Annotated in this window: 47 protein-coding genes and 5 pseudogenes (1 of these 52 running past the window's edge); 21 read left to right on the forward strand and 31 right to left on the reverse strand. The window is 62.7% G+C overall.

Annotation, left to right across the window (positions count from 1 at the left end; translation table 11 throughout):
• Positions 1–174 precede the first annotated feature (174 nt).
• From BN2475_RS26925 to BN2475_RS36390, 7 genes and pseudogenes are all read right to left on the reverse strand, one after another.
• On the reverse strand, positions 175–1,095 hold the full coding sequence (locus tag BN2475_RS26925) for a LysR family transcriptional regulator (protein ID WP_094782506.1): 921 nt from the start codon (positions 1,093–1,095) through the stop codon (positions 175–177).
• Positions 1,096–2,050: 955 nt separating this feature from the next.
• Positions 2,051–3,517, reverse strand: a complete 1,467-nt coding sequence (locus BN2475_RS26935) for a carbohydrate porin (RefSeq protein ID WP_245841617.1) — start codon at positions 3,515–3,517, stop codon at positions 2,051–2,053.
• Positions 3,518–3,758: 241 nt separating this feature from the next.
• Positions 3,759–4,684: pseudogene (locus BN2475_RS26940) on the reverse strand (cache domain-containing protein); the annotation flags it as partial.
• A 732-nt stretch (positions 4,685–5,416) separates the two neighbouring features.
• Positions 5,417–6,571, reverse strand: coding sequence for a porin (locus tag BN2475_RS26945; protein WP_094782509.1), 1,155 nt, complete (start codon positions 6,569–6,571; stop codon positions 5,417–5,419).
• Between the two features lie 213 nt (positions 6,572–6,784).
• The gene (locus tag BN2475_RS34360; protein WP_159444613.1) at positions 6,785–6,952 is read right to left on the reverse strand and encodes a hypothetical protein; all 168 of its coding nucleotides are present in this window, start codon (positions 6,950–6,952) and stop codon (positions 6,785–6,787) included.
• Positions 6,949–7,692 carry a DUF4198 domain-containing protein gene (locus tag BN2475_RS26950; protein ID WP_094782510.1) on the reverse strand — a complete coding sequence of 248 codons (744 nt, stop codon included), beginning with the start codon at positions 7,690–7,692 and terminating at the stop codon, positions 6,949–6,951. Before BN2475_RS26950 ends, BN2475_RS34360 begins: the two co-directional genes overlap by 4 nt.
• 74 nt (positions 7,693–7,766) lie before the next feature.
• Positions 7,767–9,824 (reverse strand): PepSY domain-containing protein, encoded by a 2,058-nt coding sequence (locus BN2475_RS36390; RefSeq protein WP_342744657.1) that lies wholly within the window; start codon positions 9,822–9,824, stop codon positions 7,767–7,769.
• A 103-nt stretch (positions 9,825–9,927) separates the two neighbouring features.
• On the opposite strand from BN2475_RS36390, the gene pdxR reads away from it, so the two are divergent.
• A complete protein-coding gene (gene pdxR / locus BN2475_RS26960) occupies positions 9,928–11,397 on the forward strand; it encodes a MocR-like pyridoxine biosynthesis transcription factor PdxR (RefSeq protein ID WP_094782511.1) in 1,470 nt (489 codons plus the stop codon).
• Positions 11,398–11,567: 170 nt separating this feature from the next.
• Here the strand turns inward: pdxR and BN2475_RS34365 are convergent.
• The 13 genes and pseudogenes from BN2475_RS34365 to BN2475_RS27025 form a co-directional block, all read right to left on the reverse strand.
• Positions 11,568–13,110: pseudogene (locus tag BN2475_RS34365) on the reverse strand (methyl-accepting chemotaxis protein).
• Positions 13,111–13,248: 138 nt separating this feature from the next.
• A complete protein-coding gene (locus BN2475_RS26970; protein WP_094782512.1) occupies positions 13,249–14,001 on the reverse strand; it encodes a cupin domain-containing protein in 753 nt (250 codons plus the stop codon).
• Between the two features lie 247 nt (positions 14,002–14,248).
• Positions 14,249–15,724 (reverse strand): aspartate ammonia-lyase, encoded by a 1,476-nt coding sequence (gene aspA, locus BN2475_RS26975; protein WP_094782513.1) that lies wholly within the window; start codon positions 15,722–15,724, stop codon positions 14,249–14,251.
• A 273-nt stretch (positions 15,725–15,997) separates the two neighbouring features.
• Positions 15,998–17,164 (reverse strand): NAD(P)/FAD-dependent oxidoreductase, encoded by a 1,167-nt coding sequence (locus BN2475_RS26980; RefSeq protein ID WP_094782514.1) that lies wholly within the window; start codon positions 17,162–17,164, stop codon positions 15,998–16,000.
• Positions 17,161–18,564 carry an FAD/NAD(P)-dependent oxidoreductase gene (locus BN2475_RS26985; RefSeq protein ID WP_094782515.1) on the reverse strand — a complete coding sequence of 468 codons (1,404 nt, stop codon included), beginning with the start codon at positions 18,562–18,564 and terminating at the stop codon, positions 17,161–17,163. The genes BN2475_RS26980 and BN2475_RS26985 overlap by 4 nt, the downstream gene beginning before the upstream one ends.
• Positions 18,543–18,863, reverse strand: a complete 321-nt coding sequence (locus tag BN2475_RS26990) for a (2Fe-2S)-binding protein (protein ID WP_094782516.1) — start codon at positions 18,861–18,863, stop codon at positions 18,543–18,545. The genes BN2475_RS26985 and BN2475_RS26990 overlap by 22 nt, the downstream gene beginning before the upstream one ends.
• Positions 18,860–20,689: an ABC transporter ATP-binding protein gene (locus tag BN2475_RS26995; RefSeq protein WP_094782517.1), complete on the reverse strand. Its 1,830-nt coding sequence runs from the start codon at positions 20,687–20,689 to the stop codon at positions 18,860–18,862. The genes BN2475_RS26990 and BN2475_RS26995 overlap by 4 nt, the downstream gene beginning before the upstream one ends.
• Entirely contained in the window at positions 20,686–21,642 is a 957-nt protein-coding gene (locus BN2475_RS27000) for an ABC transporter permease (protein WP_094782518.1), read from the reverse strand. The genes BN2475_RS26995 and BN2475_RS27000 overlap by 4 nt, the downstream gene beginning before the upstream one ends.
• Positions 21,639–22,595, reverse strand: coding sequence for an ABC transporter permease (locus BN2475_RS27005; RefSeq protein ID WP_094782519.1), 957 nt, complete (start codon positions 22,593–22,595; stop codon positions 21,639–21,641). Before BN2475_RS27005 ends, BN2475_RS27000 begins: the two co-directional genes overlap by 4 nt.
• A gap of 68 nt (positions 22,596–22,663) precedes the next feature.
• Positions 22,664–24,280, reverse strand: a complete 1,617-nt coding sequence (locus BN2475_RS27010; protein ID WP_094782520.1) for an ABC transporter substrate-binding protein — start codon at positions 24,278–24,280, stop codon at positions 22,664–22,666.
• Positions 24,281–24,307: 27 nt separating this feature from the next.
• The gene (locus BN2475_RS27015; RefSeq protein ID WP_094782521.1) at positions 24,308–25,582 is read right to left on the reverse strand and encodes an NAD(P)/FAD-dependent oxidoreductase; all 1,275 of its coding nucleotides are present in this window, start codon (positions 25,580–25,582) and stop codon (positions 24,308–24,310) included.
• Between the two features lie 31 nt (positions 25,583–25,613).
• Positions 25,614–26,282: a haloacid dehalogenase type II gene (locus BN2475_RS27020; protein ID WP_094782522.1), complete on the reverse strand. Its 669-nt coding sequence runs from the start codon at positions 26,280–26,282 to the stop codon at positions 25,614–25,616.
• Between the two features lie 213 nt (positions 26,283–26,495).
• Positions 26,496–27,843, reverse strand: a pseudogene (locus BN2475_RS27025) (aldehyde dehydrogenase family protein).
• A gap of 240 nt (positions 27,844–28,083) precedes the next feature.
• On the opposite strand from BN2475_RS27025, the gene BN2475_RS27030 reads away from it, so the two are divergent.
• The 7 genes and pseudogenes from BN2475_RS27030 to BN2475_RS27060 all read left to right on the forward strand — a co-directional run.
• Positions 28,084–28,968, forward strand: a complete 885-nt coding sequence (locus BN2475_RS27030; protein WP_094782523.1) for a GNAT family N-acetyltransferase — start codon at positions 28,084–28,086, stop codon at positions 28,966–28,968.
• A gap of 488 nt (positions 28,969–29,456) precedes the next feature.
• Positions 29,457–30,383 carry a 2-hydroxyacid dehydrogenase gene (locus tag BN2475_RS27035; RefSeq protein ID WP_094782524.1) on the forward strand — a complete coding sequence of 309 codons (927 nt, stop codon included), beginning with the start codon at positions 29,457–29,459 and terminating at the stop codon, positions 30,381–30,383.
• A 173-nt stretch (positions 30,384–30,556) separates the two neighbouring features.
• Complete coding sequence (locus BN2475_RS27040; RefSeq protein WP_094782525.1) at positions 30,557–31,963, forward strand: aspartate aminotransferase family protein; 1,407 nt, start codon at positions 30,557–30,559, stop codon at positions 31,961–31,963.
• 43 nt (positions 31,964–32,006) lie between these two features.
• Entirely contained in the window at positions 32,007–32,504 is a 498-nt protein-coding gene (locus tag BN2475_RS27045) for an Lrp/AsnC family transcriptional regulator (RefSeq protein WP_094782526.1), read from the forward strand.
• Positions 32,505–32,817: 313 nt separating this feature from the next.
• On the forward strand, positions 32,818–33,873 hold the full coding sequence (locus BN2475_RS27050; RefSeq protein WP_425435571.1) for a tartrate dehydrogenase: 1,056 nt from the start codon (positions 32,818–32,820) through the stop codon (positions 33,871–33,873).
• A 33-nt stretch (positions 33,874–33,906) separates the two neighbouring features.
• Positions 33,907–35,379 (forward strand): NAD-dependent succinate-semialdehyde dehydrogenase, encoded by a 1,473-nt coding sequence (locus tag BN2475_RS27055; RefSeq protein WP_094782527.1) that lies wholly within the window; start codon positions 33,907–33,909, stop codon positions 35,377–35,379.
• Positions 35,376–35,705, forward strand: a pseudogene (locus BN2475_RS27060) (M14 family metallopeptidase); the annotation flags it as partial. The gene BN2475_RS27055 and the pseudogene BN2475_RS27060, both read left to right, overlap by 4 nt.
• A 187-nt stretch (positions 35,706–35,892) precedes the next feature.
• Here BN2475_RS27060 and BN2475_RS27070 read toward each other — a convergent pair.
• The 6 genes from BN2475_RS27070 to BN2475_RS27095 all read right to left on the reverse strand — a co-directional run bounded on the left by BN2475_RS27070 (position 35,893) and on the right by BN2475_RS27095 (position 43,410).
• Entirely contained in the window at positions 35,893–37,035 is a 1,143-nt protein-coding gene (locus tag BN2475_RS27070) for an enoyl-CoA hydratase/isomerase family protein (protein ID WP_094782528.1), read from the reverse strand.
• A complete protein-coding gene (locus BN2475_RS27075) occupies positions 37,032–37,868 on the reverse strand; it encodes an enoyl-CoA hydratase (protein WP_094782529.1) in 837 nt (278 codons plus the stop codon). The genes BN2475_RS27070 and BN2475_RS27075 overlap by 4 nt, the downstream gene beginning before the upstream one ends.
• A complete protein-coding gene (gene mmsB, locus BN2475_RS27080; protein WP_094782530.1) occupies positions 37,868–38,788 on the reverse strand; it encodes a 3-hydroxyisobutyrate dehydrogenase in 921 nt (306 codons plus the stop codon). The genes BN2475_RS27075 and mmsB overlap by 1 nt, the downstream gene beginning before the upstream one ends.
• Before the next feature lie 49 nt (positions 38,789–38,837).
• Positions 38,838–40,400: a CoA-acylating methylmalonate-semialdehyde dehydrogenase gene (locus tag BN2475_RS27085; protein ID WP_094782531.1), complete on the reverse strand. Its 1,563-nt coding sequence runs from the start codon at positions 40,398–40,400 to the stop codon at positions 38,838–38,840.
• Between the two features lie 74 nt (positions 40,401–40,474).
• Positions 40,475–42,166: an AMP-binding protein gene (locus BN2475_RS27090; RefSeq protein ID WP_094782532.1), complete on the reverse strand. Its 1,692-nt coding sequence runs from the start codon at positions 42,164–42,166 to the stop codon at positions 40,475–40,477.
• A 110-nt stretch (positions 42,167–42,276) separates the two neighbouring features.
• Positions 42,277–43,410, reverse strand: a complete 1,134-nt coding sequence (locus BN2475_RS27095; protein ID WP_094782533.1) for an acyl-CoA dehydrogenase family protein — start codon at positions 43,408–43,410, stop codon at positions 42,277–42,279.
• A 261-nt stretch (positions 43,411–43,671) separates the two neighbouring features.
• Here BN2475_RS27095 and BN2475_RS27100 point away from each other — a divergent pair, with 261 nt between their 5' ends.
• The 6 genes from BN2475_RS27100 (at position 43,672) to BN2475_RS27125 (ending at position 49,764) form a co-directional block, all read left to right on the forward strand.
• Complete coding sequence (locus BN2475_RS27100) at positions 43,672–44,709, forward strand: AraC family transcriptional regulator (protein ID WP_094782534.1); 1,038 nt, start codon at positions 43,672–43,674, stop codon at positions 44,707–44,709.
• A gap of 83 nt (positions 44,710–44,792) precedes the next feature.
• The gene (locus tag BN2475_RS27105) at positions 44,793–46,403 is read left to right on the forward strand and encodes an NfeD family protein (protein ID WP_094782535.1); all 1,611 of its coding nucleotides are present in this window, start codon (positions 44,793–44,795) and stop codon (positions 46,401–46,403) included.
• Positions 46,400–47,173: a slipin family protein gene (locus BN2475_RS27110; RefSeq protein WP_094782536.1), complete on the forward strand. Its 774-nt coding sequence runs from the start codon at positions 46,400–46,402 to the stop codon at positions 47,171–47,173. The genes BN2475_RS27105 and BN2475_RS27110 overlap by 4 nt, the downstream gene beginning before the upstream one ends.
• 173 nt (positions 47,174–47,346) lie before the next feature.
• The gene (locus tag BN2475_RS27115) at positions 47,347–47,607 is read left to right on the forward strand and encodes a DUF4148 domain-containing protein (RefSeq protein WP_094782537.1); all 261 of its coding nucleotides are present in this window, start codon (positions 47,347–47,349) and stop codon (positions 47,605–47,607) included.
• Between the two features lie 190 nt (positions 47,608–47,797).
• Positions 47,798–48,292 (forward strand): YaiI/YqxD family protein, encoded by a 495-nt coding sequence (locus BN2475_RS27120; RefSeq protein WP_094782538.1) that lies wholly within the window; start codon positions 47,798–47,800, stop codon positions 48,290–48,292.
• 170 nt (positions 48,293–48,462) lie between these two features.
• On the forward strand, positions 48,463–49,764 hold the full coding sequence (locus BN2475_RS27125) for an NCS2 family permease (protein ID WP_094782539.1): 1,302 nt from the start codon (positions 48,463–48,465) through the stop codon (positions 49,762–49,764).
• A 239-nt stretch (positions 49,765–50,003) separates the two neighbouring features.
• Here BN2475_RS27125 and BN2475_RS27130 read toward each other — a convergent pair whose 3' ends face one another.
• Both BN2475_RS27130 and BN2475_RS33900 read right to left on the reverse strand, forming a co-directional pair.
• Positions 50,004–50,294: a DUF1488 family protein gene (locus BN2475_RS27130; RefSeq protein WP_094782540.1), complete on the reverse strand. Its 291-nt coding sequence runs from the start codon at positions 50,292–50,294 to the stop codon at positions 50,004–50,006.
• Between the two features lie 118 nt (positions 50,295–50,412).
• Positions 50,413–50,691 carry a hypothetical protein gene (locus BN2475_RS33900; protein WP_143325919.1) on the reverse strand — a complete coding sequence of 93 codons (279 nt, stop codon included), beginning with the start codon at positions 50,689–50,691 and terminating at the stop codon, positions 50,413–50,415.
• Between the two features lie 3 nt (positions 50,692–50,694).
• On the opposite strand from BN2475_RS33900, the gene BN2475_RS27140 reads away from it, so the two are divergent.
• Together BN2475_RS27140 and BN2475_RS27145 are read left to right on the forward strand one after the other, a co-directional pair.
• Complete coding sequence (locus tag BN2475_RS27140) at positions 50,695–52,680, forward strand: sigma-54-dependent Fis family transcriptional regulator (protein ID WP_094782542.1); 1,986 nt, start codon at positions 50,695–50,697, stop codon at positions 52,678–52,680.
• Between the two features lie 78 nt (positions 52,681–52,758).
• Positions 52,759–53,070, forward strand: a complete 312-nt coding sequence (locus tag BN2475_RS27145) for a 2Fe-2S iron-sulfur cluster-binding protein (protein ID WP_094782543.1) — start codon at positions 52,759–52,761, stop codon at positions 53,068–53,070.
• A 58-nt stretch (positions 53,071–53,128) separates the two neighbouring features.
• Here the strand turns inward: BN2475_RS27145 and BN2475_RS27150 are convergent, their stop codons facing one another.
• The 3 genes from BN2475_RS27150 to BN2475_RS27160 form a co-directional block, all read right to left on the reverse strand.
• Positions 53,129–53,323 (reverse strand): YqaE/Pmp3 family membrane protein, encoded by a 195-nt coding sequence (locus tag BN2475_RS27150; RefSeq protein WP_094782574.1) that lies wholly within the window; start codon positions 53,321–53,323, stop codon positions 53,129–53,131.
• A gap of 125 nt (positions 53,324–53,448) precedes the next feature.
• On the reverse strand, positions 53,449–53,640 hold the full coding sequence (locus BN2475_RS27155; protein ID WP_094782544.1) for a DUF1653 domain-containing protein: 192 nt from the start codon (positions 53,638–53,640) through the stop codon (positions 53,449–53,451).
• A gap of 228 nt (positions 53,641–53,868) precedes the next feature.
• On the reverse strand, positions 53,869–54,513 hold the full coding sequence (locus BN2475_RS27160; RefSeq protein WP_094782545.1) for a helix-turn-helix transcriptional regulator: 645 nt from the start codon (positions 54,511–54,513) through the stop codon (positions 53,869–53,871).
• Positions 54,514–54,791: 278 nt separating this feature from the next.
• Between BN2475_RS27160 and BN2475_RS27165 the strand changes: the two are divergent.
• The 5 genes and pseudogenes from BN2475_RS27165 to BN2475_RS27185 all read left to right on the forward strand — a co-directional run.
• Positions 54,792–55,010: pseudogene (locus BN2475_RS27165) on the forward strand (hypothetical protein).
• A 558-nt stretch (positions 55,011–55,568) separates the two neighbouring features.
• Positions 55,569–55,850 (forward strand): hypothetical protein, encoded by a 282-nt coding sequence (locus BN2475_RS27170; protein WP_094782546.1) that lies wholly within the window; start codon positions 55,569–55,571, stop codon positions 55,848–55,850.
• Positions 55,851–55,981: 131 nt separating this feature from the next.
• Complete coding sequence (gene infA / locus BN2475_RS27175) at positions 55,982–56,257, forward strand: translation initiation factor IF-1 (protein ID WP_094782547.1); 276 nt, start codon at positions 55,982–55,984, stop codon at positions 56,255–56,257.
• Positions 56,258–56,911: 654 nt separating this feature from the next.
• A complete protein-coding gene (locus BN2475_RS27180; protein ID WP_094782548.1) occupies positions 56,912–57,487 on the forward strand; it encodes an ANTAR domain-containing response regulator in 576 nt (191 codons plus the stop codon).
• Between the two features lie 10 nt (positions 57,488–57,497).
• Positions 57,498–57,671: the start of a CmpA/NrtA family ABC transporter substrate-binding protein gene (locus BN2475_RS27185; RefSeq protein ID WP_094782549.1), read on the forward strand. 996 nt of this gene lie beyond the right edge of the window; only the first 174 of its 1,170 coding nucleotides appear in the window; the start codon lies at positions 57,498–57,500; the stop codon falls past the right edge of the window.

The raw sequence follows: 57,671 nt of genomic DNA on the forward strand, positions 1-57,671 counted from the left end.
TCGAATAAACCTAAACGAGAGCACCAGTTCCGCGAACTTACTCCAGAGCTGACGTTGAAGTTTTCAATGGCAGCTTTTGGGCGAAGGGGCCGAGTGTGTACTGGCCAACAGACGACCTTCGCGGGCAACGAGGTTCGGACATTCAGACGACCGTTGCGCCCTGGAGGCGGCCATTTAAATCGCGAGTACAGCTTGAGTGCCCCCCAATGGATGGCTGGCAAGCAATGCAGTGCATCGCTCCCGCAAGAAAGCATGCAACGCGTTAATCGCCGGCGACAGTTGCGCACGGTGAGCACAAATCAGGTGCAGCGGCGCGAGCTCGCAATACTCTGGCGGAAATAACTCCAGCAGTCGCCCTGCCTTCAAATCGTCGATGAGGTCCAGCCGCGACTTGTAGACAAGGCCTTCCCCGGCTATCGCCCAGCGACGAACGACATCGGCATCGTCGCTGATGCGATTACCCGTGACTGCCACGGTGCGTTCGCCACCAGGCGGGGTAAAGCACCAGCGTTCGTGTATCTGCTCGCTCCAGACATACCGAAGGCAATTGTGTCGCCGCAGGTCGTCTACTTTGGTGGGTGCGCCATGCCGTTCGAGGTATGACGGCGCGGCACACAATGCGCGTCGGTTGTTCTCGACCAGTTTCATGGCCAGAAGAGACGAATCGGACAGCGTTCCGTAGCGCACGACTGCATCCAGCGGTTGGCGGATGAGGTCGGCCGCACGGTCGCTCATTTTCACGTGCAGCGACAAGCCAGAGTGCAGGTGCTGAAATTCATCCAGCCACGGCAACAGCAGGTTTCGACCAAAGTCAGACGGAGCGGACAGCCGCAGCGGGCCGGACAGCGCCCCCCGTCTGTTTGCCAAGGCCTGCTCGCCTTGCTCCAGCGCACCAATCATGACCCGTGCATGCGGCAGGTAGCGCTCGCCGGCCTCCGACAGTTGCATGCTGCGCGTCGAACGCGTGAACAGGCGCGTGTCCAGCGCCTTTTCGAGTCGCTGCACTGACGCACTCGCATGTGCGGGCGCGATATTCAACTGGCGCGCCGCCTCCGAGAAGCTGCCGTAGTCCACCGTGTGTTTCTGGCGGAACATCGGTTCAAGACCATGAGGCCGCTGAGGAGGCACTGCGTAACGCAGGGTTTCTGCAATAAACCGTGCGCTACCCATGAGGCGCCGGCGCGGATGACCGGATCACTTCGATAGCTACCGTCGAAGCTGTTGCGGCTCAAGCGGCGGTTCAGGGTCGAAATGACTCATTCGCATTTGCGAATGTCGACGTTTGAGCTGTACCCGTTGTGAACGTCCGTGAAGCGCGGTTCAGCCGCCGCACAGCGGCTGATCGGCGACCGGCGGGTTTGGCCGAGCAGCTGTCCCTGAGAATGCGGCTTGATGTCCGGATCAAATAGTTTTCAGCCATTGAGCGCCCGACAGCGCGACTGGCCATGAGGGTGCTCGCGCGAGGACAACTGCGAACACCGCGCGAGCGCAACGTGCCCTGTCCGTCGGCCGAACGGCTGACCTCATATAGACACGGGACTCGATCCGAAACGTGGTCTGAGGGTGAAGTCACTCGCATCCGGGTGCTCATCCGCACTTTAGCTGTACAGCAAAACAGGCCGCTTTCGCTAAGATTTAGCAAATTCCGCCAGGTGCGCACCGGCGGCCCTCCCACGGCTGTGCTGCAGGACCTGACCGGTAGCCCCATGCGGGGCAACAAGATACGTTTCGGCGACTGCAAGATCGGCGTCGCGCGCACATGTATCATTCGCGTGTACGGATTCGAACATCGCCTGAAAAACGGGCTGGCGATAGATGATTCCATTTACGGCGCACACGATCTGAATACCTGAATACCGGCTTTCTGCCGCTGGAGCTGCATCTCGCGGTGCTGACCACGATAAGAAACCGGGGTCGCTGAGTACAAGGTCTTGGGTCCGCGAAACACGACTAGCCTGATAATGCAGAGGATTTTTTGGCGAAGCGGAAGCGGCTCGAGTGACCGTATATCCGGGCCTGCAGGTCCCTGACACCTCGGGACGTAAAACCGTCAGAACGTCACGACCGTCCGCAGTCCGGCGACGGCCTCATTGCCGATGCGCGTACCGTTGCTGTTCGGATCAGGAATGCCGCCGCCCGGACGGAAGATGTACTGGAATTCGCCCTGCAGTAGCCACCACGGTGTGACCTGGTATTGGTACGTCGCCTCGATCACCGTCTCCGCCGAGCGCACGGGGTAGCCAGGCGTCTGGAACGTTGCGATGTCGCGATCGAGCGCGCTCGAGCTCGCGCTGACGTTCGCGTAGCTGACCGCGAGCCCAAGCGCGTCGTTGTCCCGGCCCTTGAACGGAGCTTTCAGCACGATTCCCGCATTGATATTGAAGTCGAGCAGGTTACGGTCGCCCGGCGCGCCCATCACACGCGTGAACACGCCGACCGATTGCGGGCTGTCGGCACTCGCGCGCCACACCATCTGGTCTGCGATGGCATAAATGCTGAAGTTGCCGCGATGGGTGGCCGGCACGCCGTTCGACGCGGGGCTCGCGAGCGAGATGCCGTTTGTGTCGAGGTGCTGATCTGCGAAGTGATTGTTGTTGTACCAGAAGCCCAGCTTGTAGGTGCCCGGTAGCCCGCTCGGCTGCGTCGCACCGGAACCGCTTGCCGGCGGCTGATTGATCGCGTACTGGACCTCGCCGATCATCATTACGCCGTTGCGCAGGTTGAACTGGGTGCCGCTAGCGTTGAGCTGCTGGGGGTCGCCGTTGCCCGGCGCCGGGTTGCCGTCGAAGATGCCACCTAGAATCGTCATCGAATCACTCGGCTTGAACCGCAGGCGCACGCCAAGTGACGACAGCGGATAGGCGGGGCCGCCCGCGGGCAGGGCGGTGGCGGCCAATACGGGCCAGCCGAATGTCGCGTTCGCAAAAGTGCTGGCGTACTGGCTGATGATGAATTCCTGATCAAGGCTCTGCTGGCCGATCTTGAGGTCAAGCCTATCGCCGAGCGCCTGCTGGTACCAGAGTTCCCACAAACGCGTCGTCGCTTCGGCCTCGACGCCGCTCACGGATTGCAGTGCATTCAGGCGCGCAGCCGTGATGCCGTGTCCGTGAATCTGCAAGGCATCGACGAAAAAGGTGCCGCCCTTCAGGCCGAACGCCTTGCCGGTATCAACGTTAAGGCCGAATTGTGTGGCGCCGTTATATGAGGCCCCCTTCGAAATACCGCCGGAGAAGTTGCCGTAGAGCTCGCTTGTTTCCTGCGCGTTGAACGTGACACCGTGGTCGCCCAGCAGCGTGCGCAGTCCGCCCATGTCGCCGAGCAGGTTCGAGCGCTCCCAGAAGCCGGTCGGCGCGGCGGCCGACCCGCCCGGCGCGGCGTTTGCGTCGGTGTTCGTGGATGCGGCAGAGTCCTGGTCTGCCGCTGTTGGGACGGCTGACTCCGACTGTGCGTAAGCCGGAGCGGCTGTGCCGGCGGCCAGTGCGACTAACAGCGCTGCGGTGGCGCAGGCCGGCTTCACGCGCGAGGACGGGGCGAGAAGGCACCGCGTGTCAATGCCGTTGTCGTTTTTTGTGGGCGTGCCAAAGGAGATCATTTTGCTTTCTTCTGGGATACGAACTGATGAATGAGTGATGCCGAAACAGGAAGGTGTCCGGCGCCCACTCGCCGTGGGGCCGCAGTCTTGTGAGGTTGTATTCGCGACAGCCCGCTCCGGCGGACCATGATGTACCGCCAACGTTGCATTTTGACGTCGTCCAGAGGGACGCGACTGCCGCCATCGCGTGGCAGACTTGTCGAAGGCGGCGGAATGCAGTCGTCGTTATCGCCCCAACGATTAGCGATGCGATGACGACGGTCAGGGAGAGGAGCGACGCAGTCAATAGCGACCGCATTCCTGCGGTCGCCTCGGACTTGTCGAGAGCGATGACAACGTGCCAATCGGTTCCTGGCACCGATTGCGCGCGTATTAGCTTCCTCTTGTCATTCACCGTGACCTCTGCGGGCGGATTCGCGAGCGCGAACGGAGCGTCAGTCACTTTATCGAAATCCGGTGCAATATCAGCGACAGGCTTGAATGTCAGCTTCCGATCCGGATGTGCGATGACCCGTCCACCGTTGTCGATCAACATGCCGAAACTGCTCGGAGTGGGATGAATCGACTTGATGTTCGCAACCACGCTGTCCAACGAGACATCCCCCACTACTACAGCCTTCAGTACACCATCCCGCATCACGGGTACGCAAACGCCACCAGCAACGCGCCGCTGGTGCTAACGTAGGGTGTGGCAATCGGCTTTCCCGCCTGCACGGCGCTCCTGTACCAAGGTCGACTGGTGGGATCGTAGTCGGGCGGAATATTGGGCCAGTCAGTGAACTTTGCCGACTTGTTCGGGTAGCCTATGCCGATGTCCCAGAATCCGCCCGCCGTAGCGACCTGCTTAAGCATTGGCAGTGGGTCGGGCGTGAGCGCAACGTCCTGAAGCGACGAAATCATCTGGCCCTTCGAGGCGACCCATTCGCCGATAACGACAGCACGATTATCTACGTCAGAGGTCAAATTGCGTTCAATCGCCTCCTCATTGCTCCTCTTGGCGATGACATAGCTAGTCGCGGTACTGGAGACGACTGAGAAAACCACAAGAGCTACGCAAGCACAAACAACCCGTGCGCGAATCGACGATAGCATTGTATGAACTCTGTATTGGATAACTGATCTTTGTCCCCGGGCTCTCTTGGGGTGAACGACATCGCTGACGGCCCGCCAGCTGTTTCTCTTATCGAATTCCCAGCCTCGCGTTGGCGAGCGGGCCGTACCCGAGTCAATCATCGTTTCAGCGGCCCGAGACCGGCCGGATCAAATGAGCGACGGACTATTCCTCGAGCAACCCACATCAACAGGGGCCATGCGGGAGCTCACCGCTCGAAACGTCTCGACAAAATGTCACAACTGCTTCCGTCACACCTACGCAGCCCTGCCCCGATCCGTGGACGCACGACTTTAACAACGGGCGATTGCCCACCACCATCATCGAGGTCCCAATGTCCCGCGCAGACACGTTACCGCCGATTTGAAACGTGTCGATAACTTGACCAGTTGACGACTATCAATTTGACCCACGCCTGTCTCAGCCGGAGACCGCCGGCTTTTTCCCGTCGACGAAATGTTCCCTCACGCACCGAGTTTTCCGGGGCAGCCCTGTCTCGAAAAATCTCTTGACTCCTGCTTGGACGATGACAAGATCCTACGCCTGCCTGCCAGGCAGATGTCACCGGTTAGCGGGAGAATTCAGCATATTGCGTGCGTTGTGGATTCCTTCACAGTTCACTTTGCATTGGATTTATGGCGGGACAGCCAATGCGTCGCGCCAGCGATATGCAGCCGGCGGTTACGGGGAAACTGAGCCTGCTTCAAGCTCTGCTAGAAGCGATGCCGGAAGCCAACAACTACTTGTACTTGGCTCTGAGTTGTGGAGGCGGTTAGGCCGTTGAGGTTTGCGACCGCCTTCCCACCGGTCGAATCGGTGCCCGACGCATGCTGGTAAACCGCAACTGTATAAAGGTCAGTTCGCTTGGATAGCAAGTAGTTAGCCCCGATCGCGCCTTGATTGTAAGTTGCACCGTTGACGCCATATCCTTTCAGGTAGTTATAGGCGACACCGAGGTGGAGGGCCGGCGTGAGTTGATAGCCGACATTGACTTCAATGTCGTGGAATCTTGCATCGCCGCCTGCGCCGTTAGCCGGGAGACCCGGTAGCGTCCCGATATCCTTGAACTGCGTGTTGCTGTACACAACGCCGAACGTAGCGGCACCAACGACATAAGAAGCGCCTGCGACGAAGATCTGCTGTGTTTTCGCGGACGCATAGCCGGAATACACGCGGCTACCGTTCATGTTGGACCCCGTAGTGCTTGAAGCCGCGGTATTGCCAAAATAGGAAAAGTTAGGATCTCGCGCGTCAACGAAGGCGGTGCCAAGCGTGAGTGGTCCCAAATTGTAGTTCGCCCCGACTGACCAGATCTGATTTTGGTTGAATTTCCCAGCGACACCGCCGAAGCTGTAGAGGCCCGCGAACGTCAATCCTCCGTACGACACACTGCGAAACTTGATCGCGTTGTTGACGTGGTTGCTACCATCTGTGTTATCTACATCGCCAGGATGGGCGCTGGCGAATCCGCCCCACATCTGTGCCGCCACGAACATGTAGGTCAAGTCGTTAATCAAATCATATTGACGCCCGAACGTAACGGTACCTATGTTCGATGATGAAAAACCGACATAGGCTTGGCGTCCGAACTCGTCGCCCCCTTGACCGAGCTTTCCGTTCGCAACACTGAAGCCGTTTTCAAGCATGAAAAGTGTTTGCAGTCCACCGCCGAGGTCCTCAGTGCCTCGCAGCCCCCAACGGTCGCCACTCAGATTTCCGGCGACCATCGAATACTGCTTGTGGCCACCAATGTTGTTCGCATAGTTCATGCCGACGTCGATCACACCGTAGAGTGTGACGCTGTTCTGAGCATGTGCCGTACATGCGAAGGAGGCTGCGAGCGCTGCCGCAGTCAAGGACTTTTTCATATGAAGGTCTTGTGGCTGAATAAAAAAATAAATTGAAACGACGTTCGTCACGCCTCGTCACCAGACCATCCCGGTTGAGGCGAGGCAAATAGGAGTCCTTTTTGATCGCGGCGTCGAGATGAATGTAACTGGTTGCGGTGCAGCGCTTCCGGGAACGATGAAAACGCCGTAAACGGCTGCAACCATAGTTGCCGGCGTCCAGGGGAGCCTTCCTTACTTCATGACGAAGCGCGCGCTGCTCATCGACTTGTCTTCCATCGTTACGAGAGCGATCACCTTGTCGCCCTTGACAAGCTTCGCGCTGCAAGCGGCCGCAGCAAGTGCGGCCAGCCAGAAATTCGTTTCATTGGGGACAAGCTCCAGCAGATAACGCTTGATCACTCGGGCAGGTGCTGCAGCACGAACGACAGTGTGGCCTTATGCTCGTCCTGGTTCGCCTTCGCGGGTTCCGACGGCGGCGTATCGAGTGTTGCTACGACCACGTTCAGACCCTGGTTGCGCACCTTGATCGTCACGGTACCGTCTGCGCCGGTCTTTAGCGGTTTGGAATCAGGGTCATTGACGAAATCCGGCTGCACCTCGGCGCCGGGCGCGGGCTTGCCGTCGTAGAGCACCCGAACCGTGAGCGCCTGGCCCATCTGATCCGGCATCTGTTTGCCGACCGGCACGATCTGCAGCTTCTGCCCAGGCAGTACGGGCATCACGCCATTCAGGGGCCGGCACAGATGCACCGCGTACTTGAATGTGTGCTCGCTGAACGTGGCGCCGGGCACTTCGTCCTTGCCCTTGTTTTGCCACTCGCCGTTCGTCGTTTTGCTCCACAGGCCGTAGTCCATCGTCCCTGCAACGATTGCCGGCTGCTTGTCGGTATTCACCACGAGCAGCGGCCCGTTGGGCGTGAGCTGCGCGGAGACCTCCTTGCCCTGCTCGTCGTAGGCTGTGACGCTCTTCACCTTGTGCTGGCGCTTGATGACATCCAGGTCGTCGCTGCCCTCGCCGTAGATCAGCGCCAGTTGGTTCGAACGCTGTGCGAAATAGATGCCATGGGAGTGCGCCAGGTCGGCGCCGCCCATGCCTGCAATCAGGCTTGCCACGACAGCAAGTTTTCTGGTGATCCTCATTTGTGTCTCCTTTCAATGGTTGGAAAAAAGCGGCTTTTGTTTTCGGTTTTGCCGGACAGTGCCGGCCTTTCCATCTACAGATCGAGTACCAGCGTCCGGCTGTTGGCACGCGAACAGCAGGGAGTGAATCGATCGTTCCTATTTTTCTCGTCGTCGGAGAGAAACACGTCGCGATGCTGCGGTTCGCCTTCCAGCACGCGCGTCACACAGGTGCCGCAGACGCCTTGCTCGCAGGACGCCGTAATATGGATTCCGGAATCGGCCAAAGCAGCTATTACCGTCTTGTCTGCAGGGACACAAATAGTCTTACCGGTGCTTGTGATCGTGACTTCGAATTCGACATTGTTGTCGGATTCGCTGCGCTCAACGCTGAAATATTCCCTGTGCATACGGTCTTTGCGCCAGCCTTTTTGCAATGCGGTGTCGATGACCGCATTCATGAATGCCTCGCTGCCGCATAGGTATAAGTGCATTTCGGGACCGTGCGTTTGGAGAAGCGCGGCTAGATCGATCCGTTGCTGTTTCTCGTCTTCCGTGAAGTGGAAGAAAACGCGGTCGGCGAATTTCGAGCGCTTGATGCGGTCGACAAAGGCTGCGCGCGCCGGCGAGCGCGCGAAGTAATGCATTTTGAAATCGGCTCCGAGACCAGCCAGGTGTTCCGTCATGCAAAGAATCGGCGTAATACCGATACCGCCCGCGATGAGCAGGGAGTGCTTCGCGGATTTCACGAGCGGGAAGTGATTTTTCGGAGTGCTGACTTCAATCAAGTCGCCTTCCTTGACCTGCTCATGCATGGCCCTCGACCCACCGCGCGTTGGTTCCGCCCGCATGACGGCAATGAGATAGCGATGTCTTTCCCCAGGAGGATTGCACAGTGAGTATTGTCGAACCTTTCCGCCGGGTACACGAACATCAAGGTGGGAACCGGCCGTAAACGGCGGCAGCGCTTTTCCGGCAGGGTCGACAAGTTCAAAAGATTGAATGTTCTCCGCTTCGGCCGCTTTCCTGGCCACTTTCAACGCGAGAGTCGTTCGGGGCGACACGGGAGCCGGCGGAGGCCGTTTGCCGCGCAGATAACTGCCAATGCCGAGGTAAGCCAATACCGGTACAGAGAGCATGCCGATCAGTTGCAGCAATTGAATAAATCCGCCGCTCAGCCATCCGTAATGAAACGCAAGCGCCGTCAGGTAAATTCGATGACCTAAGCTGTTCTCCGAATATGGAGTAAAGCGCAACACTTTACCTGTGCTTGAATCGAGACTAGCAACGGAAAACGCATTTATATGCGGTGCGTCGCGTGCGACAAGATCGAAGTTGAAAGCATCCCCGGGCTTGCCAGGGTAGCGAATGCGGGCATATTTTGGTTGCGGCACCAATGCCTGTGCGCGTTGCCAGAGGGCCTCGACTGGCAGGCTTTGCGCATCGGCCCGCACGACCAATTTAGGAGAAGGTGCGGGGGGCTTCGAGGCCGTCAGTGTGTAGAGTGCATCCCTCACGAATTGAAACGATTGCAGCGCGCCGGTGAGCGCGGAGGCAAGTACGATGAGACTGACATAGGCGCCAAGCGTTTTGTGCAGACTGAGCCAGTGCGCGCGACCGGTGAGCTTGGGCTTGATCGTGACGGGTCGCCTGCGTTTGCGCAACGTCTCTGGAATCCACAGAGCCAAGCCGCCACCGACCAGGACAATCGCGAATGTCAGCGCAAGCGTTCCAGCGAAGACGCTTCCATTCTTCTTCAGAAACTGAAAGCTGTGCAGGCTGGCCATCGTACCGAACAGGCCGCCGTAACGATCCTCGTTTCCAAGCACTTTGCCAGTGCATGGATTGACGTAGTACCACCGGTTGTCGCTGAAGAGAACACGCGTGCTGGAATCCGCGTCGGCGTATATGCGCACCTGCTTTGGCCGGCCTGCGACTGGATTAGAAGCGCTCGCATTGGCAATCAGCGTATCGAGCGGCAGGCGGTTTTTGCACGATTCGACTTTGAGCAGACCGTGGTAGACGACGGGTTCGAGTGACTCTCGAAACAGCATGCCCGCGCCGGTAACCGCCACCATGACGACGAATAGACCGATGCTCAGGCCTATCACGCGATGTAACTGACGAATACGCTCACGTAGAGATACACGCATAGGAACCCCAATAACTGGAAAGGCTTTGTTCGATGGCGAGCCTTGACAGTAGTCGTACCCGCTGCGAACCTATGAGTCCAATTCAAAAAGTTGGATAGGTCCAATGGCTGACTCGTTGCTTGCTGACCTCCTGATCGCCCGTCTCCGTCGAGACGGGGCCGTACCACTACAGATCCAGATCGCGAACGGGATCCGAGACGCAGTATCCGACGGCACTCTGAAGGTTTCCGCACGTTTGCCGTCCTCCCGAACGCTCGCGGCTGCACTGGAAGTCTCCCGAATAACCGTTGTAATGGCTTATGAAAGGCTGTCGGCCGACGGCTATCTCCATACCGATTCCACGAGTGGTACGCTTGTCTCCGACAAGCTGCCGCAATCGTTGAAGTCGGCGCCTCGGGAATCAACGGCACGAACCCTGTCCGAGCGCGGTGAGCAATTGATACGCGCTCCTGCGGGCATCCAGGAACGCAAGGGGGCGTTCGTGCCGGGTGTTTGCGATACGGATTGTTTTCCTTATCAGATATGGAGGCGTATCCAGAATCGCTATCTCGGGGAGCAGCATGCGGACCTCATGGGCTACTCCAATCCAGGCGGATATCTCCCGTTGCGCCGCGCGCTGTCGGAGTATTTGCGCGTATCGCGCGCGGTTCGGGCCTCCCCGGAACAGATCATCGTGACAATGGGGAGCAATCAGTCGATTGACCTTTGCTCACGCATTCTGGCCGACGTGGGTGAACTGGCCTATGTTGAAAACCCTTGCCACTGGGCAACGCCAATCCTGTTGCGCGCCAACGGGCTGGAAGTGGAGGCTATTGCTGTCGACAGTAACGGTATGAAGCTCGAACGATGTTTGCGCCGACCTCGACTCGTAGTGACGACCCCGTCGCATCAGTTTCCAATGGGGGTGACGTTGTCGGACGAACGGCGTGCCCGTCTGCGTGCGGCCGCTGAGCGGTGGGACGCATTCGTTCTGGAAGACGACTATGACAGTGAATTCCGATATGACCAGCGTCCACTTCCGTCTCTTCAAGGCGTTGATGAAAACGGCCGTGTCATTCTGATGGGAACGTTAAGTAAGGTAATGTACCCCGGCATGAGGCTCAGCTATATAGTTGTTCCGCCCGACCTGGTCGATTCCTTCGCAGCCGCTTCGTTGCGCTTATACAGACCAGGGCACCTTTCCTTGCAGGCAGCAACGGCAGACTTTATTGCGGACGGGCATTTCTCGAAGCACATTCGGCGGATGCGCGATATCTACGGCGCAAGACAATCGGAATTGCTCCGATGTCTGGACCAGTGCTTTGGCGATGCACTTGAAACATCACGGAACGCGGCGGGTCTGCATATGACAATCAGGATCCGGGATCTGGTTGACTTCGATACGACTGTATCGCGATCGCTTGAACAGGGAATTTACCTTCGCAGGCTGCACACGTTCAATCAAGGCGATCCGGGATTTCGTGACGGATTTCTGTTGGGGTTCGGCGCGCTCGATATCGAAGCCATCCGTCCCGCTGTCCAGACCTTCGCCCGCATCGTCGAGAGCGTAATATCCGTGCCGGATTCGCGGTAATGCCCCTCAGGCACTTCGCGGCAAGGGTCGTACAGCCGCTCGCGAGGGACATCAATTGACTTGAAAGAAAAATCAAAGTCGATCGTCGGGTCGAGCGGTGGTACCTTCAGCCGGACGCCGGATGCGCGACGGCGCATCCGGCTCTTGCCTACGATGCAACAACAGAATGTTTAGTCAACCTTGAACCTTCCGATAGTCGATGCCAGCGCATTCCTGCATCTGTAGCGTGGTCGATGCGGCTGCCGACTGTTCCACCAACGCCGCGTTCTGCTGCACCATCCCATCGAGTTGCATGACAGCAAGATTGACCTCCTGGATTCCGCGAGTCTGCTCCGTTGTTGCACGGGCGATACCCGCGACGACCGCTTGAACATCGACAGCATTGGTGACAATCTCGCTCATTGTCTCGCCCGCTTGACGCACCTGGAACGACCCCGCAGCAACGCGTGCGACCGTCGATTTCACAAGTTGCTTCACTTCGCGCGCAGCCAGCGCGCTGCGCTGCGCCAGGCTACGAACCTCATGTGCGACGACTGCGAAGCCGCGACCTTGCTCGCCCGCGCGCGCGGCTTCGACAGCAGCATTGAGCGCGAGAATGTTGGTTTGGAAGGCTATGCCGTCGATTACGCTAATAACCGCCCCGATTCGGCCGGACGCTTCCTCGATCTCGCCCATCGTGCCGACCACACCAGACACGATCTCACCGCCGCGCGAAGCGATTGCATCGCGATGCCCGATCGCTCGTCAGCCTCGCAGGCCGCCACAGCCGACCGGTCCACTGTCCCCGAGATTTGGTCCATCGACGCGGCCGTCTGCTGCAGGCTTGCCGCCGCCGACTCGGTGCGGGACGACAGGTCGTGGCTCGCCGCGGCAATTTCATTTGCGGCGGCACGCACCAATTCGCTAGCACCACGGATCTCTAACATTACGCTTTGAAGTTTGGCAACGAACTGGTTGAAAGAACGCGCGATGTTGGCCATCCTGTGAGCGTACCAGCTTCCTCTTTCCGTCGACCGCCAGTTTCATCGGTGCGTTCCCCGCGCCATCCGACGCAGTCGTGACCCTAGCGAAATCCGCAGCAATGTCAGTGACCGGTTTGAACCGCAGCTTTGGATCTGGATGCGCAATAACGCGGCCACTATGGTCAATCAGCATACCGACACTTGCCCGAGTCGGATGAATCGATTTTACGTTCTCAACCACGTTGTCCAACGCGACATCGCCGACCAGCACAGCCTTCAGCACGCCATCGCGTATCACGGGAACTGCCAAAGCCACCAGCAACGCCCCGCTCGTGCTGACATAAGGGATAGCAACCGGTTTGCCGGCTTGCACGGCGCCTTTGTACCAAGGGCGGCTGGTCGGATCGTAGCTGGATGGAATGTTCGGCCAGTCGGTGAACTTCGCGGTTCGGTCCGGGTAACCGACGCCGACGTCAAAGAATCCACCCGCGACGGCAATCTGTTTAAGTATGGACCCCGGGTCAGTCGTCAGCACGACGTCCTGCAGCGATGAAACCATTCGAGTCTTTGCAGCGACCCACTCGCCGATTGCGGCGGCGCGATCGTTGGCGGACGACGTCAAGTCGCGGTCGATTGCAGCCTCCCTGTTCACCTTCGCGATCAAATAGTCGGTTGCGGTGCTGGAGACGACGGAGAAAACTACCAGCGCTACGCATGCACAAACAACGCGTGCGCGAATGGACGATAGCATCGTATGGTCTATGGCTCTTATGACTCAACTTGCATCCGCGTGAGTGCACACGCGTGGCGCGTCAAAAAAAGCCTGCAGACATGGACTGCCTGCGGGCGAAGCTACACCAGGGGCGTGATTCGAGGACGAATGGCGGCGTTATGCCGGACGATAAATCGCGTATACCTTTGCGACGTGCTCGCGACTTTCCCAACTGCACTGCGCGCCTTGCTCAACGAGGAAAATGTCGCTGCGCTCGAACCTGCCCGTTCTGCCGGATTCGTCCACTAATGTGACGCTGCCTTCCAAGAGATACATCAGCTCGCAATGGCGATAAAACATTGCGCTGCGGTGATAGGGCGTTGAGTCCCAAGTGCCGCAGACAAATTCTCCATCCGCAGACCGGTAGTCCGTGAAGTTACGGCAGAGGGGCGCGGGCGTGAGTAGCAATTCCGCGGAAGGCGCGCCCGAGGGCTCCAACTGCGGCGTGTGCTGGATGGGGACAATCTTCCCGCCAGCAGACTGGCTGCCGTGGTAACGCATGAAGATGATCGAGACGGGCCCTCGCGCCGACCAAAAAAACTCCGCGCCATGAGCAAGCACCGCGCTGTCGCCTGGCCCCAGCGCTAGAGCACGCGCTGCTTGGGTCAACGTGATCTCGCCTTCTGCAACGATAATGAATTCATCTACAGGCTGAGGTGGCACCACACCGCATCCTGCGTCGAGCGCTATTACGCCCGCGCTCACGGGACCCGGCGGCCGATCTAGAAAGCGGCGGCTAGAAAGGAAGCGACTCTCGTCTACCGAAGCAATCGCCTCAATCCCTTGGCTTTTATCCGACGCGAACTTTCGGAGATCGACAAACGATCGGGAGCTGGACTGCTCCACCGCTGCTTGCTGCAATTTGGACATGTTGTGTTCCGGTCGTTCAGTTTGTGGCGAAGAAGTGTCCGCCGCGGACGGCGAGCGATTCGGGATCGAAATTCTGTTGACGGTCACTCGGCGACTGTCCCCGCTAAGTTCAAATACTTTATGTAAAAGAACTTTGAAAGAGCTCGAGCGTGCCGCCATTTTTGGAGAGAGGTAATGTTGCGACGGAAATTAACTGTGCGATTCCAAAGTAGGCTCATATGACTAACGAGGCTCCGTCTCAGGCCGACTACTGATCTGCACCGACGCGCGCGTTGTGCACACCGTCATTCGAAGCCTTGAAGCGATCTGTTGACGCACCGTACGCTCGGGGCTTGATCAGCGCCTCGGGCCGGAGGGCTTCCTCCAGTTGCGCCTCTGTCAGCAATTGACGGCGGAGCACGACCTGCCGAATGGTCCTTCCGTTCGCATGGGCTTCAGCGGCAACGGACATTGAGTTCTTGTAACCGATATACGGGTTAAGTGCAGTAGCAAGTGCAATAGATTGCTCGATGTTTTCACCTAACCGGTCAGGGTTCGCGGTGATGCCTTTGACGCATTTCTCGGCAAGTGTCGAACAACCGTTCGTGAGGTGCTTGAAGCTCCGAAAGAGCGCGCTCGCAATGACGGGCTCGAACGCATTCAGTTGAAGTTGCCCGCCTTCGGCCGCGAACGTGACCGTCAGGTCATTCCCGAAGACTTCAAATGCGATCTGGTTGACCACCTCGGGGATGACCGGATTGACCTTCCCCGGCATGAGCGAGGAACCGGCCTGCATTGGCGGAAGGTTGATTTCTCCAAAGCCTGCGCGCGGACCGCTCGATAGCAGACGCAGATCATTGCATGTCTTCGAAAGCTTCACCGCAATGCGCTTCAGCACTCCTGAGAGCTGGACGAAGGCACCACAGTCCTGCGTCGCCTCGACCAGATTCGGCGCCGTCACGAGGTCGATGCCGGTGATGCGAGTCAAGGATTTGAGCGCCTTTTGCGCGTACTCGGGGTGGGCGGTAATGCCCGTGCCGATCGCCGTCGCACCAAGGTTGATCTCCCGAATTAGCGTAGAAGCCTCTTTGAGGCGCGACATGTCTTCTTCGAGCATAACGGCATAAGCCGAGAACTCCTGGCCGAGAGTCATGGGAACAGCGTCCTGCAGTTGCGTGCGACCAAGCTTTAATAAACCCGCAAACTCAATCGCCTTCTGGTCGAACGCTGCATGCAGCCTGGCCATCGACTCCAGCAGATGCTCAATAGCGAAAAGCGTCGAGATGCGCAGCGCCGTCGGATAAACGTCATTGGTGCTTTGCGCAAGGTTGACGTGTTCGTTTGGATGCAGGTATGCATATTCGCCCCGACGACGACCGAGCAGTTCGAGCGCGCGATTGCAGATTACTTCGTTCGCATTCATGTTGGTCGACGTACCGGCGCCGCCCTGGATGACGTCAACGACGAACTGGTCGTGAAGACGACCTTCCCGGATTTCTACGCAGGCCGCGACTATCGCGTCCCGAAGCATCGGGGAAAGCATGCCAAGCTCCGCGTTTGCCTCCGCGGCCGCCTGCTTGACTGCTGCCAGTGCAATCACGAGGTTCGGGTATGAAGCCAACGTCGTACCCGATATCTGGAAATTCTCCGTCGCGCGCAATGTGTGAATCCCGTAGTACGCGTCCTCGGGGACGTCGCGCTCTCCCAACAGGTCAGTTTCGGCGCGGGTGCCTGATGTACTCATAAGTTGCTCCTGGTTTTGCGTTGATCCCGCCCATGACCTGGGAATTCGCCGAGGGCGAGGGCGACGCCGCGCCCCCCGCGCCACCGTTCGATCGACGGGCCAAAGTCCTTCCGGGACCGAAGTGTTTAGTAGTGCTACAGCCTTGCGTTTGCCATGTGAACAGACCGATTCCGTAGCAGCCGTCCTGGCCGAGCCTGGTCTGCCGCACAGGGACTCTTCGACCGGGAAACTCGTCCCCGAGCAACGAAGAAGGCCCCTGGTGGGCGTGGTCTGTCAGGCGTCGTGTCCGATGGCTATAGCTGAAGCAGTGGCAAGCATCGCAGCGAATCGGTCGATCGAGTATGTGTCGAGCGGGATTGGCGTGCGCCCTAAGTCGATCAGCTCGGCGAGCGTTTCTCCCACGCCCGGACCGATCTGAAACCCGGAGCCACTGAAGCCAAACGCATAAAACAGACCGTCTACCTTGGAACTTGGCCCGATCACAGGCTCTCCGTCGGGAAGATAACCCTCCACTCCACTCCAGACGCGGATCACATTGAGTCGGGCTAGCACGGGCGCGAGACGACGGAACTGCGCCATCTGCTGCACCGTGTTCTCCGGCAACACGGACGCCTTGCGCGTAACGGGATCGGCGGGACCGGGCGGCCCGCCGCCGAGCACGATGTTGCCGCGCGGAATTTGCCGGAAATAGACGCTCTCTTCCTTGATCGACGTGTAGACGCCCATCGATGACTGAAAGACGTAGGGCACCGGCTCTGTGACGGCCATCTGGGGCCCACGCGCTGTAAGCGGCACGGGTTCGCCGAACTGTTGGGAGAGCGCACTCGCCCACGCGCCCGCACAGATCACGAGCCGCGCTGCGCGATACGTTTCTCCTGCGGCGCTCTGCACCCGAAATTCAGCGCCGTCCTTCTCTACGCTCACGATCTCGGTATTCTCGACGATCTGTGCGCCGTGCCGCATGGCAGCGCGTGCGAAAGCCGGCGATGCAATCCGCGGATTGGCATGCCCGTCGAGCGGTGATACGGACGCGGCCAGAACTTCTCGTCCCAGAAGCGGGAAACGCCTGAACACTGCATCACCGTCCAACACCTCAAGGTGTAGGCCAAACCCGCGCGCCTCATTGGCATAACGATGAAAATAGTCAGCATCATGCGCGTGGTAGCAGACGCGCGTGTGACCAGAAGGTAGAAATTCAATGTCCTCGCCCAGCAGTTCCTTGGTCCGGTACCAGATATCCAGCGCGCGATTGGCTATTGCAAGCTGCGGCAAAGAGCGACCCTGCCGGCGTACACCGCCAAAGTTGGTGCCGCTGGCCTGCTCTCCTATCAGGCCGCGTTCAATCAGGATTACCGATCGCATGCGCCTGCGCAGAAAGAAAGCCGTCGAGGTGCCCATGATGCCGCCACCAATAACGATCACGTCGGCGTGTCGGTTCATCGAACATTCTCCATCCTGGACTCTGCTTCAAGCGCTATGGGCAGCGGCTTGACAGGCGCCTGGCCACGTAATCGCCCGACGACTTCCAACGGCACGCGCGCTTCGGCTGCGATGACTTCAGCACCCGCGTGCGCGCAGTAGCGTCCCTGACACCGGCCCATGCCGACGCGGGAAAACGCCTTCGCGCGGTTCGCTTCCGTCGCGCCCATCTCGCGAACCACATGCCGCAATTCGCCCGCAGTGATTGCCTCGCAGCGGCACACGATGGTGTCGTCGGGCAGCGCTGCCGCGAAGCGCGCGGGCCACGGAAACGCGGTGCGCAAGCCGGCCGCGAAGCGCGTGAAACGGGAGAGTTCCGCGCGTAGTTGCGCGGCGCCCCCGCGTTCGATACCTGCGTCGTGCAGCGCGGCCAATGCAGCAAGTCGGCCCGCGCGTTCGGCCGCGTCAGCACCGCGCACGCGTGCCCCATCGCCCGCCAGATAGATGCCTGCGACGCTGCTGCGGCCATCCTCATCGATCTGCGGAAGCCACGTCTGCGTGGCTGTGTCGAAACGGAAAACGCAGCCCGCGAGATCGGCAAGCTGTGTTTCTGAACGCAAGTGATAACCGAGCGCAACGGCATCACACGTCACATTCAGCGTCGTGTCGTTTGCGAGCTTCACACGCACGCCCGTGACACCATGCGCGGATGAGCCTTCGATGGCAACGGGCGTCACGCCACGATGAATCGGAACCCCCGCGCGGCGCAGTACACCCATCAGTGCGATGCCCTTGCCGAGCGCCGATGGAATCGCAAGCAACTGCGGCAGCGCTCGCAGGCGCTGCGCGAAGGTCGATGTATCGAGGACGGCGCTCACTGTCGCACCTGCCTTGACATACTGCGCGGCCACCAGATACAGCAACGGCCCGGTTCCCATCATCGCGACCCGAGCACCGATAGCACATCCCTGCGCCTTGAGGGCCACCTGTGCGCCACCCAGACTGTAAGTACCTGCGAAATGCCAGCCGGGAACCGGCATCAGCCTGTCGGTTGCTCCGCTGCAGATGATCAGCGAATCGAACGCGAGCTTGCGGTAGCGCGTGCGGCTCACAATATGCACCGCCTTTGGCCCGATATTCCATACGAGCGTGTCAGGCAGATAGTCGATTTGCGCGCGCAACGCATCGAAGTCGCGATGCAACGACGCGGCCCGCGCAGCCTCGCTGCCGTAGAGCGTCTCATAGGAGCGCGAGAAGCCTTCGGGCTGGCGCCGATAGATCTGGCCACCGTCGCGGCGCCCTTCATCGATCACCGTGGGACGCAGCCCGGCTTCAACCAGCGCCTGCGCGGCGCGTACGCCCGCCGGTCCGGCGCCAACTACCACGACGTTCGGGCGCTTCACTTCTGCAGACGCGGCCATACGCCCTCCCCCGCTAGCGCTACGCGCGTGATGATCGACATGCCGGGCATCGCAGGCGTCGCACAGGCGCGGACGCGCTCGCCTTGCGCAGTCCAGACCCAGCAGTCCTGGCAAGCGCCCATCAGGCAGAAGCCCGCACGACGGCCGTCGCCAAACTCGGAATCGCGTAACGCGTCTTGCGCCGTCAGGAGCGCGACCAGCAGCGTGTCGCCTTCGGCGGCCTTCACTGCATCTCCATCCACGGTAATCTCAAAGCTCTTGCGCTCGGTCTCCGCCACTCTCACGAAACGAGCAGTCATGCCGTCACCGGGTCGGGTTTCTGCGCGAGTTCGAGTTCCGCAGCAGAGTGGTGGCAAAGGATCACGGAGCCCGAGGGCAGCTTCCTGGCAGAGGGCGGCGTAACGTTGCACTTGCCGTCGATGCGGACCGGACAACGCGCCCGAAAACTGCACAGCTCAGCCGAATCGCTGGCGGGCCCCATCGACGGCAGTGCGGCGCCCGTGAGCGCGCGCCGTGAGTCGAGCCAGCCCGGGCGCAGTGCGGGCACCGAATCGACCAGTAGCCCTGTGTACGGGTGATGCGGTGGCGCAGCCAGTACATCGCGCTCGCCCGCTTCGACGCATTGACCGGCATAGAGCACCATTACGTCGTCGCAGATCGCCCGCACCGTCGAGATATCGTGGCTGATGAACATGTATGACACACCCAGCTCGCGCCGCAGTTCGACGAGCAGGTCGAGAATCGCCGCGCCAACCACAGTATCCAGTGCGGAAGTCACCTCGTCGCAAAGAATCAGCGCAGGGTCGGCGGCAAGCGCACGCGCCAGGTTCACGCGCTGCTTCTGGCCGCCCGACAGACCGCCCGGCTGACGCCTGGCAATTGTCGCCGGCAGCTTCACCAGATCCAGCAGTTCGAGCATGCGCTTCTGTGCCGGCGCGCCGCGCAGGCCGTGATAGAAGTTCATCGGCCGAGCGAGGATATCGGCGATCGTGTGGCTCGGATTGAGCGCTGTGTCGGCGTTCTGGAACACGATCTGCACCCGTCGGTACTGGGCGAGGGTGCGCTCGGAAAGCTTCGCGGGCAGAGGCTTGCCGTCGAGGAGCACCTCGCCCCGGGCACGATCCACCAGTCCCGCCACCACGCGCGCCAGTGTCGTCTTGCCCGAACCCGATTCGCCAATGACGCCGAGCGCGCTGCCGCGCTCGATCTTCAGGCTCACGTTGTCAAGCACGCACACGGCGGGAACCCCGTTCGCGTCGATACGTCCGTAGCCCGCGTTCAGGTTGCGGACCTCGAGCAGCGGTGGTAGCGCATCTTTGGCCGGAACTGCGAGTTCCGGTTCCGGACGGCGGGTCGCCGCGAGCAGTTGCCTCGTGTAGTCGTCGGCGGGCGCATCAAGCACCTGCGCCGTCGCGCCGTTCTCGCGCACCGTGCCGCCATTCAACACGACGATGCGGTCTGCCATCTGCGCGACGACGGCAAGATCGTGCGACACATAGACGGCCGTTGTGCCCAGTTCGCGGATCACTTTCTTGAAAGCGGCGAGCACTTCGATCTGTGTGGTGACGTCGAGCGCCGTCGTCGGTTCGTCGAACACGACGACAGCGGGATCGGTGATCAGCGCCATCGCCGCCATCAGGCGCTGCAACTGACCGCCCGATACCTGATGCGGATAGCGTGCACCGATTGTTTCTGGCGACGGCAAAGCCAGCGAGCGAAACAGTCCCACGGCCTTCTCGCGGGCCGCAGCAGGCGTCATCAATCTGTGCAGCAGCGCGGGCTCCGTCACCTGGTCCATAATCGTGCGCGCCGGGTTGAAACCCGCCGACGCGCTCTGGGCGACGTAAGCGACGGTACGCGCGCGTAACGCGCGGCGTCGGTTCGCATCGAGTGCCAGCACCTCGACGCCTCCAATCTTGACCGAGCCACCCGCAATCGAACAGCCGCCTCGCGCGTACCCCAGCAAGGACAGCGCAATCGTCGTCTTGCCCGAACCCGACTCGCCGATCAGCGCGAGTACCTCGCCCTTCTTCACGGTGAAATCGACGCCCCTGACGATCTCAACGACAGCGTCTGGCGCCGCGCCCGCGACCACGCGCAGGCCCTTCACTTCGATCATGTTCATTGTGCGGCTCCCTGCCCACGGCCGCCACGGCGGCGCAGGCTGTCAATCAGCAGATTCACGCCGACTGTCAGCGTCGCAATCGCGATGGCGGGCATCAGCACCGCAGGCGCGCCTTCTGCCAGCCCGCCGATGTTCTCGCGCACGAGCGAGCCCCAATCGGCATTCGGCGGCTGCACGCCGAGACCGAGGAAACTCAGCCCACTGAGCAGCAGCACGATGAACACGAAGCGCAGGCCGAAATCCGCAAGCATTGGATGAATCATGTTGGGTAGCACCTCGACTCGCGCGATATAAAACAGCCTTTCGCCGCGCGCTTTCGCGACCTGCACGTATTCGAGCGTCATCAGGTTGACCGCGAGCGAGCGCGAGATGCGGAACGCGCCGGGTATGTACGCAAGCGCGGCGACCGTGATCAGCATCGGCACCGACGAGCCGAATGCGGCGATCACGACGAGCGCGAGAATCTTGCTCGGGATCGAGATCAGCGCGTCGAACAGTCGGCCCATGATTTCGTCGACCCAACGCCCGGACACGGCCGCAACCAGCCCGAAGAATGTGCCGATACAGCTGGCGAGCACCGCCGCCGCGAGCGCCAGGCCAACCGTGTACTGCGTGCCATACAGCACGCGGCTCAGCATGTCGCGGCCCAGATAGTCGGTGCCGAATAGATGTGCGGCACTGTACGCGCCGAATATCTCAGTCGACGTCACCGCGCCTCCCTTGTACGGCGCGACGAGCGGACCAACGAACGCGACGACGAGCCAGAACACCACGATCACGAGACCAATCAGGCCAAGCAACGAAAAGCGGCCTATGATGCGGCGCAGCGCGCTGCGCTTCGCGACGGGCATGTCGACCGGCGCCTCCACAAACGCATCGGCGCAAGGCGTGGCTTCTTCGTCCGGCACCGCGTGCAGTACGGTCCTCGCATGAGATATGTCGGGTCGGTTCATCGTTGACGCAGCCTCGGGTTGGAAATGATCTGACACAGGTCAGCAATAAGTACGAGTGCCAGATATGCCGCGCAGAACACCATCACGCAGCCCTGGACGAGCGGCATATCTCGATTCGTGACAGCATCGACCATCAGGCTCGCGAGCCCTGGATAGTTGAAGATCGACTCGACGATCACGACGCCGCCGAACAGATACGACAGGGAGAGTGCAACCGCGTTGGCAATCGGGCCGATCGTGTTGGGCAGCACGTGACGTAGTACGATGCGCATCGGGGTAGCACCTTTCAGCACCGCCATCTCGACGTACGACGCGTTCAGCTGATCGAGCACCGCAGCGCGCGTCATGCGCGCCATCTGTGCAACGAGCACGCAGCACAGTGTCATGACGGGCATGGCGTAGATGCGTAGCAGCGCGCCGAATGACGTCACTTCGGACAGGTACGACAGCGCCGGCAGCCAGCGCAGCTTGACCGCGAAGATCAGCACGGCGATCGTCGCAATCAGGAATTCGGGCACAGCGACGGTCGACAACGTCAGCACGTTGAGGGCGCGGTCCAACAGCGAACCGCGATACATCGCCGACAAAATGCCGATCGCCAGGGCGATGGGCACCGACACGGCGGCCGTCAGCCCTGCAAGCATGAGCGTATTCGGCAGGCGGGTCGCAATCAGATCACTCACCGGCATGTTGTTCGACAGCGACGTGCCGAAATTGCCGCTCACGACGTGCAGGAGCCACTGGAAATAGCGCTGCAGAGCGGGCTGATCGAGACCAAACTGGTGGCGCAATGCAGCCACCAGTTCCGGTGTGGCCGCCTGGCCGAGCGCCTGCTGCGCCGCGTCGCCGGGCAAGAGGCCCGTGATTGCGAACACGATGGCCGACACCAGCAGCAGCGTGACCAGCGCGTACCCGAGGCGGGCGGCGATGAGTCGTTGCGCGTTTGCTTTCATACTGGAAACGCCTCCTGTACAGAAATGGTACGCCGCGAAGCAGCGAAGCGACTGAAGACCGTGGCGGGTCAGGACTCGAGCCAGACGTGTTCCGCAAACGTAAAGCCCATCAGCCCGGCGAGCGGAATTGAACCAAGGCCCTTCAGCCTGGTTGTATGGCCATCGAGTGAACTCACGAACAATGGAATACCAATACCGCCGGTTTCATGCACCATCACCTGCATGTCGCCATAGATCTTCTTACGCTTCGCATCGTCAGGCTCGCCACGTGCGGCGACGAGCATCTGGTCGAACTTTGGGTTCTTCCAGTTCGCTTCGTTCCACGGCGCGTCCGACTTGAAGAACTGCGTGAAGAGCACGTCGGCACTCGGCCGGGCGTTGACGTTGCCAAAGCTGAGCGGATGCTTCATCCAGTGATTGGACCAGTAGCCGTCTGCCGGAACCCGGCTCACCTGGAGATTGAGGCCAGCGCGCGGTGCGGCCGCTTGCAGCAGCATCGCGATTTCGACCGATCCGGTGGCCGCCGGCGACGCATACACTTGCAGCGGAGCGCCGGCCAACTTTGCCTTCTGAAAATGGAACCTGGCCTTGTCCGGATCGAAGCTCCGTTGCGGCAGACCCGCAAAGTAGTACCTGTTCGTCGGATCAATAGGCTGGTCATTACCGATCGCGCCGTAGCCGCGAAACGCCGCGCTGAGGATCTGTTCGCGATCCAGCAGGTACATCATGCCGCGGCGGAAATCCTCGTTGCCCGTGATGCCGCCTTCGTCCCGCATGATCAGGTCGGTGTACTGGCCAGTTTTCGTCTCGAGCACTGAAAACCCGGGTGTCTCCTTGATCCGCTTCGCTGAGTTGGGCGTCACCGCATTGATCAGTTGCACGTCGCCTGATAGCAACGCATTGACGCGCGCCGGTTCATCGCCGATGCCGATCAGTTCAATCTCGTCGAGGTGCGGCAGTCCTGTCTTCCAGTACGTCTCGTTGCGCACGCCTACGGTACGCACGCCCGGCGAAAATTCTTTCAGCTTGAACGGACCGGTGCCGACAGCCGTCCTGAAATCCTTCGTGCCATCCTTGATGATCATGAAGTGCGAGGTCGCCAGGATCACCGGCAGGTCGGCGTTCGCACCCTCCAGGGTAATTGTCAGTTCGTTCGCACCGGTCGCCTTCACGTCCTTGATCTGGTCCGCGAGCGTCTTCGCCTTCGAGGCGGTCGCCGGGTCCTTGTGGCGCATGATCGAGTAGACAACGTCGGCGGGCGCGAGCGCCTTGCCGTCGTGGAACTGCACGCCCTTGCGCAGCTTCACGACCCACACAGTCGCGTCCTTCGTTTCCAGCGAATCTGCGAGCGCCATTTTGGCGCCCAGATGGGAATCGAGTTCGGTCAGACCGTTGTAGAACATGTTGGCGCGCACGTAATCCGTGCTCAGCGCGCCCTTCGCAGGATCGAGCGTATCGGCAGTGGACGCCGATTGCGTCGCGACGCGAATCTTGCCGCCTTTTTTGGGACTCTGTTGCGCAAATGCCGACCCGCTCGCCGCCAGCAGTCCCGTGCCAGTCATCGACAGCATCCCGCCGGCTGCCATCGCGCGAAGCACATTGCGTCGCGACGCGCCTCTGCGCGTGAGGCGTTGGAGTTCATTGCCGACGCTGGTGCCAGCGTCGCGCATATTTATCTTGTGCATCTGTCTCCTCCACAAGGGAGTTGTTCGTCAATAGAAGACGTCTTTGATCCGGAAGTACGCGCCGACCAGCGGCAGAAACCACGGTTTGCCTGTATGCCCCGGAATCGCGGGCCAGTCGAAGTCTCTCCACGGGTTCGCTTCAGGATTCCCGGCCATCACCTCGGCCATCACCTGACCCATGTGCGTTGCCATCTGCGTGCCGTGGCCGCTGTAGCCCATCGAAAAATAGATGCCGTCGTGTTGGCCGGCGCGTGGCAGACGGTCAGCCGTGATATCGACGAGACCGCCCCAGCAATAGTCGATGCGCGCGTTGGCAAGGCTCGGGAACATCTGCGCGAGGTTCGCCTGCAGGATACGGCCGCTTTTTTCGTCCGATGGTTGCTCCGATGCCGTAAAGCGCGCACGTCCACCGAACAGCAGGCGCGAATCGGGCGTGACGCGAAAGTAGTTATGCATTAGCCGGCTCGTCGTGTATGAGCGTCGATTCGGCAACAGCCGGGCGAGGCGCTCGGCGAGCAACGGTTCCGTCACAATGATGAATGAGCCGACCGGCGCCATGCGCCGCCGGTACCAGCCGAACGGTCCATGCCGCGATGGGCCCGTCGCGATCAACACCTGCTGCGCGCGCAATGTGCCGCGCGCGGACTCGATACGGTACCCGCTACCGTACTTGCCGATGGACGTGACCGCCGCATTTTCGAACAGCCTCGCCCCTTGGCGGACGGCCGCATTCGCGAGACCAACCGCGAACTTGCCCATGTGCATCTGCCCGCCGTGCTTATGCAGCAGCCCGCCGAAGAAACCATCGGACCCCACTTCGCTGCGAATGCGCTCGCGCGGAATGATCTCGACATCGGGATCTACTTCGCGGCGGATCAGCTCGGCCGTGTGCTCGAGGTGCTCGAGATGACGCGGCTTCGCCGCGAGCTTCAGCTTGCCCGACGCGAGATAGTCGCAATCGATCTGCTCTTCACGGATCAGCCGCTCGACCGTAGCAACCGCCTCGGCATACGCGCGATAGCAACCCTGGGCGCGCTCGACGCCCACTTGCCCGCGCAGAGCCGCATAGTCCTGCGCGACGCCCGTGTTGCACTGGCCGCCGTTGCGGCCCGATGCGCCTCCGCCGATGCGACCGGCATCGAGCACGGCAACCGTCGCGCCGCGCCTGCCGAGTGCCAGCGCAGCGGACAGCCCGGTGAAACCACCGCCAATCACGGCGACGTCGACATGGCCATCGACGGAATCCTCGCAAGCCTGGAGCCCGGACGGCGCCGTGTCGAGCCAGTAGGAGTCGAGTTTCATCGGGTGTCCGTGCATAAGTGAAGGCAGGGGATCACAGACCGAGTTGTGTTGCGAGATCGCCGATGGTATCGACTTCATAGTACTCGTAGTACGGCGCATCCGGCTCGTGGCCGCGTTTGACGAACGCCTTGTGCTTGATGCCCATGTCATGCGCCGTCATCAGGTCGTAGCGAGGGCTCGACGACACGTGCAGCACGTCCTCCGGGTTGCAGTTCAGCTGGTCGAACATGTACTCGAACCCCTGCATGCGCGGCTTGTACGACTGAGCCTGCTGCGCGGTGAATACTCGATGGAAAGGCGCACCCAGCTTGTCGACATTGCTCTGGATCTGATCGTCCGACGCGTTCGAAAGAATCACGAGCCTGTACTTCTTCGCCAGTCTCGACAGGCCTTCCGGCACGTCTGGGTGTGGGCCCCACGTCGGTACGGCGAGATAAAACTGCTCCGCTTCCGCTTCGATGAACTCGACATTCATGCGCTTGCACGCGCGGCGTACGGCATTGACGACCACGTCGCGATACGGCTTCCACGCGCCGAGCACCTCGTCGCGGCGATAGCCTGAGAAGAATGCGACGAATTGCTCCAGTTCCGCGCCCTGAAGGCGATTACCGTAGATCTCGCGGGCCATGTCGCCCATGCGGAATTTCGTCAGCGTGCCGTAGCAGTCGAACGTGATGTACTTTGGTTCGAAATCAATCATGGTCTTGGTCCTATCGTGTTGTGAACCTGCGTGGGTTCAGTGGCGAAAACAGGAAGTGCATTCCTGAACAGAATTTAAGCATCGGAGAAAAGAAAGTGTCGTTGGTTCTGGCGGGAAAAACGTGGGCTCGACACTTTATTAAGAAGCCTAAACAGCACAGTCTGCCGCGTCCGTCGCACACTGTTCTTGCTGCCGCCAGCTTTGCAGTAACCGTTATGACCGCATGTCGATGAGGACGCTTTTGAAGCGCAGATTTGCCTCATAGGCCTGCCGTCCAAGATCCTTGCCAATGCCGGAGCGCTTGTACCCGCCCGTCGGAATAATGAAATCACTGGTTCTTCCGTAGCGATTCACCCAAACCGTGCCCGCTTCGATGCCACGCAAGAAGCGCAGAGCGCGACCCAGATCCGCTGTGTGCACACCAGCAGCCAGGCCATAGTCGGGGTGCTGCGCCAGCGTCAGCGCTTCCGCCTCCGTATCGAATGTCTGCAGCGTCAGAACGGGGCCAAACACTTCCTCCCGGACAGCTTCGGATTGCTGATTAACGTCGAAGAGGATGGTTGGCGAATAGAATGCCCCGCCCGATTGCCCGTCCGCGCGATGCCCTCCGTAAAGGAGGGTCGCGCCGCCAGCCACTGTGCGCTGCACAATCGCTTCGATGCGCGCTGCCTGGGCTCCGGAGATGATCGGCGACAAGGTCGTGCCGTGCGACCATGTCGCACCCGCCTTAAGTTCGGCGAAGATCCGCTCGATCCGCGCGGCCAGGTCCTCTGCGATCGACCGCTCGACCAGAAGACGCGATCCCGCAACGCACACCTGCCCGGCGTTGCCTGCTACCGCGGCGGCTATGCGGCGCGCCACATCGTCGAGCCGCGGAGCATCCGCAAAGACAACCTGCGGACTCTTGCCGCCCAGTTCCAGGGTAACCGGCTTCGTGCCAGATTCGGCGCACGCCGCCATGATCGCGGCCCCGGTGCGCGTGGAACCGGTGAACGTCACTTTTGCGATATGCGGATGACGCACAAGTGCATCGCCTGTCGTGTGACCGTCTCCCTGTATCACATTGAAAACACCGGGCGGCACGCCCGCTTCGACGGCGAGTTCCGCGAGACGCAGCACCGAAAACGGTGTCGTCTCCGACGGCTTCAACACGACTGCATTGCCCGCCGCCAGCGCCGGTGCGAGCTTCCAGGACGCCATCACCAGAGGGAAATTCCACGGTGCGATTGCGCCGACCACTCCGTACGGTTCCGCTATCGTCATACCAAGGTGGTCGTGATCGGTTGCTGCGACATCGCCGCCGATCTTGTCGGCGAACTCCGCGTAGAACCCTTGCCCGTTCGCGAGGGGCGATTTGCCCCCAGCCACTCGAACGCCACGCGGTCCACGTATTCTCGACCACGCGATCTGTCATTTCAGCATTGGCTACAGGAACCGACGCATAGGCAACGCCATCCGAGGGACGAACCACTTGCTGCTTTTGCGTACCCTCGTCGATGTATTTTCCGCCGATGAAATGCCCGGAACGCACCGCAACCTTGCCGGGATCGAAGCTGTCCATTTCGTTTCCTTTTGACTCGCGCATCTGCCGTTGAATTGTTGCTTTCACTCTGGTGGAATCGTACCGCTGTCGACCCGGCACAACTCACTGACTGAACGGTTGATTTAGCAGAAGCGGCGCGTTTTTTCCGCATTGACACTGCAGTTTGCGTCGATTTGCTTTCCGCCCGGTCAACGTTATGGACAACACAGCAAGGCAATGCGAGAGTTGCGGCGTAAGCATCCAGCCAAGGAGAAAGGCATGTCCGGCCGAAAAGAAGCTCAGGTCTCAGGTCACGAAATTGTCTATCGCCCTTTTTCGCTTCTGGACGTCGCTGGCGCGCGCGCCCTGTCGAGTGAACTGGGGTGGCCTCATCGCGTCGAAGACTGGCAATTTGTCGCTGAGGCGGGCACGGGATTCGTCGCGGAGGATGCGAGCGGAACGCTTGTTGGTACGGGGCTCTGCTGGAAGTTCGGACATGATCGCGCGTCGCTCGGAATGGTCATCGTGTCTGCGCAGCAGCAAGGCCGGGGCATTGGCCGCAAACTCATGGAACTGCTGCTGGAAGAACTAGGCGAGCGGACCGTCATTCTTCACGCAACTGCAGAGGGCCGGCATCTGTATGAGAAGCTCGGCTTTGAAGCGATTGGAACAGTTGATCAGCATCAGGGAACCGCATTCCAGCCGCCACTTGTTTCACTCCCTCCAGGCGAGCGGCTGCGCCCGCTTGGCTCGAACGATACCGCGCGCCTGATAGAGCTGGGGTCGCGTGCGAGCGGCCTCGACCGCGGGACCATCCTGCCGGCGCTCCTCGAAGTCTCACAAGGGATCGCACTCGCCCGTGATGGCGATCTGATTGGTTTCGCCCTCATCCGACGCTTCGGACATGGTTTCTCGATCGGTCCGGTCGTGGCACCGGACTCCGACGACTCCAGCCGTGCCAAGGCGCTGATCAGTTACTGGCTCTCGCTACACGCCGGCGCGTTTGTCCGTATCGATACGCCGCATGAATGCCAGCTCTCGGCGTGGCTGGAAGCACTCGGACTTTCACGAGTCGGTACGGTTGTGAAGATGGCGCGCAACGGTGCGCTTCCGACCGATGCATCCGTTCGGCAATTCGGTATCGTTAATCAGGCGGTGTGCTAGATCCTATGTGCAGGAAGGCCGACTCACTGATGCCTGGAATCAGCGTGGTGTTACGGCAAGACGCCGATGCGCACCTTCCTCGATTCACTGGAACTCGCCAGGGAGAAACTCATTCCTCATTGATAGCCTCTTCTCTATCCGCCCCGACTACCTGTCAGATCTAATTCCGGCTAATACACTTCAGACCATCGTCGATTGCAACGGCAACAGTGTTCCTCAACGGGGCGGTGAGGATTCCATGTTGATCATCGCTCGTCAAATCGCCGGGGAACGCTTTCTTAGCCCTATGTCCTTTTGTGCATGAACCGGAGATGCCTAGATGGTTCGACTCGCACGACGCCGCTCGCGGATTCGTGCTACAGGATCGCCCCATCCAACCGACTTGCACATATCAGAGTGACGAGCTATCGGACTGACCTGGCAGTGGCCCCTAACGAGTATCCACAAGAGACCCTGGTCCGGGACAATTTAATCAGGATGACGAAAACATGACACTACTCTACAAAGCCGATCCTGAACGCGGCAAGCAATGGGCGCGGCTCTTCGCGGTAAAGGCACCCGATATTCCGTTTCGCCTGTGGCCCGATATTGGCGACCCCGCGTCCGTCCGTTATCTCGCCGCCTGGCAGCCGCCCGACAACCCGGCGCACACGCTGCCCAATCTCGAAGTGATCTTCTCGGTGGGCGCAGGCATCGACCAGTTCGATCTGTCTGGCGTTCCGCCGAACATCACTGTCGTGCGCATGGTGGAGCCGGGTATCGTCGAAGGCATGGTCGAGTATGTCACGCAGGCCGTGCTGACCATCCATCGCGATCTGTTCGATTATGCGTTGCAACAGCAGCAACGCATCTGGCGCGAGATGCCGGTGCGCGCGGCGGTATCGCGGCGCGTCGGCGTGCTGGGGCTTGGCATGCTCGGCACGGCGGTGCTGGAACGTTTGCGGCTGTTCGGGTTTCCGTGCGCGGGCTGGAGCCGTTCGGCGCACCGGCTCGAAGGCGTCGAATGCCACGCGGGCGTCGAAGCGCTCGATGCGTTCCTCGCGCGCACCGACATCTTGATCTGTCTGCTGCCGCTCACCGATGCGACGCGCGGCCTGCTCGACAAGCGCATGTTCGCCAAGCTGCCGAAGGGTGCCTCCTTAATCAACGTCGGGCGCGGCCCGCAGTTGAACCAACAGGACCTGCTCGATGCGCTGGAGAGCGGCCAGTTGCACAACGCGATCCTCGACGTCACCAACCCCGAGCCGCTGGCCGACTCGCATCCGTTCTGGACGCATCCGCACGTGCGGATCACGCCGCATATCGCGAGCGCAACGCGGCCGGAAACGGCGGTCGATGTCGTGCTGGACAATATTCGCCGTCATCTCGACGGCTTGCCTATGCTTGGACAAATTGACCGCGGCCGTGGCTACTGACGCTACCGAACACGTACTTTTCCCGACAGAATCGCGCGCAAGCACAAAGTGCTGCGCGCACCCCGCATAAAACCGTATTTGCGTTTTTCCGTGGCTGATTTTGCGAATCGGCGAATAGGCCTCTCTCGTAGTATTGGAATTGTCCAAGCCCATTCCGAGAAGAGAACTGCACCATGTCTATTCAATCGCTCATCGAAGCCGACCGTAGGCATCTGATCCACCCCGTCGTCAGCTACCGCGCGCACGAAGCGCGCGGCGTGACCGTGCTGGAGTCCGCGCAGGGCGTATTCCTGCGCGACATCGACGGCAACGAGTTGCTCGACGCCTTCTCCGGCCTCTGGTGCGTAAACACCGGCTACGGCCATCAGAGCATCGTCGAAGCGGCCGCGAAGCAGATGGCCCGCCTGCCCTACGCAACCGGCTACTTTCACTTCGGCTCCGAACCAGCGATCGAACTCGCCTCGAAGCTCGTCGAGCTGTCGCCCGCGTCGCTGCAGCACGTGTACTTCACGCTGGGCGGATCGGATGCCGTCGACTCCGCGCTGCGCTTCATCACGCATTACTACAACGCGACGGGCCGCCCGTCGAAGAAGCACATCATCGCGGTGCAACGCGGCTATCACGGCTCGTCGTCGATCGGCGCTGGCCTGACGGCATTGCCCGCGTTCCATCGCAACTTCGACGTACCGCTGCCGACTCAACATCACATCCCGTCGCCGTATGCATACCGCAGCGATTTCGCCGACGCCGCCGCGCTGATCACCGCCTCCGTTTCCGCACTGGAAGCGAAAGTAAAAGCACTCGGCGCGGACAACGTCGCCGCGTTCTTTTGTGAACCGATCCAAGGCTCCGGCGGCGTGATCGTGCCGCCTGTCGGCTGGCTGAAGGCGATGCGCGAAGCTTGCCGCAAGCTCGGCATCCTGTTTGTCGCCGACGAAGTCATTACGGGCTTCGGCCGCACGGGACCGCTGTTCGCGTGCGAAGCGGAAGGCGTCGAGCCAGACCTAATGACGGTCGCCAAGGGCCTCACGGCGGGCTATGCGCCGATGGGCGCGGTACTGATGTCGGATGCCGTTTATCAGGGCATGGCTGATGGCGACGCGTCGGCAGTGATCGGCCACGGGCATACGTACTCGGCCCATCCGGTTAGCGCTGCGATCGGTCTCGAAGTGATTCGGCTCTATCGGGAAGGGCGCCTGCTCTCCAACGGCGTCGCGCGAGGCCCGCGCTTTGCGCAAGGACTCGACACCCTGCTCGCGCATCCCCTGGTCGGCGATTCGCGGCACCGCGGCCTGCTCGGCGCGCTCGAGCTGGTGTCTGACAAGGAGACCAAGCAGGGCTTCGACGCGTCCCTGAAGCTCTCTGACCGCATCGCGGCCGCAGCGTATCGTAATGGCATCGTTTTCCGTGCCTTCGGCGACAACATTCTCGGCTTCGCGCCGGCGCTGTGCTACACGGAAAGCGAGTTCGACCTGTTGTTCGAACGTCTCGAGAAGACGCTCGATGACGTGCTCGCGCAAGCGGACGTCCGCACCGCGCTTAAGGGTTCGATCGAATTCAAACGCCCTGCGGCCGCCTGATAGCATCGAGTGATCCTGGCCATGTGTGAGCGACCGAATCACGATGAGCACCGATTGCAAGCTGGACCGCATCGATCTGCGTCTCCTCTCGCAGTTGCAGATCCAAGGGCGTATCACCAACGTCGAGCTGGCGGACGCTGTCGGCCTTTCGCCCAGTCCCTGCCTGATCCGCGTCAAGCGTCTGGAGAAAGCGGGTTATATCGTCGGGTACGGTGCGCAGATCCAACTCGAGAAGCTCGGCGACCTGCAGATCGTGTTCACCGAGGTCACGCTCGCCGACCATCGCCGCGAGGACTTCAGCAGGTTCGTCAACGCAGTCAAGGATGTCGACGAGATCATCGAATGCCATCTGGCGAGCGGAGGCTACGATTATCTGCTGAAGTTCGTCACGCGCAGCGTCAGCCACTATCAAAGCATCATCGAAGGGCTGCTGGAGCGCGATGTCGGCATCGAGAAATACTTCAGCTACGTCATCATCAAGACGCCGTTCGTGAAGACGCACTACCCGCTCGAATCGCTCTTTTCGCAGAACCATCATTAGGGCGCGCCGGGCGTCTTAACGCTGCGCGACCCGGTCACCTGAGTAGGCGTCGACCCCGACTACGCACCACGAGGCAATGAACTGCGCTATGTCTGGGATTGAAGCGCGGTTCAAGAGCTCGTCGGTGAGCATCTTCTTCCGGTTCGTGGCCGTCCGTCGTCGTCACACCCGCGACCTGCTTACACATGGCCGTCAGGAAATCGCGCCTTTCAACTTCGCTCGGCGACCGATGCCGGTATGAAAACCTATCCATCCCCGAACATTCTGGACGATGAGACGAATATGACCCACAACTATCACATTGCAGTGATCAGTGATTCCCGGCGACGGCATCGGCAAGGAAGTGATGCCCGAAGCGCTGCGCGCCCTCGACGCCGTGAGCAAGCGGTACGGCATCGGTCTCACGTATCAGCATATCGAATGGGCGAGCTGCGAGTACTATGCCCAGCACGGCCAGATGATGCCGGACGACTGGAAGAAGCAACTCGAAGGCTGCGACGCGATCCTGTTCGGCGCAGTCGGCTGGCCCGCGACCGTGCCCGATCACATCTCCCTGTGGGGCTCGCTGCTCAAATTCCGCCGCGAGTTCGACCAGTACATCAATCTGCGCCCCGCGCGTCTCTTCGAAGGCGTGCCGTCGCCGCTCGCCGGCCGCAAGGCGGGCGATATCGATTTCATGATCGTGCGCGAGAACACCGAGGGCGAGTACTCGTCGGTAGGAGGCACGATGTTCGAAGGCACCGAGCGCGAGCTCGTGATGCAGCAGTCGGTCTTCACGCGCAAGGGATCCGAGCGCGTGCTGAAGTTCGCGTTCGATCTCGCGCAGCGCCGCGCGCAGAAGATCACGGTGGCGACGAAGAGCAATGGCATATCGATCAGCATGCCGTGGTGGGACGCACGTGCCGCTGAAATGGCCGCGCGCTATCCCGACGTCACATGGGACAAGCAGCACATCGACATTCTGTGCGCGCGCTTCGTGCTGAATCCGGACCGCTTCGACGTGGTGGTGGCAACCAATCTGTTCGGTGACATCCTTTCGGATCTCGGCCCGGCCTGCACGGGCACGATCGGCATTGCGCCGTCGGCCAACATGAATCCGGAACGCACGTTCCCGTCGCTATTCGAGCCTGTGCATGGCTCAGCGCCAGATATCGCGGGCAAGGGCATCGCCAATCCGATCGCGATGATCTGGTCGGCGGCGATGATGCTCGACTTCCTTGGCAACGGCCAGGGCAAGGAACGTGAAGCGCACGACGCCATCCTCGCCGCGATCGAAGCCGCACTGAAGGAAGGCCCGCTTACGGGCGACCTTGGCGGCAAGGCAAATACGGCGGAAGTGGGCGCGGCGATTGCACTTCGGCTGGCCTGATCGGCTGGGCAAACGAACACAAGGAGTGCTCTCATGACGAAGCGATACGAGTTGAGCGAACTGATTCGTAACGACAATTTCATCGACGGCCAATGGGTCGCCGCGGCGAAAGGCAACCGCTTTGACGTCACCAATCCGGCGACGGGCGAAGTGATCGCGCAAGTCGCCGACAGCGACGCCGCCGATGCGCACGCCGCCACCGATGCCGCCGCCCGTGCGTTCCCCACCTGGCGCGATACGTTGCCGAAAGATCGCGCTGCCGTGCTGCATCGCTGGCATGCACTGATTGTCGAGAACGCGGATGGGCTGGGCCGCCTGATCTCGCTCGAACAAGGCAAGCCCTTCTCCGAAGGGCGCGGCGAAGTAATGTACGGCGCGTCGTATGTCGCGTGGTTCGCCGATGAAGCGACGCGCATCTACGGCGATATCATCCCGCAGCAGCAGCGCGGCAAGCGCATGAGCGCGGTGAAGGAACCCGTCGGCGTCGTCGCCGCGATCACGCCGTGGAATTTCCCGCTCGCGATGATCGCGCGCAAGATCGCGCCCGCGCTCGCGGCGGGCTGCACCGTAGTCGGCAAGCCGGCCGAGGACACGCCACTTACCGCATTTGCTCTCGTGATGCTCGCGCACGAGGCAGGCGTGCCCGCAGGCGTTCTGAACCTGATCTCGGCATCGCGCGAGAATGCAGTGCCCGCCGTCGCTGACTGGCTTGCCGACAGCCGCGTGCGCAAGATCACGTTCACAGGGTCGACACGCGTAGGTAAGTATCTGGCGCGCGAATCTGCGGGCACGTTGAAGAAGCTGTCGCTCGAACTTGGCGGCAATGCGCCGTTTATCGTCTTCGACGACGCCGATCTCGATGCGGCCGTCACGGGCCTGCTCGCGGCAAAATTCCGCAATGGCGGCCAGACCTGTGTCTCTCCAAACCGCGTCTACGTGCAGTCGGGCGTGTACGAGCGGTTCGCCGATATGCTCGCCACCCGCGTCGCGGCGCTGAAGGTCGCACCGGCCACCGACCCGGCTGCCCAGATCGGCCCGATGATCAACGCCCCGGCCATCGACAAGATCGCACGTCACGTCGACGATGCAGCAAGCCGCGGCGCGCGCGTGCTAACAGGCGGCAAGCGTCTGCCCGAACTCGGTCCCAATTACTATGCGCCCACCGTGCTCGCCGACGCGACGCCTGAGATGCAACTGAGCTGCGACGAAACCTTTGGCCCGATTGTGCCGCTTTTTCATTTCGACGATGAAGCCGAGGCGATCCTCGCGGCCAACGACACGCTTTCCGGCCTCGCGTCGTACTTTTACAGCCAGGACATGCGTCGCATCGACCGCGTTACGCGGCAACTGGAGGCGGGCATCGTTGGGATCAACGAGGGTGCGCTCGCCAGCGAAGCCGCGCCGTTCGGCGGCGTGAAGGAATCGGGCTATGGGCGGGAAGGCTCGAAGTACGGCCTCGACGATTACCTGTCGATCAAGTATCTCTGCCAGGGCGGACTCGAATGAACGCACACGCCAAACCAAGCGCCTATCCGATCGAACTCGCGTTTCCAGACATCGCCGCGCACGAGCTCAGCGAAACGGGCATCGCGTATGTGCATACCTTCGATTCGGGTGTCGCGGGTCTGCACGTGATGATCAACGCGCTCACGCACGGCAACGAAGTGTGCGGCGCGATCGTCGTCGATGCGTTGCTGCGCGCGAAGCTGCGTCCGAAGCGCGGCAAGCTTACGCTCGCGTTCGCGAACGTCGATGCGTATGCGCGCTTCGATCCGTCGCAACCGGACGCGGCACGCTTTGTCGATCAGGACTTCAACCGCGTGTGGACGGCGCACGCCGGGCGGGCAGATCGTCGGATATGGGACCGTCGGATGGGCGGCGGTCAGCGTCGCGCTGCTCGGGGTTTGCTGGGTATCGCGGGTGCGCGGTGTGCAGCGCGATGCGCGTCTAACCGGTGTGCCACAGGGTGATGTCGTCGGCGAAAGTTGAGGTGGGTGCAACGCGCTGCGCGCCTCACCGCTACGCCGCCCCCAACCCGGCTAGCGGATGCGCCTCCGTCTTCCACGGCGAAGTCAGAAAATGCCTAACCCGTTCGGCCCGCACTTCGGCGAGCGTGGCGGGCGCCCAGCGCGCTTTGCGATCCTTGTCGAGCAATTGCGCCCGCACCCCTTCACAGAAGTCGCCGTCCTCGATCACCCGTTTCACGATACCCAGTTCCATCCGGAAGCACTCGGCGAGCGTCATCTGCCGGCCGCGCAATAGCGCCTCGCGCGTCACGCACAGCATGGTCGGCGAGTGAGCGGTCATGGCCTCGTAGGTGGACTGCAACCACTGCTTCACCTCGCGCGGCGGCTCGCGCTCCAGGTCGTGGCGCAACGTCGCGACCATCCGTTCGACGCTCGAACGCCGATCGAAGTGCCGCAGCATCAATTGCGTCAACGCCGTCAACGGCGCATGCGGGACGATATTGCAGGGCGGCTCGAACACGCCCCGCAATGCGGCGATCAGATCGCCGTCATGCGACATGCGCTGCAAGCGTTCTTCAAAGCTCGCGAGCCATTCGGCCGGCACGCACAGGTCGGCCAGTTGCAGGCGCAATGCATCGGCGCCCGACAAGCTCGCGCCAGTCAGCCCGACATACAGCTCGATCTCCGCTGGCATCACGCTCAGAAACCGCGTCGCGCCGACGTCCGGCAAAAAGCCGATGCGCGTCTCCGGCATCGCGATCTTGCTGCGCTCGGTGACGATGCGCAGCCGCGCCGCCTGACCGAGCCCCATGCCGCCGCCCATCGCAATGCCGTCGAGCAGCGCGACCACGGGTTTCGGAAACGTGTGCAGCGCGTAATCGAGCCGGTACTCGTCGATGAAAAACGCCAGCCAGCGATGATCGCCACTCTTCGCGAGTCGATGCACTTCGCGCACGTCGCCGCCTGCGCAAAAGCCCTTCGCGCCCGCGCCTTTCAGCACTACCGCGACGATGCTGCTGTCGCTGCGGCAATGTTCGACCAGCACGGCGAGCTCACGCACCATCGCGTGCGACAGCGCATTGAGCGCGGCCGGCCGATTCAGCGTAATGATCGCCACCCGGTTGACGACGCGAAACAGAATCTCGCGTTGCCCTTCGCTGCCCGTATCGAGCACGACGCTTTGCAAGGCGCTCATCGGTGGGTCTCCTGCTGTGCGTATGCAGAGTGGGCGACGTGATCCGTCGGCTGAGGTTGCGCCGCCTGCCAGCGCGGCGTGCGTTTCTCAAGAAACGCGTTGACGCCTTCGCGCTGATCGGCGCCGTCGAACAGATCGACGAAACGTTCGCGTTCCAGCGCCAACGCCGCGGCACGCGGCACGCCGTTGCGCGCCTGATGAATCAGGTGCTTGCTGAAGCCGACCGCTTGCGGGCTCAGACCCACGACACGCGCGGCCATGGTGAGCGCGGCGTCGCGCGCCGCGCCCTGCTCCACCACGTCCTCGACGAGACCGATGCGCAGCGCGGTCGCCGCATCGACGCGCTCGCCGGTGAGAATCATCCGCTTGGCCCAGCCTTCGCCGACCAACCACGGCAACGTCTGCGTGCCGCAACCGCACGGCAGCAGACCGACCGCGGTCTCAGGCAACGCCAGCAACGCATGGCGCTCCGCGATGCGGATATCGCACGCGAGCGCGCACTCCAGTCCGCCGCCCATCGCGTAGCCGTTGATCGCGGCGATCACCACCGGCCGCGCGTTCTGCAAGGCTTCGAACGCCGCGCCGAAGCGCGCCGCCGCGTGGCGCGCAACTTCGCGGTCGCCATCGGCGAAGCTGTTCAGGTCAGCGCCCGCGCTGAAGAATTTCGGTCCGGCGCCGGTGATCACGACGGCCCGCACGCGAGCGTCGGCGTTCAGACGTTCGATGGTCCGCTGCAATTGCAGCAGGCCATCAGGCGTAAACGCGTTCGCGGGTGGTCGTGTGAGCGTCAGTTGCGCGACGGCACCGTCGTGCGCGTAGTCGAGTTCGATCATCACGCGCCTCCGCCGTTGCTGTTGCTGGCGTCGCGCCCATCGTCGCGATAGAGCTTGATGACCGCGGAAAAGTCCAGGCGTCCCGCGCCCTTGCTGCTCATCGTCTGATAAAGCTGCTGCGCGAGCGCCCCGAGATAGACCGGTTGATGCGCAAAGCGCGCAGCGTCGGTGGCGAGGCCGAGGTCCTTGAGCATCAGGTCGGTGCCGAAGCCGCCGGTGTAGCCGCGCGTGGACGGCGCGCTGTCGATCACGCCGGGCATCGGGTTATACGTATCCGAACTCCAGCAGCGCCCGGTCGACGTGTTGATGATGCCGCCCAGCACCTTCGCATCGATGCCGAGCGCCTCGCCCAGCGACATCGCCTCGGCCACGCCCGCCATCGTGATGCCGAGCACGAGGTTGTTGCAAATCTTCGCCACCTGGCCCGTACCGGTATCACCGCAATGCACGATGTTTTTGCCCATCGCCGCCAGCACCGGCTTGACCTCTTCATACGCGCTCGCACTGCCGCCGACCATGAAGGTCAGCGTGCCCGCCGCCGCGCCGCCGGTGCCGCCCGATACCGGCGCATCGACGAAGCTGTTGCCGTGGCGCGCCGCCAGCTCGGCGAACGCTTTCACGCTGGCGGGATCGATCGTGCTCGAATCGATGATCGTCACGCCCTTCGCAATGCCCGCGAGCACGCCGTCGTCAGCGCTCAGCACGCTGCGCACATGCGCGGCGGCGGGCAGCATGGTCATCACGCACTCCGCATCGGTCGCGGCCGCCTTGGGCGAGCCGGCCGCCTGCGCGCCCGCATCGACGAGCGCCTGCACGGCTTGCGCGTCGAGGTCGAACACGCGCACCGCGTGGCCCGCCTTCAGCAGGTTGCGCGCCATCGGCGCACCCATGTTGCCGAGTCCGATAAAGCCAATCTTCATGATTGCCGCCTCCGTATGCCTGTGTGTATCTGCGTGTCGGGCGGGCCGATCAGCGCAGGCTGATGGTCGTGTTGACGCCGTCGTTGACCGTGTCGTCGTCGAACCAGCGGGCCGTGACGGTCTTGGTCTGCGTGTAGAACTGCACCACCTGCTTGCCGTACGGGCCAAGGTCGCCGAGCTTCGAGCCGCGTGAGCCGGTGAAGCTGAAAAACGGCACCGGCACCGGAATCGGAATGTTGATGCCGACCTGGCCGATATCGATCTCGCTCTGGAATTTGCGTGCCGCCGCGCCGCTCTGCGTGAACAGGCCGACGCCGTTACCGAACGGATTGCGGTTGACGAGCGCGATTGCGTCGTCAAGCGTGGCGACGTTCAGCACCACCAGCACCGGGCCGAAAATCTCGGTGCGGTAGATTTCCATCTCGGCGGTGACATCGGTGAACACCGTCGGGCCGATGAAGTTGCCCTGCTCGTAACCAGGCACCTTCACGTCGCGGCCGTCGAGCGCGAGCGTCGCGCCTTCTGTCACCCCCGCTTCGATCAGCCCGAGTACGCGTTGCTTAGCCGCGCGTGAGACCACCGGGCCGAGGTCGGTACCCGGCTCATTGCCCGCATTGACCCTGAGCGTCTTCGCCTTGGCGACCAACTCGGGCAGCCACTGTTGCGCCGCCCCCACCAGCACCACCACCGAGGTCGCCATGCAGCGCTGCCCGGCCGCGCCGAAGCCCGCGCCGGCCAATGCGTTCAAGGTCTGCTCGCGGTTCGCGTCGGGCAGCACCACCGCGTGGTTTTTCGCGCCCATCATCGATTGCACGCGCTTGCCGTGTTCGCTGCCAAGGCGATACACGTGCGTGCCGACCGCGGTCGAACCAACGAACGAAATCGCTTTCACCAGTTCGTGCGTGCAGAGCGCGTCGACCACGTCCTTGCCGCCGTGCACCACGTTCAGCACGCCCTTCGGCACACCGGCTTCGAGTGCGAGCTCGACCAGCTGCATCGTCGACAGCGGGTCCTGCTCCGACGGCTTGAGCACGAAGGTATTGCCGCACACGATCGCCATGGGAAACATCCACAGCGGAATCATCGCGGGGAAGTTGAACGGCGTGATGCCGGCGCAGACGCCGAGCGGCTGACGCAGCGTGTAGGTGTCCACGCCGCCCGCCACGTTTTCCGCGAATTCGCCCTGCTGCAACGTGCCGATCGAGCACGCGTGTTCGACCACTTCGAGTCCGCGAAAGATGTCGCCTTCGGCATCGGGGATCGTCTTGCCCTGCTCGGCGCTGAGGGTCTTCGCGATGCGCGGCATATGCTCGCGAATCAGCGCCTGGTACTTCAGCATGATGCGCATGCGCGCGCCGATCGGCGTGTCCTTCCACGTCTTGAACGCGGCGTGCGCGCTCCTGATCGCTTCGTCGACTTCGTCGGTGGTGGCGAACGGCACGCGCGCCAGCACCTGCTGCGTGGCGGGGTTGACGATGTCGCGCCATTCGCTGGTTGTCGATTCGACGAACTCGCCGTTGATCAGCAGCTTGACGGTGGCTGTGGTGCCAATGTTGCCACCGCTATTGGCGTCATTGCGCCCGGCCAGGTTCGAAGAAGCAGTTGCGCTCATGCTGAAACTCCTGTGCTATGGCCGCGCGGCGGCCGGAGAGTAAGAGAGACTGAAGAAACGGTGAATGAAAACAATCAGCGCAGATCGGGGAAATCCTCTTCCCAGTACTCGTCCGGCAGACGCGCGGGTTCGGCCGCGCGCTCCATTTCGCGGCGTCGCAACTCGACGCGGCGGATCTTGCCGGAGATGGTCTTGGGCAGCTCGCTGAATTGCAACCGACGAATCCGCTTGTACGGCGCGAGCTTTGCGCGCGAAAACGCGAAGACGGCGCGTGCGAGTTCGGGCCCGGCCTCGTAGCCCTGACGTACCGTGACGAAGGCCTTGGGCACCGATAACCGCAGTGCGTCGGCGCTCGGCACCACGGCCGCCTCGCCGATCGCCTCGTGCTCGATCAGCACGCTTTCCAGTTCGAACGGACTGAGCCGGTAATCGGATGATTTGAACACGTCGTCCGCGCGGCCGACATAGACGTAGTAGCCGTCGTCGCGCAGCATCGCGACATCGGACGTGCGGTAGAAGCCGTTGCGCATTGCCTGCGCGGTGGCATTCGCATTGTTCGCGTAGCCGGTCATCAGACCCAGCGGACGCGCGGCGAGCGGCAACGCGATTTCGCCTTCGGTCACGGGCTGATCGTCGGCGTCGAGCAGCTCGATCCGGTAGCCCGGCAGCGGACGCCCCATCGAACCGGGCACGACCGGCTGGCCCGGCGAGTTGCCGATCTGGCAGGTGGTCTCGGTCTGGCCGAAGCCGTCGCGAATCGTGATGCCCCATGCGTGCCGGACCCGTTCGATGATCTCCGGATTCAACGGCTCACCGGCGCCGACGATCTCGCGCAGCTTGACCGGATAGTCGGCGAGGTGTTCCTGGACCAGCATGCGCCAGACCGTGGGCGGCGCGCACAGCGTGGTGACGTTGAAGCGCACCAGCACGTTCAGCGTGTCTTTCGGCACGAAGCGCGCGAAGTTGAAGACGAACACGCAGGCCTGCGCGTTCCACGGCGCGAAGAAGCAGCTCCACGCGTGCTTGGCCCAGCCGGGCGAGCTGATGTTCCAATGGATGTCGCCCGGTTGCAGACCGATCCAGTACATCGTCGACAGATGCCCGACCGGATAGCTTTGATGCGTATGCTCGACCAGCTTCGGCTTCGACGTAGTGCCCGACGTGAAGTACAGCAGCAGCGCGTCGCTGGCGCGCGTGATGCCGTCGGGTGTGAAATGCGGCGACGCCTGGCTGGCGGCGGACAGATCGATCCAGCCGTCGCACGGCGCGCCGACCGAGAAGCGCGTGAGCGGCACGTCGAGCGTCTCGAACTTGGCCAGCTCCGCGCTATCGACCACCGCGAACTTCGCGCCGCCGATCTGCACGCGGTCGCGCACGTCGTCGGCGGACAGCTGGGTGGTGGCGGGCAGCACGATCGCGCCGAGCTTCATCGCCGCGAGCATCACGTCCCACAGTTCGACGCGGTTCGGCAGCATCAGCAGCACGCGATCGCCGCGACCCACGCCCGCGCCGCGCAGAAAGTTCGCCATGCGCGCCGAGCGCTCCGACATCTGCGCATACGACAGGCACAGGCCATCGCCGGTTGGATCGTCGACGATCCACAGCGCGGGGTTGTGATTGTCGCGTGCGATCACGTCGAAGTAGTCGAGCGCCCAGTTGAATTCGCCCAGCGCCGGCCACGCGAATTCGCGGTACGCCCGGTCGTAGTCGGTTCGATGGCGCAATAACAGATCGCGCGCTTCGAAAAAGCCTTTCGCTGTAGTCATCGTCGTCTCCTGTGTCTTTTTGCCCCGCTGTGCCGCGCCCGTGCCTCACTCACGCACGACGCGCAAGCCATTGTGCGCTCAAACGCCGCGTGAATCGCGTCTCCTCAGGCCTACACATGCCGCGCGATCACCATGCGCTGCACTTCGCTGGTTCCTTCGTAGATCTGCGTGATGCGAGCGTCGCGGTAGTGGCGCTCCACCGCGTAGTCCTCGAGATAGCCATAGCCGCCGTGAATCTGGATCGCGTTCGAGCAGATTTCCTCGGCCAGTTCCGACGCGAACAGCTTCGCCTGCGATGCCTCCGACAAACACGGCTTACCCGCCGAGCGCAGCCGCGCCGCGTGATGCACGAGCAGACGCGCGGCGTTCAGGCGCGTGGCCATATCGGCGAGCATGTTGGCGATGGTCTGATGATCCTTGAGCGGCTTGCCGAACTGCACGCGCTCGTTCGCATAGCGGCGCGCGGCGTCGAACGCGGCCCGCGCAATGCCGACCGCCTGCGCGGCGATGCCGATGCGCCCGCCTTCGAGATTCGACAGCGCGATGCGCAAGCCGTCGCCCGGTTCGCCGAGCAGATTGGCCTCGGGCACCGCGCAGTCGTCGAGCGCGATCGGACAGGTGTCGGACGCGCGGATGCCGAGCTTGTGCTCCGGTTTGCCGACGTTGAAGCCGGGCGTCCCGGTCGGCACGATGAACGCGGACAGGCCGCGCTTGCCGCGCTCGGGATCGGTGACGGCGAACACGATCGCGAGATCGGCACGCGCGCCGTTGGTCACGAACTGCTTGCTGCCGTTGAGAATCCATTGGCCGTCGCGCAGCACCGCACGCGAGCGCAGATTGTTCGCCTCGGAGCCGGCCTGCGGCTCGGTCAGGCAGAACGCGCCGATCTGGCGGCCGGTCGCGAGGTCCTGCAGATAGCGGTCTTTCTGCGCGTCGCTGCCGAAGTTGAGGATCGGCCCGCAGCCGACCGAGTTGTGCACGCTCATCAGCGTCGCGCACGCGGCGCAGCCGGCCGCGATCTCCTCGAGCGCGAGCGCATAGGCGATGTAGTCGGTGTACGAACCGCCCCACTCCGATGGCACGATCATGCCGAGAAAGCCGAGCTCGCCCATCTGCGCGACGACCTCCGTGGGCAGTTGCGCGTCGCGGTCCCATTGCGCTGCGTAAGGTGCGAGCCGCTCGGTGGCGAAGTCGCGAGCGGCGTCGCGAATCATCCTTTGTTCGTCGGTGTAGAAGCTGTCCATGGGTCCGGTCCTGTGCTGTCTCGTCCGATCGCGACGCTTGCGCCGCCTCGCGGTGGTGTGTCGATGCAGCCAGCGCTGCATTTCGCGTGAGGGCAAGTGTAGGCAAGCCGCCGGCGCGGTTCGATGCTCAGCGCGATCATTCTGGCTGAGCGCTTTTGCCATGCTGATACCATGCGGTGCTGCGCAGGCCGCCATTTCGCCGGCCCGCCGGACCATCCCAGCAAACATGTTGAGCGCTTTTGCCAGCCAGGCCACCCGCGCATGAAAAACGACAAGGGCACTATCTCCGTCAGTCTGGTCGAGGAAACCCTCGCGCTCGCGCGCTCGCGCGGCCTCGATGCGCTGCCGCTCGCGGAAGCCGCCGGCATCGCCGCGCCGATGCTCGCGTCGCCGAAGAGCCGGGTGTCGTCGGCGCAGTACGGCGCGCTGTGGGTCGCGATTGCGCGTGCGCTCGACGACGAGTTCTTCGGCCAGGATTCGCATCGCATGAAATGCGGCAGCTTCATCGCCATGACGCAAACCGCGTTGAGCGCGCGCAACGGCGCGCAGGCGCTGGCGCGTGCGGTCGGCTTCATGCGGCTGGTGCTCGACGATCTCGGCGTGCGCATCGAGACCGACGCGCAGCGCGTGCGGCTCAGATTCGTCGAACGCGACGGCGCGCCGGCACCGGCCATGTTCGCCTACGCGACCTACTTCATCCTCGTGTACGGCCTGGTGTGCTGGCTGGTCGGGCGGCGCATTCCGTTGCTCGAAGCGCGCTTTCGCTGCGCCGAGCCGCCCGCTGTGCACGAATACCGGCTGATGTTCTGCGATCAGATGAGATTCGACGCAGCCGAGTCGTACGTCGATCTCGCGCCGGCCTTTCTCGAATTGCCGGTAGTCCAGACCACGCGCTCAGCCAGGCCATTCCTGCGCGACGCACCGGGCAGCTTCATCGTCAAGTATCGCAATGCGGGCTCGCTCGCGGCGCGCGTGCGCAAGACGCTGCGCGCGCTGCCGATGGCCGGCTGGCCCGCCGCCGATCAGATGGCCGCCCGCCTGCACGTCGCCGAAGCCACGATGCGACGGCATTTGAAACACGAAGGCTATACGTACCAGTCGATCAAGGACGACTTGCGGCGCGACATCGCGATCGGCGAGTTGCAAGGCACCGCTCGCACGATTGCGGACATCGCCAGCGCGGTGGGCTTTGCCGAGCCGAGCGCGTTTCATCGCGCGTTTCGCAAGTGGACCGGCATGCGGCCGACCGACTACCGGCCGGCGCGGGCGGAACTCACGCGCCGCACGGAATCGGACTAAGCTGTAAGCGGCAGGCCAGCCTTCTTTGGGATATCGGCCCGCGCTGGTCGATGCCCGTCGACCGGGCGCGGCGGCCATCAGCGATGAGCACGTATCCACGTCTCCCGTTCCGGCGGTCTGGTTCGCGCATGCCGCTTATCCGTGGCGTGATCGTGGGCCGGTTGATGCGCGGCATCGTCGCGCTCGGGGTGCTGTTGGCGTGCGGATTCGCGTGGTGCGAATTCGCGCCGCCGCTGCGGGCAGCGGTACCGAACAGCGTCGTGGTGATTCCGGTGAACGGCGCGATCGGTCCGGCCAGCGCGGACTTCATCGCGCGCAGCCTGCGGCGCGCCGCCGACGAACGCGCGCAGCTCGCGGTGCTGCAGCTCGATACGCCAGGCGGGCTGGACACGTCGATGCGGCAGATCATCAAGGCAATTCTCGGCTCGCCGGTGCCGGTTGCCACCTTCATCGCGCCGAGCGGCGCACGCGCGGCGAGTGCCGGAACTTATATCGTCTACGCCAGCCATATCGCGGCGATGGCGCCGGGCACCAACCTCGGCGCGGCGACGCCGATCCAGGTGGGAATCGGCGGGGCCGAGCCGCCTGGCGGCGGCGGGACGCCAGCAACGCCAACAAACCCGGCAACACCAGGGATGCCGGGTACGCCCGGGATGCCGGGCGCCAATCCTGCAACCGGCACTGCTGCATCGAACCCACCGGCGTCCGCGCCGGCCACTGCGGCGAGCGGTGCCTTGCCGCTCGACAGCCAATCGACCGAAATGCGCAAGCAGGTCCACGACGCCGCCGCCTACATCCGCGGCCTCGCGCAAATGCGCGGGCGCAATATCGACTGGGCCGAGCGCGCGGTCCGCGAAGCCGTCAGCCTGTCGGCTCAGGACGCGCTCGCGCAGCACGTGGTCGACGTGGTTGCGCGCGACGTGCCCGATCTGCTGCGCCAGGTGGACGGCCGTACCATCGCCACCATCACCGGCAACATCACGCTGCACACCGCGCACGCGCCACTCATCACGCTCGAACCCGACTGGCGCAGCCGTTTCCTCGCAGTGATCACCGATCCCAGCGTCGCGCTGCTCCTGCTGATGCTCGGCATGTATGGCCTGTTTTTCGAATTCGCCAATCCCGGCTTCGTGCTGCCCGGCGTGGTGGGCGCGATCAGTCTGCTGATCGGCCTGTTCGCGATGCAGATGCTGCCGGTCAGCTACGTCGGCCTCGGCCTGATCTTTCTCGGCATCGCGTTCCTGATCGGCGAGGCGTTCCTGCCGACCTTCGGCTCGCTCGGCTTCGGCGGCGTGGTCGCGTTCGTGGTCGGCGCGTTGATGCTGATGGACACCGACGTGCCCGGCTACGGCATCCCCCTGTCGCTGATCGCCGCCGTCGTCGTGTTCAGCGTGGTGTTCGTGCTCGGGGTGTCGAGGCTCGCGCTGCGCGCGCGACGCAGGCCTGTGGTGACCGGTTCGGAAGGGCTGATCGGCTGCGTCGGGGTGGTGCTCGACGGCGGTCTCGCGCCCGGGGACCCCACGACGGGCGGCGCGCCGGCCGGCTGGGCACGCGTGCAGGGTGAGCGCTGGCGGGTGTCCAGCACGGCGCCGGTCGCGGCGGGCCAGTCAGTGCGCGTCACCGCGCGGCGCGGACTGACGCTGACCGTGGTGCCCGTCGCGCCCACCGAACCAATCCAGGGAGAACGTTCATGATCGGTTTCACATTCGGCTTCACCAGCATTCTGATCCTGCTGGCCGCCGCGCTGATTGCGTCGTCGGTGCGGATTTTCAGGGAGTACGAACGGGGCGTCGTGTTCATGCTCGGGCGCTTCTGGAAGGTCAAGGGACCGGGCCTCGTGCTGATCATCCCGATCGTGCAGCAGGTGGTGCGCATCGATCTGCGCACCGTCGTGTTCGACGTGCCGCCGCAGGACGTCATCACGCGCGACAACGTGTCCGTCAAGGTCAACGCAGTGGTGTATTTCCGCGTGGTCGATCCGGAGAAGGCGGTGATTCAGGTGGCGCGCTACTTCGAGGCGACCAGCCAGCTGTCGCAGACGACGCTGCGCGCGGTGCTCGGCAAACACGAACTCGACGAACTGCTGGCCGAACGCGAGCAACTGAACACCGACATCCAGAAAGTGCTCGATGCACAGACCGACGCGTGGGGCATCAAGGTGTCGATCGTCGAAATCAAGCACGTGGACATCAACGAAACCATGATCCGCGCGATCGCCCGTCAGGCTGAAGCCGAGCGCGAGCGGCGCGCCAAGGTGATTCACGCGGAAGGCGAATTGCAGGCTTCGCAGCATCTGCTGGAAGCGGCGCAGACACTCGCGCGGCAGCCGCAGGCGATGCAGTTGCGTTACCTGCAAACGCTCACGACGATTGCCGCCGACAAGAATTCGACGATTGTGTTTCCGCTGCCGATCGATCTGCTGAGCGCGGTGCTGGACCGCTTCAGCAAACCATCGGCGCCATGAACCGGGTGGGACGGGCGTTGGCGGCGCTGACGAAATGGTGCATTGCCGCCCATCGTCTTGCTCGCAAGACGGCTGAAAGCCAGAATGCCGGCCTTCGTTGCTTCGTTGCTTCGTTGCTTCTTCGTTGCTTCTTCGTTGCTTCTTCGTTGTTAACCGCTCCCTGGGAGCTCATCATGAACATGCTTTCTCGAGTTGGACTCGGCGCGCTATTGGCCGCCGTGAGCATCGGCACCGCGTTGGCGCAGTCCTTCGCGCAGCCCAACGATCCGTCGGCGCCGAAAACGCGCGCCCAGGTCAGGGCCGACCTGATCGAATGGCTCGACGCGGGCTACGACCCGCTCGACTGGATCAACTATCCGGAAAATGCGCAACGCGCGGGCCGCATCGTCGCGGAGCGGCGTGCGCAGCACGCCGGTCAGACGACGACGCAGTAGCGCGTGCATCCGTCACCCATGGCATGCCGGACTGCCCGCTATCGCAACGGTCGCGGGCATATGAGGCTGCGCATGCCGCCCGGCTGTTACGCTGCTGCCCCACCCTCTGCGATGCGCTTGCCGCTGCACTGCGCGCGCCGGCAAGGTATCATTGCGCCCCTTCGACACCCCCGCAGCCGGAATCCGAACGATGCCAATCTGGGTTGACGCGGACGCCTGTCCGGTCGTAATCAAGGACATGCTGTATCGCGCCGCGCGCCGCACCGGCATGTCGCTGACGCTGGTCGCCAACGCGTTCCTGCGCGTGCCGCCGTCGCCGCTGATCCGCGCGATCCAGGTGCCGGCCGGCTTCGACGCCGCCGACGACCTGATCGCCGAGCGCGTCGCCGCGGGCGACCTCGTCATCACCGCCGACATCCCGCTCGCCGCGGCCGTCCTCGCGAAGCACGCGCAGGCGCTCGACCCGCGCGGCAACTGGTACAGCCCCGACACGATCGAGGAGCGGCTGCGCATGCGCGCGATGCTCGACCAGCTGCGCAGCAGCGGCGTCGACACGGGCGGGCCGCCCGCCTTCAGCCCGCGCGACGGCAAGAGTTTTGCGGGGGAACTGGATCGCTGGCTGGCGCGGCAAACGCCACGCGCTGATGCGCCGACGCCACACTCGACAGACGAACCACCGGCCTGATGCGCCTCGACAGCCCGATTCGGCCACCCGGCACGGCGTGCGCCCGCCATTCGTGATTACAATCCGCCCGTAGCACCGCGGCGCGCGCAACGGCCCGCCCGGCCGCCCGAGCTCGCCTGCCTCAGCCTCAACCACAAGAAACGCTTTCTGAACGACGAGAAACCCGCCTCATGGACTCGATAAAACGCTACTTCGGCTTCGACGCCGCCGGCACCGATCTGCGCACCGAAGTGCTCGCCGGCATGACCACCTTCCTGACGATGGCCTACATCATCTTCGTCAACCCGGCGATTCTCGGCGACGCCGGCATGCCGAAGGACGCCGTGTTCGTCGCGACCTGCATCGTGGCCGCGCTGGCCTCGCTGATCATGGGCCTGTATGCGAACTACCCGATCGCGCTCGCGCCCGGCATGGGCCTGAACGCGTACTTCGCGTACACCGTCGTGAAGGGCCTCGGCTTCACCTGGCAGGCCGCGCTCGGCGCGGTGTTCATCTCCGGCTGCCTGTTCCTGATCGTCACGCTGTTTCGCGTGCGTGAAGTGATCGTCAAGGGGATTCCGCATTCACTGCGCATTGCCATCACCGGCGGTATCGGCCTGTTCCTCGCGATCATTTCGCTGAAGTCGGCCGGCGTGGTGGTCGGCAATCCGGCCACGCTCGTCACGCTCGGCAATCTGCACGACGCGCACGTGGTGCTCGCAATCATCGGCTTCTTCGCGATCGTCACGCTCGACTACCTGCGGGTGCGCGGCGCGATCCTGATCGGCATCGTCGGGGTGACCGTGCTGAGCTTTTTCTTCGGCGGCAACCAGTTCCATGGCGTCGTCTCCATGCCGCCGTCGATTGCGCCGACGCTGTTCCAGCTCGACATTCGCGCCGCGCTGTCCACCGGCGTGCTGAACGTGGTGCTGGTGTTCTTCCTCGTCGAGCTGTTCGATGCGACCGGCACGCTGATGGGCGTGGCCAATCGCGCCGGGCTGCTGGTCGAAGGCAAGATGCACCGCCTGAACCGCGCGCTGCTCGCCGACAGCACCGCGATTCTGGCCGGCTCGCTGCTGGGCACCTCGTCGACCACCGCGTACATCGAAAGCGCGTCGGGCGTGCAGGCAGGGGGACGCACCGGCGTCACCGCGCTGACGGTCGCCGTGCTGTTCCTCGCGGCGCTGTTCTTCGCGCCGCTGGCGGGCGTGGTGCCCGGCTACGCAACCGCGCCGGCGCTGCTGTACGTGTCGTGCCTGATGCTGCGCGAAATGCTCGACCTGCCGTGGCACGACGCCACCGAAGTCGTGCCGGCCGCGCTGACCGCGCTGCTGATGCCGTTCACCTATTCGATCGCCAATGGCGTTGCGTTCGGCTTCATCTCGTATGCCGGGCTGAAGCTGCTGACCGGCCAGGCGCGCAAGGTCAAGTTGGTGGTGTGGGTCATCGCGGCGATTTTCCTGTTCCGCTACTTCTACCTCGGCAGCGAATAGGCGCAGTGGGGACGTGACCAACCGTATCGCGCAGATTCGAGCGCGCGATTTCGGGCACGGATTGGGCTGCAACGCCCGAAAAAACGCCTGCACGCGCGCTCGTGACGACAGCGGCACCCACGGCGGCGGCACGCTTGAACGGTAAGCGCCGCGCGCAGTTTGCAGAACCTGTGGTTGTCGCGCGGCCTTGACTGTCACCCGGGCGTTCGCGAGGTGGCGAACGCCGCAAGCGGTTTCAGTCAGTTGCGCCAGTTCGCCTCATAGAACCGCACGTAGCCGCTCCTGAGCACGAGGCATTGCGCCTGCGTCTCCGACAGCAGACGGCGCGTGGCGGCCTCGATCCGTGCGCGGTGCTCGTCGAATGCACGAACCATGTCCTCCAGACGCGGGGATGCGGCGCCGAAGTGATCTTCCAGTGCCTCCGCCGTGATCATGCATTCCACCCTCTGCCCATCGACCACCGCCGGGAACGCCAAGGTGAGTTCGCGACCTGAATATTCAGGAGTTTCATTGGGGAATAGGATCTGCATGGGAGTCACCTGCATGGTTGGTGCCGCGCGGGGTATGGCTGGGTAGTGCGCGCGCCGGTTGCATCTGATCGCGCCAGCAGCTCCCTCCTCCTTGTCCAATGCTGACGACGCGGGCCCGTCACCGCGCCGCGATGCAGTCGTAGTTCGCACGCTGCGAGGTGAATTGATTCACTTTAGACGAGTTCGGGCGCGGCGCAAGTTTACCTTTCAGCGTGCGCAAATCCGGAGTTTGGCGCGCTGTGTTGGTGCGCATGGCGGGTATCGGCTCCGTGTTTTCGCTGCCGACCGCGGCGCGCATCGTCCTGTAAGATCGGTGTTCGGCCGCAAGCGCGCATGTTGCGCTGCGGCATTGAACGGTGGGCAAGGTACCCGCCGCGCGTCCGATCACCGGAGACATGCCTTGACCCATCGCTCTGCCATGCCGGCCCGCCTCGGTCGGCCCGATGTCATCGCGCAAGCTCACGCGCGCTCCCTCGACATCGGTCTGCGCGCGTCGGAGACGCCGGACTTTCAACCGCTGCGCCGGCTCGCGCTGCGCGAGCTGGTCGAGCGCAACCAATCGCTGTATACGCATGCGCTGCCCGTGATGGAGACGCTGCACGCGCAGATCGTCGACACCCAAAGCATGGTGCTGCTCACCGACGATCACGGCGTGATCCTGCACAGTCTCGGCGACAGCGACTTCGTCGAGAAAGCCAATCGCGTCGCGTTGTGTCCGGGCGTGTCATGGGCCGAGGCGGATCGCGGAACCAACGCGATCGGCACCGCGCTGGTCGACGCACAGCCGACCGTCGTGCATGCGGATGAGCACTTTCTGCACGCGAACCGGATTCTTACCTGCTCATGCGCACCGATTGCGGACCCGTTCGGGCGCACCATCGGCGCGCTCGATGTAAGCGGCGACACACGCGGCTTCCATAAGCACACGCTCGCGCTAGTGAGGATGTCGGCGCAGATGATCGAAAATCATCTGTTCTCCAATCAGTTCGCCGACGCGATCCGCGTGCACTTTCATGCGCACGCGGAATTCATTGGCACGCTGTTCGAAGGGCTCGCGGCGTTCGCACCGGACGGCACGTTTCTGGCGGCCAATCGCAGCGCGCTGTTCCAGTTCGGCAAGCCGCTCGCCGGGCTGCAACGGCAACCGTTCGACGCGCTGTTCGGCGTGCCCTTCGCGCAGCTATTGCAGCAGATCGCACGCGCGCCCGGCGAAAGCATCGTATTGACGCTGCCCAGCGGCGTACGGGTGGTGGCGCGCGGCGACTATGCCGCGCCGCGTTACGTCGCTCTTGCGGAAGACTTCGCCGGCACGTCGCGCGTGCCGCTCTGCGGCGGCCCCCGTCATGCGCCACGCGCCGCCGAGCCTGCGCCGCTCGCCACCCTCGAGACGCTCGACACCGGCGACGCGCAAGTCGCGGCGATCCTGCGGCGAGTCGCCAAACTGCGCGGCCGCGATATTCCAATTCTCGTGCTCGGCAAAACCGGCACCGGCAAGGAGTGGCTCGCACGCGCGATCCATCACGATTCGCCGCGGCGGGCCGCGCCGTTCGTCGCGGTGAATTGCGCGTCGTTGCCCGACACGCTGATCGAAGCGGAGCTGTTCGGTTACGAGGACGGCGCATTCACCGGCGCGAAAAAACGCGGCAGCGTCGGCAAGATTGTGCAAGCCGACGGCGGCACGCTGTTTCTCGACGAGATCGGCGATATGCCGCTCGCGCAGCAAGTGCGGCTGATGCGCGTGCTGCAGGAGCGCACCGTCGTGCCGCTCGGCGGGACGCGGGCGCTTCCGGTCGATTTGCGCATCGTCTGCGCGACCCACCGCAACCTGCGCGCGATGATCGAAGCGGGCACCTTCCGCGAAGATCTGTATTACCGGATCAACGGGCTCGTCGTGACCTTGCCGGCGCTGCGCGAGCGCACCGATCTTGCCGCGCTCATCACGCGCATGCTGGCCTTGCAGCCGGATGGCGAACGCTTGCCGCGGCGCGTGTCGGCCACCGTGCTCGAGCGGTTTGCGCAATGCCGCTGGCCGGGCAATCTGCGGCAACTCGCCAACGTACTGCGCACCGCGAGCATCATGGCCGAAGGCGCGCAGGAGATCGACGTCGAGGATTTGCCGGACGACTTCTGGCAGGACTGCATCGATGCGGCGGCTGATGCCATCGCGCAAGCGCAACCAGCCGATGCGGACAACGACGATGATCGGCGCAGCGCGGCGCATGCGTCTGCCCACGAGACGCCGGCGCGGATGGAAGACTGGCAGGCCGCGCTGATCGCGCAAACGCTCGCGCGGCTCGACGGCAATGTGTCGGCGGCGGCGCGCGAGTTGGGACTGTCGCGCAATACCGTGTACCGTTATTTGCGGCGCGGCGGCACAACGCATTGAAGGGGACATGCGGGGGTCATGCGGGTCGCGGCGCGCATCCCGTGTAAAGTGTGGCGCAATTCTTTAACCACGCACACGATGTCCGCCCCTACCCGCCCGCCACTCGCTCGCGTCGAGCCGCTTGGCCAGAGCTTCGAGGCGCCCGATTCGCTGACCATCCTGGAAGCCGCCGGCTTTGCGAATCTGCGTTTGCCGCGCTCGTGCCGCAACGGCACATGCCGCACCTGCATCTGCAAGATGACAGCCGGACGTGTGCGCTACACGATCGAGTGGCCAGGGCTCAGCCGGGAAGAAAAAACGCAGGGTTATATCCTGCCGTGCGTGGCGATTGCGGAAACCGACCTTGTGATCGAAGCGCCCGACGCAATCGGCTTGCCGCCGTCACGATGACCAGTTGACTCGCGGTGCGTCGAGCCGCACGCGCCACGCGGATCGCGAGCCTTGGGCCTTAGCGCCTGTTGTCCAGCGCGCGGGAGATTTTTTTATCCGTGTTGTACTGGCTCAATGCATACACCGACCAGATTGCGGCCGGAATCCAGCCGATCACCGTGATCTGCAGGATCAGGCAGATGATGCCCGCGAACGGACGGCCGATCGTGAAGAATTGAAACCACGGCAGAAAGATGGCAAGCAATAAACGCATTCGGGTGTCCTGTTCGTCGTGCATGGCCGCGCGTTCGCGTGAACTGAACGCCCGCGCCGGGTTATGTCGGTGTGAGGTTATGTCCGTGTGGGCTTATAGCGGTGCGAGGTTATAGCGGTGTGAGCTTATAGCGGTGCGAAGCGCGGCACCTTGACGCCTTCGTGTTCGACCAGCTCGAAAAATATCGCAGCGGGACGCGTCCAGATCGTACCATTGCTGGCCTTGTAGACGATCATCGTGATCGTTGGATCGGACTCGAGCGTCGCTTCGCAAACCAGTTCGTAAATACCGCCTTTGTAGTGCCGGTAACGCACCATTGTTACTCTCCTTAAATCGTTGAGCAGATTGAAGCCCGTAGCGCTTCGGCGCGGCGATGGTTGAACCGCCCGTCAAGTGGGTTTCCTTCGCGGCGTCTCTTCAAGAGGCTTCCCTCGAGGCGTCCCCCAAGGGGACTTCCGTCGGGGCGTCTCCTCAAGGGACTTGCTTCGCGGCGCCCGCGGCGGGCTTCCTTCAGGGCGCCCTCCAAGGGGGCTTGCTTCGCAGCGTTAGCTGCTCTCTTTCATCTGCTTCAGGATCTTGTAGACGGTCGCGCGCCCCATCGTCAACACAGCCGCCACATAGTTCGCGGAGCTGCGGCCGCGAAACGCGCCCTGCGCATGCAGCGCCTCGACGATTTCCCGCTTGTGTTCGCGCGTGAGCGCATTGATCCCGAGCTGCCGTTCACGCAGCCACGTATGCAGGTACGTGTTGATGCGGTCCTGCCAGTCGTCGCGGAACAGGTCGTCTGCGGGCGCGTCCGTCAGGCTGCCGCCCTTGATGAACAGATCGAGCGTCGAGCGCACATCCTCGAACACCGCGATATTGAAGTTGATGCACAGCATGCCGGCGGGCTTGCCGGCATCGTCGAACAGGATGTTGCTCACGCAGCGCATGCGCCGGCCGTCCCAGTTGAGCTTCTCGTACGGTCCGATGGTCTGGCCGCGCGCCGCGTAGTGTGCCTCGTCCAGCACCGACGGGCCGCCGACTTCGAGCTTCGACAGATTGTTCACCAGGTACGCGATGGTCTGATCGCGCAAGTCGTGAATCACCACTTCGGCGCACGGATAGAGGAGCGCGGCGATGCCGTCGGCGATCGGAGCATAACGCTCCAGCAGCAGGTCTTTCACAGGAGACACGTTGGTGTTGCGCATGGGAAATCGCAGTGTTCGAAGGATGCGGCGCGCCGACGAGAGCCGGCGGGACGCAGCGACTTTGGCCGCCCGCACCCAACCGGGCCTCGCGCGACGAACGCCATTGTAGCCACCCTGTCCTGTCGCCGCGACCGCGCTGCTGGCCGCACTTGCGAAAAGCCGCTGCAACGGTAGCAGTCAGAGCCAGCGCACGCGCACCCTCGCTGCCGATTTTTGTCCGCGTGGCGATGCAATTTTTTTCGTGCGATAAGAGAAACCTCTATCTCACGGAGCAACAGATGGCCACGCTCGAAGCGTTGCGCGCCGCGCTCGACGACGAACACACGCCGGAAATCATCCGCAACCACATCGTCGATTCGCTGTAATACGCGCTGCGCAATCACGGACAGATCTTCACGTCGAAAGAGGTCGAATGGCTGGCGAGTTGGGACGACGCCCGCATTCCGCTGGCGGCGTCGCGCGAATTGCAGAAGCGCGTCGTCGACATCTCCCGCTAACAACCTCGCTCGACCCGACGACCCGCGCCCGCGCCGCCATCGCGCGATCCGCATCCGACGCGCCGCTTATTCGCGCCCCGTCGCCGGCACCTCGTCATTGCCCGCAAAGCCCCGCCGGCTGGGCGTTTTGCGCACGCGTGGAAGTTTTTGCTATCCAACCAGGCCCATTTAAGGCATCATATTGAAATAGCTGTATCCCGCATTCGCAATACCGGCATCACCAGGCAGTCTCAAACCGGCTTCTCCGCACCACCCCCGACTGTTCGAGCGCCGCCCGTCGGGCGCTCCCGTCACTCCGGCAATGCGCCGCATGCATTCGCCGTCGCGAGTTGCACAGCTGAGTGGTTCAGCTTTACACGCCCGAGGTCTGCGCGACTTCAGCGTGATTCTTCTCCATCGAATCCGCGATTTTGCGCGGCCGCGCTCAAGCCCTTGCCATCGGGCCTGTGCCAACCTTTTTTCCATGGCGGCGCGCCCTTGGGTGCGGCGCTGCCCGGCCTGTCTTGGCGCGCGTAACACGCGTGACATGTCGGCCACGTAATACAGGACACGTGCTTCATGAATTCAGCTGTCAAAACGTACAAGGGTTATGAAATTCACCCGCTCGTCTATCCGCGCCGTCCGGCGGATGGCCAGACGAGCCGCGATCCGGGTGCCGGCTACGACGCGTCGGTGCGCATTTGCCGCATGGGCGCCAATGCGGCGGCCGACGGCCGGGTGTTCCGTCTGCAGTATCTGTTTCCGTTCGACGGCATGGGCAAGGCGCGCATTGCGTGCATGGCTCACGCCGAGCGACTGATCGACGGCCATGTGGACGGCCAATCGGTCGCCGATCTTTGAGCGGCGCTGTCAGCGCTTTGGCTGATGCAGCGACACAGCGGGTCCAACCACCCGCTGTCAACCGTATCCAGATGTAGTGTCGTCCGGCCTCGCCGGCGACCTCTCACTTATCCCTCGACCAGGAGCCATGCATGGCGAAAGAAGAACTGCTTGAACTTGACGGTATCGTCGACGAAGTACTCCCGGATAGCCGTTACCGCGTGACGCTCGACAACGGCGTCGTGGTCGGCGCTTACGCATCCGGACGCATGCGCAAGAACCACATCCGTATTCTCGCGGGCGACCGCGTCACGCTGGAACTGTCGGTCTACGACCTGACCAAAGGCCGGATCAATTTCCGTCATAAAGACGAGCGCGCGGGCGGCGGTGCTGCCCGCACCACTACGCCGCCGGTCCGTCGCCGCTGACACCAGCGCCACGCCGACCGCGCGGCGCGGTCCTGGCGTGACTCATTGCAAATCGGGTTGCACTTTATGCCAAGCATTTCGCGCGCCTTCTCCGGCTTGAATCGTTGACTCGAGCCCGAGCGGCGCGCTGCGGCGTCGCATGAGTGCATACATGAAGTCTCGCCCGCGAGCGGTTGAGCACGGCCCGTCGAGCACGGCCGGTTGCGCGCCACAGCCAGTGCACTGTTAGCCGCATCACCAATCGCCCCCCGCTTCTTCCCTATCGCCTGAACACCGTGCCGAGATCCTGCGCAGTGGCGCTTTTGCGCACCCGCTCGGCCAGCCGCTGCTCTGGTTCCGGCAGATGCTCACGCATCGCCAGCAACGCTGCTTGCGGGTCGCCTCGATCACCAGTTCGCTCTCGAAACCTGGCCGCGCTGGCACTCTGCGCAGCGTGCCACGCGCACAGCGCGCAGCTACGCGCACTGGCACCGGCCCAGTGAGCGCCGCCGGCATGCGCCGCTTCGGTGCATCAGCCTTGCGTGCCCCGTGAGGGTGCAATGGCGATGGCCGGCCTCATCGGTAAGTCCGTGATTGCGTTATGGTCGCTGCTGCGCGCGTCGCCTGGCATATCTGTTGCTTCAACAGTAGTCAGTCGTCGATAAATCTTCCCCCATGCTGCGTGTTCTCCTCGTCACCGATACCGACAAGCCGATCGGCGATCTGCGCGACGCCCTCGCCCGGCTCGGCTATGAAATGCTGGCCGGCACGGCGACGCCGCAGGCGCTGCATCGCGTGGTGCAGAACGAGCGGCCCGACGTCATCATCATCGATACGGAATCGCCGTCGCGCGATACGCTCGAACAGCTCGCGGTGATGAACGCGACCGCGCCGCGTCCGGTGCTGATGTTCAGCCACGACGACAATCAGCAGTTGATTCGCGACGCGGTCGGCGCGGGCGTCACCGCCTATCTCGTCGAAGGTCTCGCGACCGAGCGGCTCGCACCGATCCTCGAAGTCGCGCTCGCGCGTTTCGCACAGGAATCGCAGTTGCGCGAACGCCTTGCGCAGGTCGAGAACGAGCTCGCCGAACGCAAGCTGATCGATCGCGCCAAACGCCTGCTGATGGATCAGCAAAAGATCACCGAACACGCCGCCTACGCGAACCTGCGCAAACGCGCGATGAACCAGGGCGTGAAACTCGTCGAAGTCGCGCGCGCGGTCATCGCATTAGCCGACACGCACAAATGAAGCGCCGCTCATGAACACTTCCACTCGCATCGACGCGTCGTCCTCCTCGGGGCAGCTCGAAAAGACCCATTTGCGGCTCGGCTTCGTCGCGCTGTCGGACGCCGCGCCGCTGGTCGCCGCGAAGCTGCTCGAATTCGGCCACGCCCATGGCCTGACGCTCGAGCTATGCCGGCAGCCGTCGTGG

The sequence above is a fragment of the Paraburkholderia ribeironis genome (assembly GCF_900019265.1).
GTDB classification, from domain to species: domain Bacteria; phylum Pseudomonadota; class Gammaproteobacteria; order Burkholderiales; family Burkholderiaceae; genus Paraburkholderia; species Paraburkholderia ribeironis.

Bases quoted from the DNA above. Each gene is read 5' to 3' on its own strand.
- BN2475_RS27120 (WP_094782538.1), top strand. From the start codon at position 47,798: ATGCCAATCTGGGTTGACGCGGACGCCTGTCCGGTCGTAATCAAGGAC.
- infA (WP_094782547.1), top strand. From the start codon at position 55,982: ATGGCGAAAGAAGAACTGCTTGAACTTGACGGTATCGTCGACGAAGTA.
- BN2475_RS27145 (WP_094782543.1), top strand. From the start codon at position 52,759: ATGTCCGCCCCTACCCGCCCGCCACTCGCTCGCGTCGAGCCGCTTGGC.
- BN2475_RS27155 (WP_094782544.1), bottom strand. From the start codon at position 53,640: ATGGTGCGTTACCGGCACTACAAAGGCGGTATTTACGAACTGGTTTGC.
- BN2475_RS27150 (WP_094782574.1), bottom strand. From the start codon at position 53,323: ATGCGTTTATTGCTTGCCATCTTTCTGCCGTGGTTTCAATTCTTCACG.
- BN2475_RS27045 (WP_094782526.1), top strand. From the start codon at position 32,007: ATGAGCACCGATTGCAAGCTGGACCGCATCGATCTGCGTCTCCTCTCG.
- BN2475_RS27095 (WP_094782533.1), bottom strand. From the start codon at position 43,410: ATGGACAGCTTCTACACCGACGAACAAAGGATGATTCGCGACGCCGCT.
- mmsB (WP_094782530.1), bottom strand. From the start codon at position 38,788: ATGAAGATTGGCTTTATCGGACTCGGCAACATGGGTGCGCCGATGGCG.
- BN2475_RS26925 (WP_094782506.1), bottom strand. From the start codon at position 1,095: ATGTTCCGCCAGAAACACACGGTGGACTACGGCAGCTTCTCGGAGGCG.
- BN2475_RS27075 (WP_094782529.1), bottom strand. From the start codon at position 37,868: ATGATCGAACTCGACTACGCGCACGACGGTGCCGTCGCGCAACTGACG.
- BN2475_RS27105 (WP_094782535.1), top strand. From the start codon at position 44,793: ATGAGCACGTATCCACGTCTCCCGTTCCGGCGGTCTGGTTCGCGCATG.
- BN2475_RS26950 (WP_094782510.1), bottom strand. From the start codon at position 7,692: ATGAGGATCACCAGAAAACTTGCTGTCGTGGCAAGCCTGATTGCAGGC.
- BN2475_RS27160 (WP_094782545.1), bottom strand. From the start codon at position 54,513: ATGCGCAACACCAACGTGTCTCCTGTGAAAGACCTGCTGCTGGAGCGT.
- aspA (WP_094782513.1), bottom strand. From the start codon at position 15,724: ATGAGTACATCAGGCACCCGCGCCGAAACTGACCTGTTGGGAGAGCGC.
- BN2475_RS27125 (WP_094782539.1), top strand. From the start codon at position 48,463: ATGGACTCGATAAAACGCTACTTCGGCTTCGACGCCGCCGGCACCGAT.
- BN2475_RS27020 (WP_094782522.1), bottom strand. From the start codon at position 26,282: ATGATTGATTTCGAACCAAAGTACATCACGTTCGACTGCTACGGCACG.
- BN2475_RS33900 (WP_143325919.1), bottom strand. From the start codon at position 50,691: ATGTCTCCGGTGATCGGACGCGCGGCGGGTACCTTGCCCACCGTTCAA.
- BN2475_RS27180 (WP_094782548.1), top strand. From the start codon at position 56,912: ATGCTGCGTGTTCTCCTCGTCACCGATACCGACAAGCCGATCGGCGAT.
- BN2475_RS26995 (WP_094782517.1), bottom strand. From the start codon at position 20,689: ATGAACATGATCGAAGTGAAGGGCCTGCGCGTGGTCGCGGGCGCGGCG.
- BN2475_RS27085 (WP_094782531.1), bottom strand. From the start codon at position 40,400: ATGAGCGCAACTGCTTCTTCGAACCTGGCCGGGCGCAATGACGCCAAT.
- BN2475_RS26945 (WP_094782509.1), bottom strand. From the start codon at position 6,571: ATGAAAAAGTCCTTGACTGCGGCAGCGCTCGCAGCCTCCTTCGCATGT.
- BN2475_RS26985 (WP_094782515.1), bottom strand. From the start codon at position 18,564: ATGGCCGCGTCTGCAGAAGTGAAGCGCCCGAACGTCGTGGTAGTTGGC.
- pdxR (WP_094782511.1), top strand. From the start codon at position 9,928: ATGGCTGACTCGTTGCTTGCTGACCTCCTGATCGCCCGTCTCCGTCGA.
- BN2475_RS27000 (WP_094782518.1), bottom strand. From the start codon at position 21,642: ATGAACCGACCCGACATATCTCATGCGAGGACCGTACTGCACGCGGTG.
- BN2475_RS27170 (WP_094782546.1), top strand. From the start codon at position 55,569: ATGAATTCAGCTGTCAAAACGTACAAGGGTTATGAAATTCACCCGCTC.
- BN2475_RS26990 (WP_094782516.1), bottom strand. From the start codon at position 18,863: ATGACTGCTCGTTTCGTGAGAGTGGCGGAGACCGAGCGCAAGAGCTTT.
- BN2475_RS27070 (WP_094782528.1), bottom strand. From the start codon at position 37,035: ATGAGCGCCTTGCAAAGCGTCGTGCTCGATACGGGCAGCGAAGGGCAA.
- BN2475_RS26970 (WP_094782512.1), bottom strand. From the start codon at position 14,001: ATGTCCAAATTGCAGCAAGCAGCGGTGGAGCAGTCCAGCTCCCGATCG.
- BN2475_RS27040 (WP_094782525.1), top strand. From the start codon at position 30,557: ATGTCTATTCAATCGCTCATCGAAGCCGACCGTAGGCATCTGATCCAC.
- BN2475_RS36390 (WP_342744657.1), bottom strand. From the start codon at position 9,824: ATGCGTGTATCTCTACGTGAGCGTATTCGTCAGTTACATCGCGTGATA.
- BN2475_RS27110 (WP_094782536.1), top strand. From the start codon at position 46,400: ATGATCGGTTTCACATTCGGCTTCACCAGCATTCTGATCCTGCTGGCC.
- BN2475_RS27035 (WP_094782524.1), top strand. From the start codon at position 29,457: ATGACACTACTCTACAAAGCCGATCCTGAACGCGGCAAGCAATGGGCG.
- BN2475_RS27015 (WP_094782521.1), bottom strand. From the start codon at position 25,582: ATGAAACTCGACTCCTACTGGCTCGACACGGCGCCGTCCGGGCTCCAG.
- BN2475_RS27030 (WP_094782523.1), top strand. From the start codon at position 28,084: ATGTCCGGCCGAAAAGAAGCTCAGGTCTCAGGTCACGAAATTGTCTAT.
- BN2475_RS27100 (WP_094782534.1), top strand. From the start codon at position 43,672: ATGAAAAACGACAAGGGCACTATCTCCGTCAGTCTGGTCGAGGAAACC.
- BN2475_RS27115 (WP_094782537.1), top strand. From the start codon at position 47,347: ATGAACATGCTTTCTCGAGTTGGACTCGGCGCGCTATTGGCCGCCGTG.
- BN2475_RS27010 (WP_094782520.1), bottom strand. From the start codon at position 24,280: ATGCACAAGATAAATATGCGCGACGCTGGCACCAGCGTCGGCAATGAA.
- BN2475_RS27055 (WP_094782527.1), top strand. From the start codon at position 33,907: ATGACGAAGCGATACGAGTTGAGCGAACTGATTCGTAACGACAATTTC.
- BN2475_RS27130 (WP_094782540.1), bottom strand. From the start codon at position 50,294: ATGCAGATCCTATTCCCCAATGAAACTCCTGAATATTCAGGTCGCGAA.
- BN2475_RS26980 (WP_094782514.1), bottom strand. From the start codon at position 17,164: ATGAACCGACACGCCGACGTGATCGTTATTGGTGGCGGCATCATGGGC.
- BN2475_RS27090 (WP_094782532.1), bottom strand. From the start codon at position 42,166: ATGACTACAGCGAAAGGCTTTTTCGAAGCGCGCGATCTGTTATTGCGC.
- BN2475_RS27005 (WP_094782519.1), bottom strand. From the start codon at position 22,595: ATGAAAGCAAACGCGCAACGACTCATCGCCGCCCGCCTCGGGTACGCG.